42 protein-coding genes (1 of these 42 running past the window's edge) are annotated in these 48,808 nt (G+C 38.6%); 21 read left to right on the forward strand and 21 right to left on the reverse strand.

Annotated features, from left to right (window positions below):
• The 13 genes from H5157_RS15305 to H5157_RS15365 all read left to right on the forward strand — a co-directional run.
• Positions 1-681, forward strand: partial view of a TonB-dependent siderophore receptor gene (locus H5157_RS15305; protein WP_182725012.1) — the 3' portion only. Its footprint begins 1,401 nt before the window's first position; the window shows 681 of its 2,082 coding nt (coding positions 1,402-2,082); its start codon lies beyond the left edge, outside the window; it ends in the stop codon at positions 679-681.
• Positions 682-833: 152 nt separating this feature from the next.
• A complete protein-coding gene (locus H5157_RS15310) occupies positions 834-1,487 on the forward strand; it encodes a thermostable hemolysin (RefSeq protein WP_002959142.1) in 654 nt (217 codons plus the stop codon).
• Positions 1,484-2,953 carry an AMP-binding protein gene (locus tag H5157_RS15315; protein WP_182725013.1) on the forward strand — a complete coding sequence of 490 codons (1,470 nt, stop codon included), beginning with the start codon at positions 1,484-1,486 and terminating at the stop codon, positions 2,951-2,953. Before H5157_RS15310 ends, H5157_RS15315 begins: the two co-directional genes overlap by 4 nt.
• Positions 2,946-3,635, forward strand: a complete 690-nt coding sequence (locus H5157_RS15320; protein ID WP_182725014.1) for a TenA family transcriptional regulator — start codon at positions 2,946-2,948, stop codon at positions 3,633-3,635. Before H5157_RS15315 ends, H5157_RS15320 begins: the two co-directional genes overlap by 8 nt.
• Positions 3,632-4,402 carry an SDR family oxidoreductase gene (locus tag H5157_RS15325; protein WP_182725015.1) on the forward strand — a complete coding sequence of 257 codons (771 nt, stop codon included), beginning with the start codon at positions 3,632-3,634 and terminating at the stop codon, positions 4,400-4,402. The genes H5157_RS15320 and H5157_RS15325 overlap by 4 nt, the downstream gene beginning before the upstream one ends.
• Before the next feature lie 21 nt (positions 4,403-4,423).
• Positions 4,424-5,071: a hypothetical protein gene (locus H5157_RS15330; protein WP_182715928.1), complete on the forward strand. Its 648-nt coding sequence runs from the start codon at positions 4,424-4,426 to the stop codon at positions 5,069-5,071.
• Positions 5,072-5,078: 7 nt separating this feature from the next.
• A complete protein-coding gene (locus H5157_RS15335) occupies positions 5,079-5,738 on the forward strand; it encodes a response regulator transcription factor (RefSeq protein WP_182725016.1) in 660 nt (219 codons plus the stop codon).
• Positions 5,739-5,764: 26 nt separating this feature from the next.
• A complete protein-coding gene (locus H5157_RS15340) occupies positions 5,765-7,078 on the forward strand; it encodes an ATP-binding protein (protein WP_182725017.1) in 1,314 nt (437 codons plus the stop codon).
• Complete coding sequence (locus H5157_RS15345) at positions 7,071-7,424, forward strand: cupredoxin domain-containing protein (protein ID WP_024595839.1); 354 nt, start codon at positions 7,071-7,073, stop codon at positions 7,422-7,424. Before H5157_RS15340 ends, H5157_RS15345 begins: the two co-directional genes overlap by 8 nt.
• Positions 7,411-8,151 carry a hypothetical protein gene (locus tag H5157_RS15350; RefSeq protein WP_024595838.1) on the forward strand — a complete coding sequence of 247 codons (741 nt, stop codon included), beginning with the start codon at positions 7,411-7,413 and terminating at the stop codon, positions 8,149-8,151. The genes H5157_RS15345 and H5157_RS15350 overlap by 14 nt, the downstream gene beginning before the upstream one ends.
• Positions 8,148-8,864, forward strand: a complete 717-nt coding sequence (locus tag H5157_RS15355; RefSeq protein WP_182692991.1) for a hypothetical protein — start codon at positions 8,148-8,150, stop codon at positions 8,862-8,864. Before H5157_RS15350 ends, H5157_RS15355 begins: the two co-directional genes overlap by 4 nt.
• Positions 8,865-9,104: 240 nt before the next feature.
• Positions 9,105-9,314 (forward strand): cold-shock protein, encoded by a 210-nt coding sequence (locus tag H5157_RS15360; protein ID WP_002959120.1) that lies wholly within the window; start codon positions 9,105-9,107, stop codon positions 9,312-9,314.
• Between the two features lie 151 nt (positions 9,315-9,465).
• On the forward strand, positions 9,466-10,179 hold the full coding sequence (locus H5157_RS15365; RefSeq protein ID WP_310736855.1) for a transporter substrate-binding domain-containing protein: 714 nt from the start codon (positions 9,466-9,468) through the stop codon (positions 10,177-10,179).
• Between the two features lie 2 nt (positions 10,180-10,181).
• On the opposite strand, the gene H5157_RS15370 is transcribed toward H5157_RS15365, so the two are convergent.
• From H5157_RS15370 to udk, 3 genes are all read right to left on the reverse strand, one after another.
• Positions 10,182-10,892, reverse strand: coding sequence for an ABC transporter substrate-binding protein (locus H5157_RS15370; RefSeq protein WP_182725018.1), 711 nt, complete (start codon positions 10,890-10,892; stop codon positions 10,182-10,184).
• Positions 10,893-11,186: 294 nt separating this feature from the next.
• A complete protein-coding gene (locus tag H5157_RS15375) occupies positions 11,187-12,413 on the reverse strand; it encodes a NupC/NupG family nucleoside CNT transporter (protein WP_039488805.1) in 1,227 nt (408 codons plus the stop codon).
• A gap of 17 nt (positions 12,414-12,430) precedes the next feature.
• The gene (gene udk, locus H5157_RS15380; RefSeq protein WP_024596281.1) at positions 12,431-13,063 is read right to left on the reverse strand and encodes a uridine kinase; all 633 of its coding nucleotides are present in this window, start codon (positions 13,061-13,063) and stop codon (positions 12,431-12,433) included.
• 192 nt (positions 13,064-13,255) lie between these two features.
• Between udk and H5157_RS15385 the strand changes: the two genes are divergently transcribed.
• Positions 13,256-14,488, forward strand: a complete 1,233-nt coding sequence (locus H5157_RS15385; protein ID WP_182725019.1) for a phosphopentomutase — start codon at positions 13,256-13,258, stop codon at positions 14,486-14,488.
• Positions 14,488-15,192 (forward strand): purine-nucleoside phosphorylase, encoded by a 705-nt coding sequence (deoD, locus tag H5157_RS15390; protein ID WP_024596283.1) that lies wholly within the window; start codon positions 14,488-14,490, stop codon positions 15,190-15,192. The genes H5157_RS15385 and deoD overlap by 1 nt, the downstream gene beginning before the upstream one ends.
• Before the next feature lie 711 nt (positions 15,193-15,903).
• On the opposite strand, the gene H5157_RS15395 is transcribed toward deoD, so the two are convergent.
• A complete protein-coding gene (locus tag H5157_RS15395) occupies positions 15,904-16,794 on the reverse strand; it encodes a TPR end-of-group domain-containing protein (protein ID WP_024596284.1) in 891 nt (296 codons plus the stop codon).
• A gap of 903 nt (positions 16,795-17,697) precedes the next feature.
• Here H5157_RS15395 and katG point away from each other — a divergent pair.
• Positions 17,698-19,878 (forward strand): catalase/peroxidase HPI, encoded by a 2,181-nt coding sequence (gene katG, locus H5157_RS15400; RefSeq protein ID WP_182725020.1) that lies wholly within the window; start codon positions 17,698-17,700, stop codon positions 19,876-19,878.
• A 103-nt stretch (positions 19,879-19,981) separates the two neighbouring features.
• Here the strand turns inward: katG and H5157_RS15405 are convergent, their stop codons facing one another.
• A complete protein-coding gene (locus H5157_RS15405; protein WP_002959106.1) occupies positions 19,982-20,554 on the reverse strand; it encodes a hypothetical protein in 573 nt (190 codons plus the stop codon).
• Positions 20,555-20,745: 191 nt separating this feature from the next.
• On the opposite strand from H5157_RS15405, the gene arfB reads away from it, so the two are divergent.
• Positions 20,746-21,159 carry an alternative ribosome rescue aminoacyl-tRNA hydrolase ArfB gene (gene arfB / locus H5157_RS15410; RefSeq protein ID WP_002959105.1) on the forward strand — a complete coding sequence of 138 codons (414 nt, stop codon included), beginning with the start codon at positions 20,746-20,748 and terminating at the stop codon, positions 21,157-21,159.
• 125 nt (positions 21,160-21,284) lie between these two features.
• On the opposite strand, the gene eat is transcribed toward arfB, so the two are convergent.
• From eat to H5157_RS15425, 3 genes are read right to left on the reverse strand one after another with little or no spacing between them, the layout of a single operon-like run.
• Entirely contained in the window at positions 21,285-22,688 is a 1,404-nt protein-coding gene (gene eat / locus H5157_RS15415) for an ethanolamine permease (protein WP_182725021.1), read from the reverse strand.
• A gap of 59 nt (positions 22,689-22,747) precedes the next feature.
• Positions 22,748-23,635 (reverse strand): ethanolamine ammonia-lyase subunit EutC, encoded by an 888-nt coding sequence (gene eutC / locus H5157_RS15420; protein WP_024594887.1) that lies wholly within the window; start codon positions 23,633-23,635, stop codon positions 22,748-22,750.
• Positions 23,632-25,038, reverse strand: coding sequence for an ethanolamine ammonia-lyase subunit EutB (locus H5157_RS15425; RefSeq protein WP_182693225.1), 1,407 nt, complete (start codon positions 25,036-25,038; stop codon positions 23,632-23,634). Before H5157_RS15425 ends, eutC begins: the two co-directional genes overlap by 4 nt.
• A 220-nt stretch (positions 25,039-25,258) precedes the next feature.
• On the opposite strand from H5157_RS15425, the gene H5157_RS15430 reads away from it, so the two are divergent.
• Complete coding sequence (locus tag H5157_RS15430; protein ID WP_024594889.1) at positions 25,259-26,215, forward strand: helix-turn-helix domain-containing protein; 957 nt, start codon at positions 25,259-25,261, stop codon at positions 26,213-26,215.
• 453 nt (positions 26,216-26,668) lie between these two features.
• Here the strand turns inward: H5157_RS15430 and arfA are convergent, their stop codons facing one another.
• The 3 genes from arfA to H5157_RS15445 all read right to left on the reverse strand — a co-directional run bounded on the left by arfA (position 26,669) and on the right by H5157_RS15445 (position 30,833).
• Positions 26,669-26,869, reverse strand: a complete 201-nt coding sequence (gene arfA, locus H5157_RS15435) for a ribosome alternative rescue factor ArfA (RefSeq protein WP_182695274.1) — start codon at positions 26,867-26,869, stop codon at positions 26,669-26,671.
• Between the two features lie 215 nt (positions 26,870-27,084).
• Positions 27,085-29,625 (reverse strand): TonB-dependent siderophore receptor, encoded by a 2,541-nt coding sequence (locus tag H5157_RS15440; RefSeq protein ID WP_182725022.1) that lies wholly within the window; start codon positions 29,623-29,625, stop codon positions 27,085-27,087.
• A gap of 254 nt (positions 29,626-29,879) precedes the next feature.
• A complete protein-coding gene (locus H5157_RS15445; RefSeq protein WP_182693303.1) occupies positions 29,880-30,833 on the reverse strand; it encodes a sensor histidine kinase in 954 nt (317 codons plus the stop codon).
• 224 nt (positions 30,834-31,057) lie between these two features.
• Between H5157_RS15445 and H5157_RS15450 the strand changes: the two genes are divergently transcribed.
• Positions 31,058-32,386 carry an HD domain-containing phosphohydrolase gene (locus H5157_RS15450; RefSeq protein WP_182725023.1) on the forward strand — a complete coding sequence of 443 codons (1,329 nt, stop codon included), beginning with the start codon at positions 31,058-31,060 and terminating at the stop codon, positions 32,384-32,386.
• Positions 32,387-32,460: 74 nt separating this feature from the next.
• On the forward strand, positions 32,461-33,480 hold the full coding sequence (gene hemH, locus H5157_RS15455) for a ferrochelatase (protein ID WP_024597461.1): 1,020 nt from the start codon (positions 32,461-32,463) through the stop codon (positions 33,478-33,480).
• 419 nt (positions 33,481-33,899) lie between these two features.
• Here the strand turns inward: hemH and H5157_RS15460 are convergent, their stop codons facing one another.
• From H5157_RS15460 to dndB, 10 genes are all read right to left on the reverse strand, one after another.
• Entirely contained in the window at positions 33,900-34,220 is a 321-nt protein-coding gene (locus H5157_RS15460; protein ID WP_076924937.1) for a hypothetical protein, read from the reverse strand.
• Between the two features lie 9 nt (positions 34,221-34,229).
• Positions 34,230-34,973, reverse strand: a complete 744-nt coding sequence (locus H5157_RS15465) for a nuclear transport factor 2 family protein (RefSeq protein ID WP_182695270.1) — start codon at positions 34,971-34,973, stop codon at positions 34,230-34,232.
• 250 nt (positions 34,974-35,223) lie between these two features.
• The gene (locus H5157_RS15470; RefSeq protein ID WP_182725024.1) at positions 35,224-35,967 is read right to left on the reverse strand and encodes a ferredoxin--NADP reductase; all 744 of its coding nucleotides are present in this window, start codon (positions 35,965-35,967) and stop codon (positions 35,224-35,226) included.
• 514 nt (positions 35,968-36,481) lie between these two features.
• Complete coding sequence (locus H5157_RS15475) at positions 36,482-38,080, reverse strand: ABC-F family ATPase (RefSeq protein ID WP_076914907.1); 1,599 nt, start codon at positions 38,078-38,080, stop codon at positions 36,482-36,484.
• Positions 38,081-38,371: 291 nt separating this feature from the next.
• Positions 38,372-39,112 (reverse strand): ABC transporter substrate-binding protein, encoded by a 741-nt coding sequence (locus H5157_RS15480; protein ID WP_182725025.1) that lies wholly within the window; start codon positions 39,110-39,112, stop codon positions 38,372-38,374.
• Between the two features lie 13 nt (positions 39,113-39,125).
• Positions 39,126-39,866: an ABC transporter substrate-binding protein gene (locus H5157_RS15485; RefSeq protein WP_182720979.1), complete on the reverse strand. Its 741-nt coding sequence runs from the start codon at positions 39,864-39,866 to the stop codon at positions 39,126-39,128.
• A 505-nt stretch (positions 39,867-40,371) separates the two neighbouring features.
• Positions 40,372-40,719, reverse strand: coding sequence for a DNA sulfur modification protein DndE (dndE, locus tag H5157_RS15490; protein ID WP_138585514.1), 348 nt, complete (start codon positions 40,717-40,719; stop codon positions 40,372-40,374).
• Positions 40,716-42,671, reverse strand: a complete 1,956-nt coding sequence (gene dndD / locus H5157_RS15495) for a DNA sulfur modification protein DndD (RefSeq protein ID WP_182725026.1) — start codon at positions 42,669-42,671, stop codon at positions 40,716-40,718. The genes dndE and dndD overlap by 4 nt, the downstream gene beginning before the upstream one ends.
• Before the next feature lie 3 nt (positions 42,672-42,674).
• A complete protein-coding gene (gene dndC / locus H5157_RS15500) occupies positions 42,675-44,258 on the reverse strand; it encodes a DNA phosphorothioation system sulfurtransferase DndC (RefSeq protein WP_182725027.1) in 1,584 nt (527 codons plus the stop codon).
• Entirely contained in the window at positions 44,251-45,336 is a 1,086-nt protein-coding gene (gene dndB / locus H5157_RS15505; protein WP_182725028.1) for a DNA sulfur modification protein DndB, read from the reverse strand. The genes dndC and dndB overlap by 8 nt, the downstream gene beginning before the upstream one ends.
• 182 nt (positions 45,337-45,518) lie before the next feature.
• Between dndB and H5157_RS15510 the strand changes: the two genes are divergently transcribed.
• A partial coding sequence (locus H5157_RS15510; RefSeq protein WP_220496873.1) for a hypothetical protein occupies positions 45,519-48,808 on the forward strand: 3,290 nt, incomplete at its 3' end.

Below are 48,808 nucleotides of genomic sequence, written 5' to 3' on the forward strand. Positions count from 1 at the left end.
ACCTTTTACAGCAGTTACTCTGAAGGCTTTTTACCACTGAGCGGTACTGATGCAAACGCCGACCCGTTTGGCTTTGAGTACAGCGACTCGTTTGAAGTTGGTGCTAAGTTTGAATACCTAGGTGTAAACGGTACTGTGGCACTTTTTGATGCTTCTAAAAGTAATATGTTAGTGGCAGATCCAGTAAACGTTGGTTTTTCGGCTCCCATTGGTAAAGCTGATAGCAAAGGGTTTGAGCTTGATTTAAATACCTATATTACCGATGCAACAGCATTTAACTTATCGTACGCCTATATAGATGCCACCACAGCAAACGACATTATTAATGCCGATTGGGGCGTGCCAATAGAAAAAGGCAGCCCACTGGTAAATGTACCAAAAAACAATCTAAACCTTACACTTAGCCATCAAACAGCATTAATGGGTAAAGAGCTTGAATTTGGTGCAAGTTACCAATATACCAGCAGCCGCCTAGGTGATGTCGCAGATTTGAGCTTTAGACTACCAAGTTACCAATTGGTCGGCCTGTTTGGTCAATTAAATTTAACAGATAAAACAGAGCTAAATGTGAGCATTAATAACATTTTTAATGAAGACTACGCTCAAAGTAGTTACAACGCTTTGTGGGTTTATCCGGGGGCGCCTACGCAATTTAAAATGTCGATAGCTTATAATTTTTAATAGCTTAGCTTATTAAGCTTTTAAACGGTTTTCATCCTGAAGCGTCTTAATTTAATAATTAAGGCGCTTTTTTATTTAAATTAAGGTTTCTTAAGTTTTCTTTAAGTTTCGCTCGCTAAGTTACAAACATACACTTTATATGAGCGATGTTTATGCAATTAGCACACCTACCTTCATCACCCGTTTATATTCAAAATAACTCACGCTTTGTTAGTGCTCGCGTTAATGATGAGCATAGAAGTGCGTTAGAAAACACAGTTAAAGAAGGGTTTTTAGTCGCTTACAACGCCACGCTTACCTCTTTTATGCCATTACTTTGTCAATACACGACAAACGAAGGGCAATGCACATTGGGTTTAAGGCAAGCAACAGCTCCTCTATTTATAGAGCAATACTTAGCACAGCCCATTGAGCATTTTTTACCTGAGAACACACAGCGTAATAAAGTATTTGAGCTTGGCAATCTATGCTCTACACATCGCAAAGCAACGCTTGGGCATTTTATTGTTGTTAATGAAGCCCTGCAAAGTGTAGGAGCAAAACATTTAGTATTTTGCGCCACTAAAAAAGTACGTGCACTGCTGCGCTTATTAGGCGTTAACTGCACTGAAATTGCTGTGGCAAACAGTTTTGTTGTTGAGCATCCGCTAAGTTGGGGAAGTTACTACGCTAATCAGCCTACCGTATGCGTTGTGAGTTTAGAGCAAGCTCACCAACAAGTATTAAATACCCCAATGCTTTATAGTTTGATGCAGCAAAATCACTCAAATATCAATTCTTTGGTAAATGCGTTGGTGAATGTATGAATTACTATAATACCCATGCAATATCGCCATTAATTATTGCCCATAATAAAGAGCAAACACTTGAAATTAACGGTGATGAGTTTAACCAGCAAATACAAAAAGTAGTAAAAATACTATATAGCTTTAACGGCAAATGTGTTGCTTATAAGCTCGATAATACGCCAGCTTGGCTTGTTATTGATGCCGCTACTGCGGTTTCTAATAAAGTGGCTGTGCCAATTGCTCACTTTTTTAGTGAACAACAAACTCAATATGTACTAGCGCAATGCGGCGCTAATGTATTTATGAGCGACACGCTAAACCCTTTATTTGGGGAGCCGACCGCATCAATCAATTTATTTGAGTGTTACACATTATATATTTACGAAATCGTTGTAGCTAAACCCGTCAGCTATTTTCCAGAAACTCAAAAAGTAACGTTTACATCAGGGTCGACTGGACAACCAAAAGGCGTGTGTTTATCTGCAAATAGCCAAATGCAGGTAGCTCAATCTCTGTGCGATAAAATTAATATTAAAAAGCCTGTGCATTTATGTTTATTGCCGCTTGCTGTATTGCTTGAAAATATAGCCGGTGTTTATGCCCCTTTAAAAAGTGGCGGTACAGTGCATTTAATGCCGTTAAATGAATTAGGCTTTGTTGGTACTGCATTAAAACAGCCCGCACAGCTTATAGCTGCTATTGATAAAGTTAAGCCAAATACGCTTATTTTAGTGCCTGAACTATTAGCATGCTTAGTTACTTTTGCAGAAGATGGGTGGCAACCGCCTAGTTCGTTACAGTTTATTGCAGTAGGTGGTGCGCTTGTCAGCGAAATGCTATTAACCAAAGCGCGTAGCTTAAATTTACCGGTATACCAAGGCTATGGGCTGTCTGAGGCGGCATCTGTAGTTAGTTTAAATACACCCACAAACGATAACATCCACAGTGCCGGCTCTGTGTTACCTCATATTCAAACCAAAATTGAAAATGACCAGCTTTTTATAAAAGGCGATTTGTTTTTAGGTTACTTAAACCATCAACCTCACAATAAAAACCAGTGGTATGCAACCGGCGATCTAGTCGAGCAGCATCAAAATACTTTATTTATTAAAGGCCGATTAAAAAACCTAATTATTACCAGCATGGGTCGTAACATCAGTGCCGAGTGGCCTGAATCACTATTACTCAGTCAAAGCGGTATTTTACAAGCCGTTGTGTTTGGTGAGGGGCGACCTTTTCTCAGTGCCATTATTTACGCCGATACAAAGCTAAGTAACCCAGTGTTAGCGCAGTACATTAGCGAGATTAATAAACAACTACCCGACTATGCTCGAATTCAAAAGTGGCATCGTTTAGCTGCCCCATTAAGTGTGCAACAAGGATTATTAACAACAAATAATCGCCCAAAACGAGATGCCATAAGTAAGCAGTACCATGCTGTGTTTGAGCAATTTTACCGACTTGGAGAAGTAATTAATGAGTGATTTTTTTAACACCCTTAAAGAGCAAACTAAACAAGAGCAAAACTACCTGCTTGCAGCGCCGATTATCCAGCGTGTTTTTAAAGGCGAAGCATCACTTGAAGAATACGCCTCGTTTTTAGCACAAGCGTATCACCATGTTAAGCACACCGTGCCATTAATGATGTCGGTTGGTGCGCGATTAACCGACGATCAAGAATGGCTGCGCGAAGCCGTAGCAGAATATATTGAAGAAGAGATTGGTCATCAAGAGTGGGTACTTAATGACATTGCAGCCTGTGGTTTTAACAAAGAAACAGTACGGAGTAGTCAGCCGCAATTTGCTACCGAAATGATGGTGTCGTATGCGTACGACTCCATTGCACGTAAAAATCCGTTGAGCTTTTTTGGCATGGTGCATGTGCTTGAAGGCACTTCTATAGCGCTTGCTGATGGCGCGGCTTCAAACATTGCAAATGCTGTGGGCTTACCTAAAAAAGCATTTAGTTATTTAACCTCTCACGGCGCGCTTGATATAGAGCATGTAAAGTTTTTTGAAAACCTAATGAACCAAATAACAGACGAGGCGGATCAGCAAGCCATACTTCATGGTGCAAAGTGCTTTTATCGTTTATACGGCGATATATTTCGTGGACTCGATGACGAACCATTTTTTAAAGCACGTGCACAAGGCAAATTGGCATGAGTAGTTCTTTGTGTGTGCTCACTGGTGCAACAGGCGGAATAGGGCAAGCGATTGCTAAAGCCCTATATGCAAAAGGGTGGAAGTTACTGCTTGTAGGGCGAAATACCCAAGCCCTTGAAAAACTGAGCCGTGCATGCCCAGACAGTGAAATATTTACGGGCGATTTAACCGACGATACAGCACGTATTAACCTAGCAATAAAAGCCAAGCAACTCGGCGGCGTTAAATTACTTATTAATAACGCAGGTATAAATACGATGCAAAGCCTTGAGCACACAAGTAATGAGCAAATAGATAATATACTCGTTACTAATTTGTCGGTGCCTATTAAATTATGCCAGCTATTTTTAGGGCAGTTAGCGTATACCAAAGGCACCATTGTTAACGTGGGATCATCGTTTGGCAGTATTGGCTACCCGTTTCAAACGCTTTATTGCGCCAGTAAATTTGGTTTACGTGGCTTTACAGAAGCGCTCTCGCGTGAGTTGAATGGTTCAGGCGTTAAAGTGACCTATTTAGCACCAAGAGCAACAGATACATCTATTAATAGCAGTAAAGCGAGGGCAATGAATAAAGAGCTCGGTAATAAAATGGACTCGCCAGAATTAGTTGCTCAAGAGTTATTAGCACTTATAAGTTCAAACCAAACAAGGCGCTTTATTGGTTTTCCTGAAAAATTATTTGCACGCATAAATGGCGTATTCCCAAGCGTTGTTGATAACGCTATTGCAAAGCAACTTCCTAAAATTAAACGTTTTTTAAGTTAACAAACACACAAGGGCAAAATTATGTATAAATTTACACTCGCATTTTATTTAATACTAACCTCTGTATTTGCAACTGCAGTAAACGCAGATGAAGCGCAAGACTTAACCGATATTCAACAAAAGTGGGCAATTGCTAATTACGAACTTGAAGGCGATGCGCAAATAGACGCGTTTACGCAACTAAGTGAGCAAAGCGCATTATTTGTTAAAAACTATCCAAGCTCGGCGCAAACACATATTTGGAATGGCATTGTGTTAGCTAGTTTTGCTGGCGCAAAAGGGGGCTTGGGCGCACTTGGTTTAGCTAAAGAAGCAAAAGCGTCACTCGAAAATGCACTCTCGATTGATGGCACTGCACTCAATGGCTCAGCTTACGCAAGCCTTGCAACGCTTTATAGCAAAGTACCTGGCTGGCCAATTGGTTTTGGTGATGACGACAAAGCTGAAAAATTATTTAAACAAGCGCTCGCTTTTAATCTCGAAGGCATTGATACTAATTACTTATACGGTGAATACTTGTATGATGAAGGCGATTATAAACAAGCTAAAGCACGACTACTTGTAGCACAAGCTGCTGGGATTCGTGATACTCGGGCAAAAGCAGATAAATATCGTCAACAAGCAATAAGTCAGCTATTGGCAAAAGTAGATAAAAAATTAAAAAGATAAACAGATAATGCATTTATTACTCGTTGAGGACGATCATTTAGTGGCGCAAGGGCTTATTCGCTCTTTGCGCCAAGAGAGCTACAGCGTAGAGCACAGTGGCACAGTAAAGCACGCCTTAGAGTGCCTTTCTAGTGGTGAGATTGAGCTTGTTATTCTCGATTTAGGATTGCCTGATGGCGACGGCTCGCAAGTTTTAAAGCATATTAAAGCGCAAAAAAAAGTAATACCGGTGGTTATTTTAACTGCTCGCGGCAGTATTGACGACAAAGTCCAAGGGCTCGATATGGGAGCAGACGATTACCTTTCAAAGCCGTTTGACCCCGCTGAGCTATTTGCCCGTTTACGTGTAGCAAGCCGGCGCATTAACCAAACGCAATCAAGCTTATTGCGCTGTGGTGATGTAGTAATGGATACTTCTGCTCATACAGTTAAACTAAGTGGGCAGTCACTTACACTACCTCGAAAAGAATACATGCTTTTAAAAGCGCTAATGGAAAATCAGGGAAGGGTACAGTCAAAACAACAACTCGAAAACAAACTTTACCAATGGGGTGAAGAAGTCGGCTCTAATGCCATAGAGGTGCATATTCATCATCTTCGTAAAAAATTCCCTAGTGATTTTATTAAAACCTTACGTGGCATTGGCTACGTGGTTGGTAAGCGTTAGAGTGTATTTGTTTTTCGAGGTTGAAAATGTCTATTCGTAAACGTCTGACCTTAATTTTACTTTCAATGATGGTGCTAACTTGCTTTTTAGCATTAGTAAAAGGCTATCAAAAAAGTATGCACCACGGTGAAAGTTTGCTTGATGATGAACTTAAAATAGTGGCTGACGTTTTAATTGAGCAACCATTGGCACTAAGCACAGATGCAGTACAAGTAAGTAATAATAGCGCTCAGTTGTTGTATCAAATTTGGCAAAATAATAATTTACTTAGTGGCTCATCGAGTTTAACGAATAACCAAATTAGTTTTAGCGAGGGCTTTCAAACGGCCAATGTAGCAGGGCAGCGTATGCGGGTATTTGTGATGAGTAAAAACACCCGTAAAGTCATCGTTGCTGAACCTATGGCAAAGCGTTTTGAATTAGCTGAAACCGTTATTTTATCTGCAATGTTACCTATGCTTTGGGCAGTCCCTCTGCTTGCTATTTTTATTAGCTTTTTTGTTAAATACGCATTAGTCCCTCTTACCCGATTATCTAAGCAGTTGGCGTCTCGCCAAGCGAACGACTTTACGCCAATTAACTGGCAAGTAACCGACGAGGAAATTAAACCGGTTATTAATCGTTTAAACGACTTATTTAAACGCGTAGAAACTGCCTACTTACGGGAGCGCTTTTTTGCCTCAGATGCAGCTCACGAATTACGTACCCCGCTTAGTAGTTTAAAAATTAATGTACATAATTTGGCTAATAAACAAAGTAATCTGCAAGACCATCAAGAATTACAAGCTATGTCGCAAGGCATTAATCGCTTAAGTAATATTGTTGAGCAAATGCTAATTTTAGGACGCACTCAGCCTGAACAATGGCAGAGGCAATTTAGCGAACAATCATTGCTAACGATTACTCAGCAAGTCGTATCGGAGCAATACGACAAAATAGATGAAAAAAACCAAACCATTAGTCTTGAAGGCGATGATTTTGTAATTAATGGTGATGAGTTTACATTAACCACGCTTATCGCTAATTTACTTAGCAATGCCATAAAATACACACCCAATAATGGTCAAATTATAATTAAATTAGTATCAAGTAATAACGGCTTTAGTTGGCAAATTGATGATTCTGGTGCGGGTATGACTGATGAGCAAAAAGAGCGAATATTCAATCGTTTTTATCGCGTAGGTGGCGATCAGCATCCATCAGGCGAGCAAGGTGCTGGTTTAGGTATGGCGATTGTTCAACATATAATTGCTATTTATGGCGCAACTATTCATTTAGCGAATAGCCCTTTAGGTGGGCTAACCGTTAAGGTTACTTTTACAGGAGTAAAAAGTGACTAAACGTTTATTTAATCAGTGCCTTTGTTGTTTGCTATTTTTGTCGTTTAACGCGGCGAGTAAAGAGTACCTTATTGTTTTGAAAGATCACTTGTTCTATCCCTCACAAATTACCATTCCCGCGAATAAAAAAGTAAAGCTATTGATAGAAAACCAAGATAGCACACCAGAAGAGTTTGATAGCTTTGATCTAAACAGAGAAAAAGTACTCTACCCAAACCGTAAAAGCATTATTTATATAGGACCGCTTAGTAAAGGGTATTACGAATTTTTTGGTGAGTTTTCGCCCAATACAGCAAGGGGCGTTGTAATAGTTAGTGATGAGGAGGCGCAGCATGCTAATAACTAGTTTAGTCATGAGCCTTAATCAATTGCTACCTGTGGCTATTTTATTAGTGCTACTACAAGTGGTTAAAAAACAAAGCGCTTTAAAAATAGGATCTGCTTTATTAATTGGCGCGCTCATGTCGTTTTTGTACATGCAAAGTGCTTCGTGGGTGAGCCAGTGGTTTGAACACCAAGGGCTAGAGTACTCACAAATAGGGCTATGTATTACTATATTTATAGCCGTATTAGTATTTGCAATAAAACAAAAATCAGCGGCTTTTTATATTGCTGTTATAAGCACAATAACATTGTATTTAAGCCACTATATTATTTACCTCACCAGTTTTTGGCAAAGTAATGATGCAGGGCAAAGCTTATTTATTGGCACTTTATTAGGTGTTGGAATTTGTTTAAGTTTTAGCGTATTGCTGTACTTTTTAATGAATGCAATTAAGCACCGCTTTGGTATGTATCCGCTTTTTACTTTGCTTGCTTTTAACAGCGCGGCTAAGTTATTAGTTGCACTGGATTTGGCAAGCCAAATAGACTTAATTACCAACACCGCAACCGTGTGGGATTTACGCGATGTATTAAGCGAAAACTCTGAGCTCGGGCGCGTACTGCGTGCTCTTGTTGGTTACGAGGCTACCCCTGATCTAATGAGTGTACTTATATATAGTACTAGTAGCGTGATATTTTTATCACTTTGTTATGTTATTTCGGCTTCAATATCTAAGGAACGTGTATGAAAGCACTCAACCTATATTTAGCGCTTAGCTTTACCGTTTTTTGTTTGTTGGTACTTTCAATCCCAGCAAAGGCCGATGGAATTGTTGTTGATAAGGTATATCACCCCTATGTTTTACCTTTTGAGCGAGAGTTTGAATGGCGGTTAGTGTCGCACCAAACAGATAGTGGCAACATACTAGCGCAGCGTTTGGGTGGTGGCGGTGCTATTAACGATACAATGGCACTAGAAGGTTATTTAGTTGGTGAGCGAGATGACAACGGCGACTTTGGTTTAGAAGCTTATGAGCTTGAACTACGCTGGCAATTAATTGAGCAAGGTAAATTATGGGCTGATTGGGGGGCATTATTTGAGCTTGAAAAAAAACATAATGAAGATGTGTATGAAGCAACTTCGGGTTTTGTGATCGAAAAAGAGTTTGGCAAAACAAGCTTAACTATGAATGCCTTTTTAGTGTACGAGTGGGGGCAGGATATTCAAAATGAATGGGAAAGCGAGTTTAGAGCGCAATATCGCTATCGCTATCGTTCTGCTTTTCAGCCATCTATTGAGGTGTACGTAGGAGAAGACTTTGTTGGCATAGGGCCTGGGTTTATAGGTTTGCAGCGTTTTGATGGACAAAAGCAGTTAAAATGGGAAGCGGGTTTTATCACTGAGATAAGCCAATCAGAAAAAAATCATAGTTTTAGGCTCGCATTAGAATTTGAATTTTAATAACCAAGGAAAGCGGTTTTGGTTGTTTATCACTCTGATTATAGATAGGTACTTGACATATTTTAAAAAATCTATATAGTGGGCTGCAGCTAGAAAGAAAGCATGTAAGCTATAAATCTCCATTTCGATGTTGTATAAGTAATACTTGTAGTACCGTCCTGAAGTTTTTAAAGTACCATCTCATTTTTTGCTACACCCGCTCTTATGAGCATATTTTTTATTTTATATCAGGATATTACAATGTCTAACATCGTATCAGGTACAGTTAAGTGGTTCAACGAGTCTAAAGGTTTTGGTTTCATCGAGCAAGAAAATGGCCCAGACGTTTTCGCACATTTCTCAGCAATCAAAAGCGAAGGTTTCAAAACTTTAGCTGAAGGCCAACGTGTAGAGTTCACTCTTTCACAAGGTCAAAAAGGTCCACAAGCTGATAACATCACAGCTGTATAATTTTACTTTTTAAGTAAAATGAAAAAAAGCGCTTAAGGCGCTTTTTTTGTGTCTGAAATTTGACTCAACCTAAGCTGCACCTATTATTAATGTAAGTTCATCAGTAGGTATCGTTATCATTAAATCCTTCCTTATACTTGTTTTTATATTTATCAGTCATTACGCACAGGCTGAAGGTTTCAAGCTCACGGTCTACACTGAGCACTTTTCGCCATACAATTTTGAAAACAAAGCGGGTCAACTTGTTGGCATAAATCTCGATATTGTAAAAGATGTATGCATTGCGTCAGACATTACCTGTGAATTTAAAATACTTCCTTGGAAACGTGCTTACAGCCTAGCCCAAAAAGATAAGCATTCAGGTATTATCTCTATCGCTAAAACATCTCAAAGAACGCCTATTTTTAATTGGGTAGGGCCTTTGGCATCCAGTGAAACATTTTTTTATAAACTTAAAAAAAATACTCAGTTAAAAATGAATAGCTTAAATGAAGCAAAGCAGTTTTCACTTGCTATCGTAAGAGGGGATATTTACGAATCCATAATTAAAAAAGTAGGGTTTGAAGCAGGTAAAAACCTTTTGTCCATAGGTGATGAAAAGCAATATATGCACTTGTTTTTAAATAGTAAAATAGATTTGATTTTAGGCTCTGAATACACCATTGGTTATCAACTTTCGCCTTTTGGGTATAGTGAAGACGATGTCGTTAGGCTGCAGGAATTACCATTACCTGAGATAGCAGGTAACTACATCGCGTTTAATAAATCAGTACCCAATTACATTGTAGAGCGTTTTAATAGGGAGTTTGAAAAGCTTAAAAAGAAGGATAACTTTTCGGCTTATAAAAAACGTTATAAGCGCTAATGTTAGTACCAGTAAGGCAGCCCTTTCTTTTGCTTTATTTTTAAAAATGCAGCTTGCAGTGATTCTATTAAATGCATATCTGCTTTTTTATTCGCAGCTAAATAAGCATCAATTGTTAGCTCATCTATTTTATAAATAAACTTTAAGTGTGCTGGTTTGAGCTTTAGATAATCACTCATCTGCTGCATATATAAAGGATCGTCTACAATTAAATCTACTTTTTTAGCGAGTAGTAAAGAGTATGACTTTTGAATATCAGAGGTTAAAACAACTTCAAACCCCAGTTTTGCGAGGGTTTGTGTTGAAAAATCATTGCGCTGCATAGCAATTTTGTACACTTTGGCTTGTTCAGTAGTGTTTATAATAAGATCATCTCGCTCTGATAGGCCAATAAAGCCTAGTTCAAAACGTCCGACAGGTCCTATCCAATAAAATTTGTCTTCTCGCTCTACAGTGCGTGCAAGGCTGTATATAAAGGTATTTTTAAGCTCATCTGCAATTTTATAAGCACGTGCCCAAGGGTACATTTGAATGTTAGGTGTTAGATCAGCCTCAGCAAATATATCTCTAATAAATTGAGTACCTTCACCTGCTACCTCACCATCAATCAACACCTGGTTTGGCGGTGCTAACTCTGTAACAACAAGGATGGGTTCTTTTGCTTGAACATACACAGAGCAAATTAAAAAAAGAGAATAAAGAATATATTTCACAATAGCGGATCGTTAGTCGGTTAGCTTAAGTAATATAAGTGTGGCTGAAAATACGAAAAACACAAAAAATATTTATGTGACTTTGTTACTAAGATATTGGTTTATTTGAGTTATATATAACCATAAATAAGGTTAAATAGCTTAAAGGTGGGGGAGTGTATAAATGTGGAAGGCCTAAAACGATAAAAGGGCCTTGCGGCCCTTGGTGAAGTATCGTTCAAGTCAGATAGAGCTTTAACCCCTTAAAGCGCTATCCTCTTGTTTTGCAACACCGGTGTTCATCTCAATAAGTTTCTAAGCTAGCGAGAGGAAAAACCCAGCAATTGCTGCGCTCATAAGGTTAGCCATAGATCCTGCTAACACTGCTCTGAGCCCTAAGCGTGCGATATCCTTCCGCCGACTAGGCGCCATACCGCCTAACCCACCTAGTAAAATGGCTATCGATGATAAGTTAGCAAAGCCACATAGAGCAAAAGTAACAATTGCTTGTGTGTGCGCGCTTAACGTATCGCGATAATTTATAAAGTCTAAGTAAGCAACAAACTCGTTCACTACTATCTTTTGACCAATAAAGCTGCCGGCTATAATTGCTTCATCCCATGGCACACCTAGTAACCATGCAACAGGAGCAAATACATAACCTAATATTTCTTGAAGCGTTAATGTTGGGTAATCAAACCACCCACCAATACCACCTAATAAACCGTTTAGTAGTGCAATTAGCGCTACAAAAGCAAGTAACATTGCACCTACATTAAGTGCTAAATGCATACCGTTTGCTGCACCTGATGCAGCTGCATCAATTACATTTACAGGCTTATCTTCGTCATCTAAATCTAAATCAGCTAAGTTATCTTTAGGCGTTTCAGTTTCTGGCACAATCATCTTGGCCATTAAAAAACCACCTGGAGCAGCCATAAAGCTCGCTGCTATTAAATACTTAAGATCTACGCCAATAATAACGTAACCGGCCATTACAGAGCCTGCCACAGTGGCTAAGCCACCTACCATCACTGCAAACAATTCCGATTTAGTCATTGTTGCTATAAATGGCTTAACTATTAGCGGTGCTTCAGTTTGGCCAACAAAAATATTTGCTGTCGCTGAAAGCGATTCTGTGCGAGAGGTTTTCAATAATTTTTGTAAACCGCCGCCTAAAATCCTAATTATCCAATCCATAATGCCAAGGTGATACAACACAGCAACAAGTGCTGAGAAAAACACGATAACGGGCAAAACTTGAATCGCAAAAATAAAACCTAATGTGTCTTGTGAGGCAAGTGGGCCAAACAAAAACCCAATACCGTCGTTTGCATAACCAATAACCGACGATACGGCTGCTGACATGCTCGTTAACACATTTTTTCCTGCTTCAAAAAACAGGACAAAACCGCCAATAACAACTTGCATCGCAAATGCTATACCAACGGTTCTTAAATTAATTGCCTTGCGATTAGTTGATGCCGCAAAGGCAATGCTTAGTAGCACACACATGCCCACTAAGCTCATAAATGTTGTCATACAAATGTTTCCCGTTGTTATTCTTGTAGTAAATATTTTATCTTACTTTTTATTATATCAATCGCAACGCGGTTCATACCGCCTCGAGTCACAACTAAATCTGCGTTATGCTTAGAAGGCTCAATAAATTGATAAAACATCGGTCTAACAGTTGCTTGATACTGCTCAACAACAGATTGTAATGTTCTGCCTCGTTGCTCCATATCACGTTGCATACGACGCATTAAGCAAATATCTAAAGGCGTATCTATAAACACCTTAATATCAAATTCTTTATTAAGCGCTTTGTCACTCAATAATAAAATACCTTCAACAATGAGTATTTTAGCAGCAGGCACTCGGCGAGTTTTCTCGCTACGTGTATGCTGTGCATAATCATACGTTGGTACTTCAACTGAATTTCCACTACGAAGCTGTGTTAAATGCTCAAGCATTAACGCATGTTCAAATGCATCAGGATGGTCGTAATTCGTTTGCGTACGATGCGCCATCGGTAAATGCGACTGATCCTTGTAGTAAGCATCTTCTTCAATAATGGCGATAGCGCCTGGTTCAAGCTCATTAACCAATTCATTGTATATAGTTTGGCTAAAAAGAGATTTGCCCGACGCAGACGCGCCTGCAATAGCTATAATAGTAGTTCGTGTCACTAAAGTTCTCACCCACACAGAAGGATATATTGTTGGTAGATCACAATAGCAAAAAAGACACGATTAATCTCTTTTGCTTCGCTTAAGAATGCAAATTTATAATGTTTAGGTTTTATGAAACAGGACTTTTGTCCTGTACGGAAAAATCGATCAGCGGATAAAGTAACCACCTAGAATCAAAGTGAGGTCAAAATGGCAAGAGCAATTATCTTAATGGCAGATAGCCTAGGAATCGGTGCAGCACCAGATGCAGATAAATTCGGCGATCTTGGGGCTAATACATTCGCTCACTTACTAAAAGCATATTACGACGAAACAGGCGCTGCATTATCGCTTCCTAACCTATCAAAACTTGGGTTAGTGGATGCATGTGAAGCTGCCGGTGGAGAACCGTGTTTAATTTCAGACCGCCAAGCTTCTCAAGGGGCATGGGGTTACGCTAAAGAATTATCTAGCGGAAAAGACACGCCATCAGGTCATTGGGAAATGGCAGGAGTACCTGTGTTATTTGATTGGGGATATTTCCCAAAAACACAGCCAAGTTTCCCACAAGAATTTATAGACGAGTTTATAGCTCGTACTGGTATTCCTGGCATTTTAGGCAACTGCCATGCATCGGGAACAACCATTTTAGAACAGCTAGGTGAAGAGCACGTAAAAACAGGTAAACCAATCTGTTACACCTCAGCTGATAGCGTGTTTCAAATAGCCGCGCATGAAGAGTCATTCGGCCTAGAGAAGCTTTATCAAGTTTGCGAAATCGCACGGGCGCTACTTGATGAAATGAATATAGGACGAGTGATTGCGCGGCCATTTTTGGGTTCAAATAGCCAAGACTTTGCTCGAACGGGTAATCGTCGCGACTATTCAGTGCTTCCGCCAGCACCAACATTGCTAGATGTGTTAGCAAAAGACGGCGGCGAAGTAATTAGTATTGGTAAAATTTCAGATATTTACGCGCATCAGGGCATAACCCAAAAGCATAAAGCACCTGGGCTTATGAACTTGCTAGAAAAAACCAACGAAGTAATGAAAAGCGCACCAGATCATAGCTTAATCTTTACTAACCTAGTTGATTTTGATGAAAAATTTGGTCATCGCCGTAACCCAGTAGGTTATGCAAAAGCATTAAAAGAATTTGATGACTATTTACCAACTATACTAAAGCAGTTAAACGCAGATGATATATTAATGATCACTGCAGATCACGGTTGTGACCCAACCTTTCCAGGTTCTGAGCACACTCGCGAATACGTACCGGTTATTGCATATAAACCAGGTATGAGTAACACACCTCTAGGTGAACGCAACAGCTTTGCAGATATCGGTCAAACACTGGCACAGTGGTTTAACTTATCTGCGCTTGATTACGGCGACAGCTTTTTAAATGAGCTAACAACGCCAAATAAAAAGGAAAACAATTAATGAGTACTCCGCATATCAGTGCAAACGTTGGTGATTTCGCCGAAACAGTATTAATGCCAGGCGATCCGCTACGTGCGCAATATATTGCTGAAAACTTTTTAGATGATGCAGTACAAGTTACAGGTGTTCGTAACATGTACGGTTTCACTGGTACTTACAAAGGTAAGCCAGTAAGCATCATGGGTTCAGGCATGGGCATTCCATCAATGTCTATTTATGCACGTGAGCTAATTGTAAGCTTTGGCGTTAAAAATATTATACGTATTGGTACGTGTGGTGGTATTGGCACAGATATCAAAATCCGTGACGTAATTTTTGCACAAGGTGCAAGCACAGATTCAAACGTAAACCGAGCACGTGTTCGTGGCTACGATTTTGCTGCTATTGCTAACTTTGACCTACTTTTAAACGGTGTAAACGCCGCTAAAGAGCTAGGAATAGAGGCAAAAGTAGGTAACGTATTTACAACCGACACTTTCTACCAAGCAGACGACTCGTTCTATAAAGACTTAGACAAGTTAGGCATGCTAGCAGTAGATATGGAAACAGCCGGTTTATATGGCGTTGCAGCTGAATACGGCGCAAATGCAATGGCATTATTTACAGTAAGTGACCACGTAATCACCGGTGAAGCAACACCTGCTGATGAGCGTCAAAGCACGTTTAACGAAATGGTTAAAATTGCATTAGAGTCAATAGCTTAAATAATACATAACAGTTCCTTGGTAACGTATTCACTAAGTTTTGGAGACACGCCCAAAGTGAAGTGAGACTAACCTCCAAAGCCGCATTTTATGCGGCTTTTTTTATGCCTGAAGAAAATGGGTAGCATTTAATTCAACCATCCTAAAAACTACGTTTTTAAACGCCTGCAAGCAGCGCGTCTACAGGTAAATTAAACTGCTGAGTGTAAGTTTCTCAGGTAGGCACTAAGCTTGCTCGCGCGAGAAGTACTTAAGCTAACTACTCTAAAAGCGCAGCATCTCTAAACCTATTTGTGTATAACAGCCCTAAAAAACAATATGCACGCAGAGAAGAAAAGGAGGAGCAAATGAGAAGAGCAAAACCAATGCTGACTCGGCATTATAAAAGTACAAGCGTTGCTTTAAAAGCTTGTAACCTGCGCGAATAGCTGTGTTTATACCAAGTTTAGAGTATGACTTGTTGCTCATGTTAGAAGCACAGTTTCTGATTGTTTTTATTATTTTAACTTCTAAGCTCTTCTCTAAAAGCGCAGCGTCTCTAAACCTCTTTGTCAATTAATCACTTTTGATCTTAGCTCTACGCTAGAGCTGAGTTTGTAGAGCGCAGTTAAGCTTCTAATTACACAACAAACTTTACCTTTAAAAACAAAAAAGGGCCAAGGCCCTTTTTTATGGTGTTGCGCCTAATCATACAGGCCAAATTCTGAGTGCTTAAACAACTTCACCAGCCACTATCGTATTAAAGCTGTCGTTGTCATGCAGGCTTGCAAATGCGCTCTCATGTAATAATTCATTACGTAAGTTTGGAGAGTATTCAAGTGCCATTTTAATATCGGCTAAGGCATCAGCATGCTTATGTGTTAGTGCATAAGCACATGCTCGTTGCCAATAGGCATAACCATAGTCACTATCTATATCAATAGCTTGATTACACAGCTCAATGGCTTGTGCTGTTTCATTAATTTCTAGTAGTGCATCGGCTTTATAAGCAATGGCTTCAACATCTTCAGGTTTGCGATTGAGTATTTCATCAAAAATTTCAATTTTATTTGCAAAATCACTTTCTAGGTTTGCGCGCATCCACAACGAATGAACTTCGTTAGTCACCGATATGCGCTCTTGGTTGCTGAGTATTTCTTCTGAGCGAACGCGTAGTTTTTCTTCAAGAATTTTTAATCGGTCTTCATACTCGTCTGTAATTACACTCACACGCGTATTTACAATATCTTCTACTTTGTTTTTAACATCGCGCAACGAGTTCCAACCCACTAAAACTAAAATCGACGCCGTAGCGGTAATTATAAAAAACACATTATTAATGGTATCTGTAGTGTACGTTAATGCGCGATCGGCAGTATCAAGCTGCGCATGAGTAACCTGCTTAGTTACATCTTCACGAAGCTTTTGCTGATCTTGCCTAACTGCTTTTAGCTCATCTAATATGTAGCGCTCCATTAGCGGCTTATACATAGGCTCTTTGAGTTGTTGAAGAGCTTGTTGCTCTTGTTGTGCTGTAGGTGAAGCTGGTTGCTTTTCAGCAGAGTTCACTATGCCTGAAAACAAATTTAAACAAACAAAAAGTACAGATAGGTAATAACGCATTGGTACGCCTAATTAAATTAATTACTGTAATAACTTTAACATGCAGGGCTTAATGGCACTAGGGCGTGTTGTTCTTTGTGGATTAAAATTGACCTAATTTAGATAGGAGCAATAGTTGTAAAATTTTTTTAGCCTAGTGAGCTTAGAATAATAGGGTAAAGCGTGAGCATATTACCATGCCCAGGTAATTTGAGTAAAAATAGGCAAAAAAAAACCAGCTCAAGGTGAGCTGGCAAAAACTGCTTAAAACAACAATATGTCGTAGGGATTCACAGGAGAACAACTTCATACTAACTGAATCTTTATGAACAAATACTTAATTCAATTCAACTAGTTAAAAATATAAAAATACTCAAAGTATTCGGTTTATAAAGTAAAGGTGCATTGGGCTTAAGTAATGCACCTTTATCATTATAACTATCTAACTACAATTTCATGGTGAAGGGGGGTATTCCAATGTGCGCTTTAGTAAACTAAAGCCACTTTCAAACCCTTCACATACCATTACGCCGAAATTTTTCAATTCGATCACAGGTCTAGTAAAAAGATTAAGGTTAATTCACCGATTTTTAAATTTTTATTTTGCGTAATGCTTTATATGCGCACCATCTGACTTTTTTACTATTATTTTAAACGCCACTTTAAGCCTATTGTTAAATACATCATTAACGTAAGGGCAATCAAAAATATAAATTGGAGCAATCGTTTTAAATAGTATGTTGAGGCTGGCGTAGCATAATTTATACGCCTATATTAAGGATACGTAAGCACTTAGGTAGGCACGCTGAGTAAAAAGTAAGCCTATTAAATAAAAATAACCGTTACTTTTTAAAAAGTTATAAACACATAAGCAATAATACTGATTGTTTAAGTATTTTACTTTTCTATTTTAAGGATTTCACAATGAGCAAGCCAACAGCGGGTAAATGCCCTGTTATGCACGGTAGTAATTCAGTTGTTTCTAAAGTAAACACCGATTGGTGGCCAAACACACTCAACTTAGACATTCTTCATCAACACGATACTAAATCAAATCCATACGGTACTAATTTTAACTACGCAGAAGCATTTGAATCTCTAGATTTAGACGAAGTTAAAGCCGACTTAAAAACCTTTATGACCGACAGCCAAGATTGGTGGCCTGCCGATTGGGGCCATTACGGTGGTTTAATGATTCGTATGGCATGGCACTCAGCGGGTACGTACCGTTTATCTGATGGTCGTGGTGGCGCAAGTACCGGTAACCAACGTTTCTCGCCTTTAAATTCATGGCCAGATAACGCAAGCTTAGATAAAGCACGCAGACTTTTATGGCCACTTAAGAAAAAATACGGTAACAAACTTTCATGGGCCGATTTATTTATTCTTGCTGGTAATATGGCATACGAATCAATGGGTCTTAAAATTTATGGTTTTGCGGGCGGCCGTGAAGACATTTGGCATCCAGAAAAAGATATTTACTGGGGTGCAGAAAAAGAATGGTTAGCACCAAGTGATGAACGCTACGACAATGTAGAAAAACCAGACACCATGGAAAACCCATTAGCCGCAGTACAAATGGGCCTAATTTACGTTAACCCTGAAGGTGTTAATGGTATACCCGATCCACAAAAAACGGCAGATCACGTACGTGAAACATTTGCTCGCATGGCGATGGACGATGAAGAAACCGCAGCATTAACAGTGGGCGGCCATACAGTGGGTAAAACTCACGGTAATGGTAAAGCAGAGCACTTAGGTCCAGAGCCAGAAGCAGCAGACGTACACGAGCAAGGTTTAGGTTGGAACAGCACCAAAGAAGGCGGCTTTGGTCGTCATACTGTAACTTCAGGCCTTGAAGGCGCATGGACCACACACCCAACTACATGGGATAACGGATACTGCCACTTACTTTTAAATTACGAATGGGAACTCACTAAAAGCCCAGCTGGCGCTCATCAGTGGGAACCTGTAAATATTAAAGAAGAAGACAAACCAGTAGACGTAGAAGATCCATCAATTCGTTTAAACCCAATGATGACCGATGCCGATATGGCCATGAAAGTGGACCCTGCGTACCGTAAAATAATTGAGCGTTTTTATAACGACTTTGAATACTTCTCTGATGTATTTGCACGCGCATGGTTTAAGCTAACTCACCGCGATTTAGGTCCTAAAGCATGTTACTTAGGTAAAGATGTACCAAGCGAAGACCTAATTTGGCAAGATCCTATTCCAGCAGTTGATTACACATTATCAGACGATGAAATCACAAGCTTAAAAGCACAGCTACTTGATTGCGGTGTAAGTGCAAGTGATTTAATAAATACAGCGTGGGATAGTGCACGTACGTATCGTGGTTCTGATCGTCGCGGTGGCGTAAATGGCGCACGTATTCGTTTAGCACCACAAAAAGATTGGCAAGGTAATGAGCCAGAGCGCTTAGCAAGTGTGCTTAGTGCCCTTGAAAAAGTACAGGCGGGTTTATCTAAGCCAGTAAGCATGGCTGATTTAATCGTTTTAGGTGGTACAGCGGCTGTAGAGCAAGCTGCAAAACAAGCCGGTGTTAATGTAACAGTACCATTTGCACCAGGACGAGGGGACGCAACAGACGAAATGACTGATGCAGAATCGTTCGATCCGCTTGAGCCTGTTCATGATGGATTTAGAAACTACCTTAAAAATGACTTTAGCGTATCCTCAGAAGAGCTATTGTTAGAGCGCAGCCAATTAATGGGCTTAACAGCACCAGAAATGACTGCACTTATGGGCGGCATGCGTGTACTAGGCACAAACTACGCAGGCACTAAACATGGCGTATTTACCGATAATGTAGGCACGCTATCTACCGACTTTTTTGTAAACCTAACCGACATGGCTAACAACTGGAAGCCACTAGAGCCAGGTATATATAATATTGTTGAGCGCAAAACAGGCACTATTAAATGGACTGCCACACGCGTAGATTTAGTGTTTGGTTCAAACTCTATTTTACGTGCCCTAAGTGAGTTTTATGCACAAGACGATAATAAAGAACGTTTTGTACATGACTTTGTAAATGCATGGGTAAAAGTAATGAACGCAGACAGGTTCGATCTTAAATAATCTGTACGCTAAATAAAAACGGGGGAGTATTGAATACTCCCCCGTTTTTTATGCGTTTTAATTTCACGGCTAGATAAGCCCGCTTTTTTTAAAGCAATAAAACTTATAAAAGTGCAAAAAGCTTTTGTAGTTGTGGCATATATTCGCTCACAAGTTCAAGGTTGTTTTCGCTTACTAAAGATTCTGTAGACTCCTCAGCTGCGCTTGACGATTTACCAAACGAACCCATTAATGAGCTAGCGCCTTTATCTTTAGCACTTTTCATACTTTGAAAACCGCCCATTACTTTATTAGCAGTTTCTTGGTTATCAGCCGAAAGGCCCGACTTAAGATTTTCGATATAAGCCATTGATACTTCAGAACCTACAGTTACTAGCTGCTCTGGCGTAAAACCGTAACGGTTTGTAACACTCGCAAAGCTTTTGTATAGGTCTTGTTCTTTAATCATGCTTAATGCACTGTTAGCTAAAGAGCTTTGTTCGCCAACACTTTGATCTGCAGAACCACCTAGCATACTTGCTAAATCTAAGTCTTTTAACGACTCTTGGCTGCTTGCCCAGCTAGTCACAGCTGGCAGTGCTTTCATATAGCTTTGAAGTTGACCTTCGTTAATATCCTCTGCAAGGCTTGAGAAACTCATCGCTAATAAGCTAAGTGATACAAGTATTTTTTTCATTGAGCATTTCCTAGTATTAAAGTAGTGCCAATTAGAAGCTAATAAGCAACACTTGCCAACACAAAATAAAATATTGGCTGATTTATAGTACAATTTATGAGAATTTATTTAAGTTCTAAGAATTTAGTTGATTCACCACAAGCTAATGTACTGATGATATAATGTATTTTTGACAAATAGAGCTGAACACAATGTTAACAATTTCAAATACTGTCACTATCGATGAATGGGAACTAGAGCTCACAGCTATTCGTTCGCAAGGTGCCGGTGGTCAAAATGTTAATAAAGTAGCAAGTGCAATTCATTTACGTTTTGACATTAACCGCTCTAAATTACCTGACTTCTACAAAGAACGCTTACTTGCATTAAATGATACAAGAATTACCAAAGACGGCGTCTTAATCATTAAAGCGCAAAGCCACCGTACCCAAGAGCTAAACAGAGAAGATGCCCTTAAGCGTTTAAAGGATTTAATCCTTAGTGCTACGGTAGTTAATAAAGCGCGTCGAGCCACCAAGCCCAGCCGTAATTCACAGCGAAAGCGCATGGACAAAAAAACCAAGCATGGGCAAAACAAAGCGCTACGCGGCAGCATAAAGTTTTAGCTTTAAATGATATTAATAAAGTAGATAAGGGGCTTGATATTTACATGCATGCACTATTTTTACACCGTATTGCTTGTATAAAAATATAAGTGAGGGTTAGCCTCACTTATAATAACTATTAATATTTACTTAGCCATCTCTAAATCAGATTCTGCATCTGCCAACATTGCAAACTCTTCATCAGCGCTTTTAGCAACTAAGTGTTTTGAGCTGTAGCCAAAGTAATATACGGCGCCCACAATAAACAGCATTATAGTGTATAAAAATGCACGAGGGTCGAACGCATACACACCCGTTAATGCTATAAGCGAAAGCACTAAAGCGATACTTGAAGTTACTACGCCCCCTGGGGTTTTATACGGGCGAGGTAAATCAGGTTGTTTAACGCGTAGCAAAATATGGCTCAGCGCCATTAATGCATACGATACAGTTGCACCTACTACAGCCATTGCAAGTATTAAATCACCCTCGCCACTAAGTGATACTAAAAAACCAAATACGGCAGGTACAATCAACGCACGTGCTGGCACTTTGCGATTAGTCGTAATCGACAACGAACGCGATAAATATCCGGCTCTAGATAAAGCAAACACTAAGCGACTATAACCATAAATAATAGAGAAAAACGAAGCAACTAAACCCGCAAGCCCTAATATATTTACTACAGTTGCTAAGGCCTCACTACCCGATGCATTTAATGCATCAACCAAAGGTACAGCACTTGCGCCCATTGCAGCAGCACCGCCAGCGCCAGGCACTAAAACAACAACTAAAAAAGCAGTAAATAACAAAAAGATCATTGCACCAATAATGCCTTTTGGCACATCTTTAGCGGGATCTTTTGCCTCTTCTGCAGCAAGCGGTACACCTTCAACCGCTAAAAATAACCACATGGCAAACGGTAATGCAGCCCAAACCCCGTACCAACCTAAAGGTAAAAACTCACTGGCTCCCACTGCATCGGTTACGGGGACGTCAAATAAGCGTGATGCATCAAAATTTGTAATTAAAACAAAAGCCGTTGCAATAATAGCTAATACTGCTAAACCACTTATTACCATCATTACTTTAAGTGCTTCTCCTACGCCTGCTAAATGAATTCCCACAAATAGTAAGTAAAATAATGCATATACCCATGGTCCATTAAATCCGGTAAGGGCTTCAACTGCAGAGCCTATAAAAATAACAATAGCAGCGGGTGCTAAGGCGTATTCAATTAATACCGCAAGCCCGGTTAAATAGCCTCCCGCAGGCCCCATAGCTTGGCGCGCAAAACTATAACCACCGCCTGCTGCAGGTATTGCAGCTGACATTTCAGCAAGCGACAATACCAGCGCTAAATACATAACTGCCATTAACACTGCAGCAATGGCAAAGCCACCCCAACCCGCTTCGGCAATACCAAAGTTCCAACCTGCAAAGTCACCCGATATTACATACGACACACCCAAACCTGCGAGTAATAACCACCCCGCAGTACCTCGTTTTAACTGTCTTTTAGCAAGGTACTCTGTATTATTAGTAGACATAACCCTTCTCCGTTGATGTTTAGTTTTTATTGTTTTATTTCATGTGTTTTTAATTAAAATTACTCAGCAATTAAAAAGTTAGTGGTTGAAACCTGATGCTCAATTACATCGTCTTGTGTACGGTCTTTTAAATTAACCCCAGTTAGTTTTAGTTTTTTAGCTTCACGTAATAAGTACAGCGCACGCCTAGCCGCTTCTGTATAAGGTAGGCCTGCTGGGCGAATATTCGATATGCAATTACGACATGCATCGTTAAGTCCTGTTTTAGGCTCCCATGTTAAATACAAGCCAAGGCTATCTGGCGAACTAAGTCCTGGGCGCTCTCCTATTAACACCATAACCACCTGCGCATTTAGCAACTCACCTATATCGTCGCCAATTGCTACTCGACCTTGTTCAACCAAAGTAATGGGGGCAATTTTAAATTGCTTGTCTGTTGTAAGGTGCGCTAATAGCTCTGTTATAAATGGGCATGCATTTTTTTGTACCGCTAACGAGGAGAGTCCATCAACCACTACAATCGCTAAATCGTATTTAGCCTGTGTAGTGTGCTTTTGTTTATTCATATAGCTGAGAAGTATTTGCCTACCATTTTCATCAAGCTTGCGGCCTAAATCAGGTCGCTGAAGGTAAGTAACCCTGTCAACAGCTTGGCTGTGTAAATGCAGGGGAGGGGCAACATCTTTTAATACGCTAATACTGCCTAGTTGCTCAGTCATTTCGTTAATATCAAGCGGAAAACTCACTGCATCGCGCGCTTGTGCATGAGATAGCTGAAAAGCCAGCATTTCTGAGGTTGGCAAACTTATACCCGCACGCCCAAGCCCAATACGGGCGTCGGTAAAACGGCGTAAATCACTCCAAGGATTGTGCACTACATTACCGTTATTTTTATGCTTGTTTACTGAGTCATCTAAAGGAGTGCTCTGTTTTAAACGTGATTTCATGAGCCACCTCCAGTAATTGCACCCAGAGGTTTAGCAAAAGCGGGAGGCAAGGTATCTGAAAGTGTAATATCGGAAGTGCTTTGCATTATTTTCATTTTGCTTAGCCATGCTTCAAACTCGGGGGCAGGTCTAGAGCCAAGTACACGGCGAACATATAATGCATCATGAAACGACGTAGTTTGGTAATTAAGCATTATATCGTCAGAGCCAGGTATTCCCATTACAAACGAGCAACCAGCAACACCTAATAGCGTAAGCAAGTTATCCATATCGTTTTGATCAGCCTCTGCATGATTGGTGTAACACACATCGCATCCCATCGGTATGCCTAGTAACTTAGCGCAAAAGTGATCCTCAAGTCCTGCTCGGGTAATTTCTTTACCATCAAACAAATATTCAGGGCCAATAAACCCTACCACGGTATTTACCAGTAACGGGTTAAACTTACGAGCAACGGCATAAGCGCGAGCTTCACACGTTTGCTGATCAAGCTCATGATGCGCATTTGCTGAAAGCGAACTGCCTTGCCCAGTTTCAAAATACATTACATTATTGCCAACAGTGCCACGCTTTAAACTCAAAGCGGCATCTTGCGCTTCAGCTAAGGTATTTAAATTAAAACCAAAACTTGAATTAGTAGCCTCTGTGCCACCAATCGACTGAAATACTAAATCAACCGGTGCGCCAGCTTCTATACATTCAATGGTGTTAGTAACATGGGTGAGCACGCAGCTTTGGGTTGGTATGGCGTACTTTTGAATAACATCATCCATTAACGTCATTAATTTAATGGCTTGGGCAACGTTATCGGTTGCAGGGTTTATACCTATTACTGCATCGCCATTACCGTATAGCAAACCATCAAGCATGCATGCAGCAATACCATTAATATCGTCAGTTGGGTGATTTGGTTGTAAACGTGTAGATAAACGCCCGGGGAGGCCAATAGTATTTCTAAAAGCACTCGTAACATGGCACTTTTTAGCAATTAATATGAGATCTTGATTGCGCATTATTTTGCTAACAGCAGCAGCCATTTCCGGCGTAATACCTTGCCTTATACTTGCAAGTACAGCAGGTGTTGCAAAGTCACTTAAAAGCCAATTACGAAAATCGCCTACGGTTAAATGTGCAATAGCCATAAAGGCATTTGCATCGTGCTCGTCAATAATTAAGCGTGTAATTTCGTCATCTTCGTAGGGAATAAGTACCTCATTTAAAAATGTTTTAAGAGGTATATCCGCCAATGTCATTTGTGCCACAGCACGTTCTTGTGCTGATTGTGCAATTACGCCCGCTAAGCGATCACCCGAACGCTGCGGTGTAGCTTTAGCCATTAACTGGGCTAAGTTCTTGAATTTATAAGTATGTGTACCTAAAGTGTAACTGTACGCTTGCCCCATGATTTACTCCACATAACTAATATGATCAACCTTGGTATAGGTTTTGCTGCATCTTTAGCTATAAATCAATATTGAATAGTTACAAGACAGCTTATTTTGTACCAAGTAACTATCGAATTTCGGCAAAAGATTATTTATTAATCCAATTCAATTGGTTACACACGCAAAGCGGTGTTAACTTAAGCATAATGAAAGTGTAACGAAAAAGAGCATCCCCGATATGGCGCAGCAAAGTAGCTTCAGCGCACCACTAAAGAGCAAGGTGCAAACACACGATATAGACGAGCAAGCGCATAGCCTTACTCAATGGCAGCAAAAATACGATCAAATGAGCGACGGCAGCTTTTATGGTTGTATTGAAGAAACGGATTACGCCAATATTCATGTGTTTAAAGAATACACTGAGCGAGCGCTTCGTCAGCAATGTAACATAGCCCCTAATTCGGTTTGGCTCGGCATTCCTTGTCAGTCACAGCAAAGTAAAATTAATGGTTTAAGTGTGGCAAGTAATCAATTTATGTGCCGTACAAGTGATAACGACTTTGAGTTGATAACCCCTGAGCAATTTAATATTTATGGTTTGGTAATCGATTGGAACTCAATTGAATATATGGCGCAGCTCCAAGGCGTAACATTGAAAAACCTGGCATCTGCACAATCAGCTCGTTTATCGGTGAGCAACTCATCTTTGCAAACGGCAAGACAAATAATTAATAGCATGGTTGTAGGCAAGGGCTTTGGACTTAGAACCGAATCACAACAAGATATGCTAAACATGTTGGCACTACACTTATTACAAGCAGACAATACGCAGCAAAATATTGCGCCAAGTTATAAACACCGCAAAGCCGTAGTAGATAAAGTAAAAGATTACGTGGCCACAAATCCACAAAACCCAATAACCATAACCGAGCTGTGCGAGCTTTCCTTTGTAAGTAGGCGCACACTTCAGTATAGCTTTGAGAGTATTTTAGGAATTAACCCTTTGCGGTTTTTACGTTTAACACGCTTAAATAACGTAAGGCGAGAGCTAAAAAAACCAAACCAAGATAAGCCCATTTCAGTAATAGCAGCCAATTGGGGATTTTGGCACGCGGGACAATTTGCTAAAGATTACACGCAACTATTTGGTGAAAACCCATCACAAACAGTTAAAAATAATAGTTTTAAAGGTTAAAAACTACACTTCTAACGTGAGCACGTTTCTTCTACAGACCATACTTTAACTTGAGTTAAACACCTGTGGACGCGCAGCTTGCTGGCGTTTAAAAGCACCGCTTTTACATTTAGTCGGATGCATTAGTAAACAAGTAATTAAATCACCACCGAGAAGTGAAGGAGAAAACAAGGAGTAGTGACTAACCATTACTCGTGTTTTCTTTGTGTAGCGCACAGCGCCTCGGTGGTGAAATATCATCTAACTTAAAAAAATGGACTTTGTCTGCTCATTTACTCCTCTTTTTCTTCTCTTTATGCATTCATATTTTAAGGGCTGTTATTCACAAAGAGGTTTAGAGGCGCTGCGCTTTTAGAGGGTAGCTTGGAAGTTAAAATAATAAAGAACTAAAAGTAAAAGCGAGGTATAAAACCTCGCTTATTATATTCAAAAGCCCTATTTGATCGGTGCTAATTAAGCCGCGATTAAATAGGACTCTTGTCCTGAATGTTTGTTGCTACGTTTAAACGAGCCTTTGCCTTTTTTAGCTTTAACCACTTGTGGTTTAAATAATTTAGAGGTGACCATTGCCGCTAGTGCATTGTGGTTTATAACGCCTCGCCCTGTGTCTACCGCGCTGGTGTTTGCGGTTTTTGTTTTAGATTTTTTAGTCATATATTTCCTATCAACTAATGGTTATTTTAAGTTAAATAATAAAGAGGCTTTTATATTGGCCTATTTAAGAGATGGCGATTGTAGGCTTAATTTTCAACCGCGCAAGTATTTTTAACATCCATTTGGTAGTTTTTTAATAATAAAAAAGCATAAAAAAGCGCAGTTAATAACTGCGCTTAATATTACTTAGTTTGCTTTACTTTTTTGTAAGATAATTAAAAACTAAAGCTTACTTTTGCGTAGTACGTTCTGCCGTCAAAGCCGTATGGCAATGCGCGTACTGGGTATTTAAATGCGCCGTTGGTGATAAAATTAAGTACTTCGTCATCACCTAATTCATCTGGTGTTTCGTCAAATACGTTATCGGCACCTACCGAAAGCGCAAACATGTCATTAATTTGGTAACTAACATTTAAATCAACTAACACAGCAGACTCAACCGTACTTGTTGGTTTAAATGACCCCGTAGGCGAAAGCTCACCTGGTAATGAAATATGGTCGTTACCAAAGTATTTTACGTCTGTTTCACCAAAGTAGTTAAAGCGAATGGTTGATGTGTAGGCATCGCGTTCGTAGTCAAACGTAAGCGTTGCACGCTCACTTGGTTGTCCGTCGGTAAAAAAGCTGCGTTGTAAATCATCAAAAGCAACCGCTTCAGGAATACCGTCTTCTGCATTTACGCTGTCAATTTTAGTATCGTTTAGGTTACCTGCAAAGGTTACTCCTAAATTACCGCCTTCAACTTCAGTGCGGTACGATGCAATAATATCAACACCTTGCGTAGTAGAATCAACCGAGTTTGAGAAGTAGTTAGCTTGCACTGCACCAGTTGCTTGTAGCGCTGCAACCGCTTCAGAGCTAAACGATACATCGTCAGCCGAAAGTAAGCTGCCAAGTGTAATACGGTCTTCAATTTCTACGCGGTAAAAATCAACCGTTAACGAAAGCTCGCTTGTTACATCGTAAACAAAACCAGCACTGTAGTTTGTTGATGTTTCAAGCTCTAGGCTATCTACGCCTAACGCACTTGGGAAGGCTGTACCGGTGTTTGCCGTGAACGACTGCGTTAATGTACCGTCTGAGCCTAAGTTAGTTGTAAAGGCTGTATAACCACTTTGTTGAAGTGATGGCGCTCTAAAACCAGTAGACAGTGCACCACGTACTGCAAAGTCATCTGAAAATTCATAACGTGTTGCTAATTTACCAATTAAATCATCCCCAGCATCTGAGAAATCTTCATAGCGTAGCGCACCACTTACGTTCCATGCGTCGGTGATCATAGTTTCTACGTCTACATAAACTGCGTAGCTGTTACGGTCGCTATCGTTAGCCGCTTCAGGGCGAAGGCCGTTATAAGCTTGAAAACCACACTGTGCAAATTGATCCGGATCGTTTACTGATGGGTACGAAGTATCCATATTTGCTAACCCACACGCGTATGATGCTTCATCGCCAGGCACTATTTCGTAGTTTTCTTTACGGTATTCGGCGCCTACTGTTACATATAAAGGCTCACTACGGCCAATATCTACAATACCGTTTACATCAAGGTTAACCGTTGTTTGATCGAATCTAAAACCACCTGAGTAACCGCCAGTAGGGCCTGAGTTTGCTGCAATGTCGGCATCGCTTGCATCTGGGTTATTAAATAAATACTCAGCCGCGTAAGAAGCATTTAATGTATTGCGTGATGTAAAATCGTATTGGTTTTCACCATAAACAGCCGATACATCGTAAGTCCAGTCTGTGTTTATATCGCCTTTAAACCCAAGTGCTACTGAAATATCTTGTGCTTCGTTATATATGCGCGGTAAAAAACCATCGCTGTATACTTGTGTTACGTTTTTAGAGGCTTCGTTAAAGTTACGGTAAAAACCATTACCCAGCGCCGTGCGCTCAGAGTAGCCACCAAACGAGTAAAGCTCGCCGTCGCCCATTGGTAATGCCATGTTGTAAAATAACGACGTAAATTCACTTTCTGAGTTACCTTGGCCCCAGCGTACATCTTCACTTAGCGTACCTGGTTCAACATTAAGCGAACCCCCCGTATCGCGCTCTGCACGGTTAGTGCCGTCGGCATCACGGTACTCAAGCGATAGGTTAATAAAGCCGCCTTCGTTACCTAATTCAAAACCACGGTTTAAACCTGCTGAAATAGTGTCGCCGTCACCTTCACTTGTGCCGCCGTATTGTACAAAACCCGTTGTAATACCGGTTGAGTTATTAAGAGATAAGTTAATAACACCTGCAATAGCATCAGAGCCATACTGCGCTGCAGCGCCGTCGCGTAATACTTCAACGCCTTTAAGTGCTGTTAGCGGAATGGCATTCATATCAGTACCCGCAGCGCCTGCGCCTACTGTACCGTTAAGGCCAAAAATTGATTGGTTATGACGACGTTTACCATTTACTAATACAAGGGTTTGATCTGGTTGTAAGCCACGAAGTGTTGCGGGTCTAAATAAATCTGAACCGTCTGATACTTGTGTACGCGAAAAGTTAAATGAAGGCGCTGTCGCTTGAAGGCTTTGGCCTAATTCGGTAAAACCACCTTTAGTTAAATCATCCGCGTCAATTAAATCAATAGGAGAAGAAGACTCTGTAGAGGTACGGTTAGATACACGCGATCCTAATACAGATATTTGCTCTATGTTTTTAGCAGCTTGCACTGGTGCTTCTTCAGCGTTAACAATGCTTGGTGCGCTAAACGCTAAAGCAACGGCTACAGCAAGTGTGTTTAAACGGTATGTTGACATAGTGACGACCCTGTTTTTTGTATTCTTAATAATATGTGTGTGGTTATGATGCTCACAACCTGTTGCAAACATCCTAGCAACATATGCAAACAAAAAGAAATGAAAAAAACTAAATATTTGGTCTAAGTATGCAAATAAACTTCAAGATAAGAAAAAACCACATCAAATCGGTTAAAATACGTGCTAAGAAGGGATTAAACATCAAAAAACAGAATGTTTAACACTTTATTTACAATGTGGTTTTGTTCGTTATTTTACACTTTTAAAGGTAATAGGCAGCGAATGGTCGTACCTGTGCCTAATGTACTGTTAACTTCTACTTTTCCACCGTGATCGCTAACCATAGCGTATACAAGTGTCATACCCATACCGGTGCCTTTTCCGACTTCTTTTGTTGTGTAAAAAGGGTCAAACATATGTGCTATTGTGTCTTCATTCATGCCACAACCGTTATCTTTTATTTCAATACAAATATTTGTGTGTAGTTCAAAAATATTGACTTCAATAATGCAGCCTTTTTCTAAATCTAACTCGCAAGCTTGCCAAGCATTCATTAAAAGATTTACAAAAATCTGATTAATTGACGATAAATTGCACCAAATGAGTGGTAGGGGTTCAAACCGCGTTTTTATTTCGCATAATTTAAGTTTGCTACTCAATAACCTTAAAGCATTATTAGCACCCGTTGTTACATCGGCTAATTGTTTATCTTGAGAAGAGGTGGGGTGGGCAAAGTTTAATAAGTCATGCACTATTTGTTTTATACGTTTAAGTCCTTCAACGCTGTCGTTAATTTGCCCCTGCAAATTGTTATAAATCCACGCGTACGGATACTGTAAATTGAGTATGTCGATTTCGTGTTTAAAACGGCTCTCTTTAATTTCGTTATTTAAATATTGTTCGTTAAGTTTCAGCAGCGCTACCAGTAAAGGGCTTGCGTTTTGTAGGCTCTCTACGTTACTCATTGCATAGGCAAGCGGGGTATTTATTTCGTGGGCAACGCCTGCACTAAGTGTACCTAAAGTCGCCATTTTTTCGGTTTGCACAAACAGCATTTGTTGGTGTTCTAAGTCGGCTACTTTTTTTTGTAGTTCATTATTTATGGCAACTAAAACGCTACTTTTATCTTTGAGTAATTGCTCTGCAGCTAAGCGCAGCTTTTGTTCGTTTAAAAAAGCACGTTCAAAATTACCATCTGATCCATCCATTCCCTTCATCCATATAGATAACTTTATACTTAACGTTTAGTCGTCTGTATGCAAATTTGCAACTTTAGTGCAGCCAAGGCCTAATATTATGCATAAGTAATTATCTACTTATTGCTAATAACTCCATTATGTAAATACCACTTAATATAAAAGGTAGGCACAAACACACCATAGAGTATTTTTTTAAGCTATTATTTAACCAGAAGTAATTTAAAGGCGACTCAATGACTCAAGTAACACCAAGCACACCAATAAATCAGGTTGATGTACTTTGCATTGATGATGATGAAATAGTACTACGCACGTTAACAAGACTACTTGAAGTAAATGGCCTGTCGGTTATTGTTTGCGATAACCCGCAAAGTGCACTAACGCTTTTTAAAAATCATGAGTTTGGTTTAATTATTAGCGATATGCGTATGCCGGTAATGAACGGTGCCGAGTTTTTAGAAAAAGCGCGTGCGCTGGCACCCGACACCCAACGCATTTTATTAACCGGCTACGCCGACATACAAACCACCTTAGCGGCTGTTAACCAAGGCCAAATAAATGGTTATATTCAAAAGCCTTGGCAAAACGATTTATTACTTCGTAGCATTAGAGATAGCCTAGAAAAATTTGCACTAAAAAAACAAAATCAAAAATTAGAGGCACAAGTTAAAGCGCAAAACCAAGAGTTGCTAGAGCTTAATAACTCGCTTGAACAACGAGTAGAAAAACGCACCTTACAAATCAAACAGGTTTTAAAAAAGCTTGAAGACGCCAACGAGCGCGAAAAACAAGAGCATAAATCGACCGTAGAGCTGCTATATAATTTTGTTAACGCAAACCCTTACCTAGATGGTAACAAAGCACAAAATATTGCTAATACCTGTACACAAATAGCACTTTATTTAAACTTGTCGCAAAAAAGCATTGATCTTGCCCCTATGGCTGGTTACTTGGCGCAAATAGGCTTGCTTGCTATGGATCCTGATCTTTATAAAAAACCAGTTAACCGCTTAAACGAGCAACAACGCAAAACCTTTTATACTCATCCAAGTACTGCACAATTAATGTTAATGCCAGCAATACATTTACATGACTTGTCGGATGCTATTTATTATCAGTTTGAGCGCTTTAACGGAAACGGAATGCCCAAAGGCCTTGCCGGAAACGACATACCAATAGGCGCTATGGTGCTAGGTTTAGCGCGCGACTATTGGGACGCGTTTGAGCAGAGCAATGCAAGTGATGAAAAGCAGCGCCACGATGACGCACTCGAAAGTGTAAAACTTTATAGTGGATCGTTTTACCATCCTAAAATTGTACGTGCACTTGAAGCAAGCCATGCAAAACTACATGAACAAAAAAGTTCAGCAGGATCAGTGCTAATTTGTAACGCCCATGAACTCAAAGAGCAAATGGTACTGGGCCATGCTCTACACAGCCATACGGGCATAATGTTGCTGCCTAAGGGTCATGTATTTGGCAGTAAATCGATAGAAAAACTCCAACAGCTAGAATCGAAAAAACCAACTCCGTTCAGAATAATGGTGAAAACTGCTAAATGATTGATCTAAACCGCAGTTTTTTTCGTTACAATGTGTATAAAATAGATTATTGAATTTGCTTGAAGGAGCACTCTGTGTCGCGATTTTCTGCGGTTACTGACAACCCCCATGATGGGCGTTTTAACCAAAAAACGGGAATACTGCTAACTAACCTAGGCAGCCCTGATGCACCAACAGCGGCTGCGCTTCGTACATATTTACGCGAATTTTTATCAGATCCACGCATTGTAGAAATACCACGCTTGGTATGGATGATAATTTTACATGGCATTATTTTGCGTGTGCGCCCTAAGCGTTCGGCTAAATTATACGAGAGTATATGGACCGAAAACGGCTCACCACTTACCCACATTACTCGCCAGCAAAGTGTAAAGTTAAATACTTTATTAAAAGAGCAAGGTTATACCAATACTGAAGTAGTAATGGCAATGCGTTATGGCAACCCTTCAATAGAGGCAGGCCTTGAAGAGCTTCGTGATAAAGGCTTAACGCGTATAATTATTTTACCAATGTACCCGCAATATTCTAGCCCAACTACGGGTTCTACGTTTGATGCTGTATCGAGCGTACTGCGTAAATGGCGCTGGGTGCCAGAGCTTCATTTTATAAATGGCTATCATAAAAACACCCGTTACATTGAGTCGCTTGCTAATAGTATTAGTGAGGATTTAGAAGCGAATGGTATGCCACAAAAAATTGTTTTTTCGTATCACGGTATGCCTAAATTGTTTTTAGATCGCGGCGATCCGTACCATTGCCTATGTTTACAAACCACGCGTTTAGTTGTCGAAAAACTAGGCCTTGATAAAGACAAAGTAATTAGTACTTTTCAAAGTCGATTTGGTAAAGCAGAGTGGTTAAAGCCTTATACCGACGCAACTCTTGCAGCCTTACCTGATGAAGGTATTACCGATGTAGCTATTATAAGTCCTGCTTTTAGCGCCGACTGCCTAGAAACACTTGAAGAGCTAGAAGGTGAAAACCGTGAAATATTCGAAAACGCAGGCGGCGAAAAATACCGTTACATAGCGGCACTAAACGACAGAGACGACCATATAGAAGCTGTGTTTGATGTTATAAAACCTATGTTGTAACCAAAGCTTACTAAAGCTAAATATATTACGCATTAAGCGGTGTTAAAATTAACACCGCTTTTTTGTTTTTAATGCTTTTAAAATATTTAGTTAATTAATTCACAAAGAGGTTAAGAGGCGCTGCGCTTTTAGAGTGAGTGATAAAACATAACAATACTGTTTTTGTTTCGGGGTTTTTGGCTTCCCCTTTTACTTCTCATTGTGCAAATAAAAGCTTTTAAAGAGCTAATTATTCACAAAGAGGTTAAGAGGCGCTGCGCTTTTAGAGTAGTGATACATATTGGCTGATCTGGTTTTTCTCAGTTATTACTGATTACCTTATCTTTGTGAAAGAAATTACTTATATTTTTAATAATAATTAAAATAAATAAAAATGTACGTTTGAGGGGAGGCAATACCTAAGCTACAGCAATTAAACACTATCGCTTAAAGTATAAATCAATCGCTTTTGTGAGGAGCTCGTCGAGTTGTTCTTCAAATTCTTCAATATTAATATCAAAGTGCTTTAAGTAAGCCCGAGCCTGAGCAAGTGATAAATTACGGCTGTTAACGCTGTATTGTCGCTCGTCTATGGTTTTATCGTAACGTGGTAAAAATACAAATTGGCCATAAAAGGGGGATTTAATATGCTTGTTTGCAAAACGACAAAAATCTTCAACATGCTCAGCACCCTTAGGTCCAAGGCAACCTGGCTCAATGCGATACATTAAGCGAATTTTTTTGTCGTCATTTATTTGCATTTAAAGCCTTTATCTAAAAAACAGTACGCGTACTATTTTCCCATCTTTAATTTGGTAGCTCGAAATAAGTTCTGAGCGTTTATCAACTACGTTTTCGTCAGTTGAACAAGTTTCTGAAAGTTCGTGATCAATCACTATATCACCGTGCACTATGCGCTTAATTGGTGATGAGTGAATACACTTTAACTTTTTAAACATTAGCCCATAACGTTCTATTAGTTTTTCTTTACCTTTAAATAATAGCTCATTAGGGAAAATATAAAACTCAACATCTTCGGCATATACACGAAGAAACTCTTCAATGTTACGTGCGTTATATGCTTTAACTAGCTGCTCTACCACAGCAAGTGATTCGCGCGATTGTTTAGCTTTAGTTTGCTGCTTAACTGTAAGTGCTTCTTTTGCTTGCGTTACTGCTTTTTCAGCTTCGGCTACAGCCACTGCTTTTTCTATTTTATTTTTAGGCTTTTCAGCAGGTTTAATTTGCTCGTTACCTAATACTTTTGAATCGTCTGGTTTAGTCGCATCAATTGTTGGCTTTTTAAGCTCTGGCGCTTTGTATTCAAGCGTATTTACTTTGTCGTCAGTGTTGGTTTGAGTTACTGATTGCTCATTTTCAACTTTTGGCTTTTCAACGCTTGTTTGAGCTTCAACTTGCGGCTCTTTTTGCTCAGACTCGCTTTGCTCTGCGGCATAAGTAATTAGCGCAACGGTAGTGACTAATGAGGCTAAAATAATAGATAACGGTTTCATAACTTTCCTAAAATGAACACTAAATACGTGTAATACCAATTACATTAAATAGGCGATCTATTATAGCGTTAAAAAATAGCGCAATAACAACGCGAAAATTGTGACATATAGATGTTCTATATGAATAACTTTTAACGCAGTTAGTGAGTTATTTAATGCGATAGAATGATCATATTTTTGATAAAATTAGTATAAGGGTGCAACATAGCAAATTTTAACGTTATCGGGTAGTTAATACCACCACTGAAGCCTACCAGTACTGCTCTACCGTAATATTGCCGGGGTTTTTACGGCGGTTACGCGTAAAGTTTTTATCGAGAAGTAGCGCGGTTGTGTCTTTTACCATTTGTGGATTTCCGCAAATCATAAATTGTGCATTACTGGGCTTTGGGTTTAACTTTACATGTTCAAACAAGCGGTTGCTCTCAATTGCGTTAGTAATTCGCCCACTTAAGCCTTGTAATGGCTCCTCTCTACTTACAACCGGAATATAGTTAAGTTGTGCTGGGTACACTCTTGATAGCTCGTTAATAAGTGCCTGATAGCTTAAGTCGTTATTAAAACGTACGCCATGCACTAAATTTATATTTTTGTATTTTTTCCATACATCGGGCTGTTGTAATATCGATAAAAAAGGCCCTATGGCAGTGCCAGTCCCTAACATCCAAAGCTGATCACTTTGTGGTATTTCATCAAGGGTAAAAAAGCCGGTTGCGTGTTGTTCTATTAATACTGTGTCGCCAGGTTGTAAGGTAGCTAAACGAGGAGAGAGCAAACCGTCAATTACGTTAATAAGATAAAATTCGAGATCGGGGTTTTCAGGGGCATTCACATATGAATAAGCCCGAGCAATACGTTTGTCGCCATCCATTATTGAAAGCTTTGTAAATTGGCCAGCTTTAAACGGCTCTACGTTTGCATTAACGGTTAAGCTAAAGAGTGTTTCGCTCCACCACGTGACATTTTTTACTGTTGCTTCAACCCAATTAGACATAGTTACCTCTTGGTTTAGCTATTAAAGTTTTAAATAATTCACTCCATCAACATTAGCATTAAGTGACAAAGACTTACAGGAGAATATGACTAGATTTAAAGCAGTGATGTGTGCAGTAATTACCAATATAATAATGTGAATAATTAGCTCTGCGATAAGAGTCATTAATTGCATAAGAGAAAGCGATGCTGCAGTAACTAAGAAAAATAAAGTCAAAAAAACAGTGTTTTTTATTTTATCACTTACTTTAAAAGCGCTGCGTCTTATATCACCATTAGTGAACTATTTACTTGAAAAACTATTGCACTAGGAGAAGCCAAAGAGGAGTAAATGAGAAGAGCCAAGCAAGAAAACGAGTATTTTATCACTGACTCTAAAAGCGTAGCGTCTCTTAACCTCTTAGTGAATTATTTATTTAAGCCTTTATTAATTAATTTTATAGTTAAACTCAAATTCCACACATAAAAAAACGGCGCTAAATTTAGCACCGTTTTTATAAGCAATCAGAAAGAGTTTACGCTTTTTTCTCTTCACAACTTGCTAGGTATTCGTCAAACGTACCTTGGAAGTCGATTACTTTTTTATCTTTAATATCAATGATACGTGTAGCTAATGACGAAACAAACTCACGGTCATGGCTTACAAAAATAAGCGTACCTTGGAAATCTTTTAACGCGTTATTAAGCGCTTCAATGGCTTCCATATCCATGTGGTTAGTTGGTTCGTCCATAACAAGCACGTTAACGTCTTGCATCATTAACTTACCAAATAACAGGCGGTTTTTTTCACCACCAGAACAGTTACGCGCTTTTTTGTTTGAATCGTCTGCTGTAAACAACAAACGGCCTAACATGCCACGAACCATTAAATCGTTGTGCTTAGCTGTACGCCATTGCGACATCCAATCAAACAACGTTAAATCGTTATCAAAATCTTTAGTGCTGTCTTGCGGGCAATAACCAAAGCTCGCATTTTCAGACCATTTAATTTCGCCTTCATTACTTTTAAGCTCGTCTACTAAACAGCGTAAAAATGTAGTTTTACCCACACCATTTTCGCCAATTACAGCAAGCTTAGCGCCAGCTTCAAGTAAAAAGTCGCCGCCGCTAAATAACGTTTCGCCATCAAAACCATGGCCAAGCTTATTAACTTCAAGCGCCTGACGATACATTTTTTTACCTTCGTCAAACGAAAGCGATGGGCTCATACGGCTTGAAGATTTAACTTCATCAAGCTTAATTTTATCCATTTTTTTAGCGCGCGAACTTGCTTGCTTAGCTTTTGAAGCGTTAGCACCAAAACGGTTAACAAAGTCTTGTAGCTCGTCAATTTCAGCGCTCTTTTTAGCATTTTCAGCTAAAAGTTGCTCGCGTTGTAAGCCCGCAGCTTCTAAAAATTTCTCATAGTTACCAGGGTAAATACGCAGCTCACCGTAATCAATATCGGCCATGTGCGTACATACCGAGTTTAAAAAGTGACGGTCATGCGAAATAATAATCATCGTACATTTACGTTTGTTAAGCTCGTTAGCAAGCCACGTAATTGTATGAATATCCAAGTTATTGGTAGGCTCATCAAGTAGCAAAATGTCAGGGTTTGCAAATAACGCCTGTGCTAAAAGCACACGTAGTTTCCAACCTGGGGCAACGTTTGCCATTAAACCGTAATGAAATTCTTTATCGATACCCGCTTCAAGCAAAATTTCTTCAGCGCGGCTTTCTGCTGTGTAACCGTCCATTTCAGCAAATACACTTTCAAGATCGGCAACTTTCATACCGTCTTCTTCGCTCATTTCTGGTAACGAGTAAATACGTTCGCGTTCTTGCTTTACTTTCCAAAGCTCCACGTCGCCCATAATTACCGCGTCTACAACGCTGTATTGCTCAAAAGCAAACTGGTCTTGGCTTAGGTTACCTACTTTTAACCCTGGAGTAATAGATACATTACCCGCACTTGGAACAAGCGCACCGCTTAAAATTTTCATGAAAGTCGACTTGCCGCAGCCGTTAGCGCCAATTAAACCGTAACGGTTACCGTTACCAAATTTAGCTGAAATGTTTTCAAACAACGGCTCTGCGCCAAACTGCATCGTAATATTTGCGGTGGAGATCAAAAAAGGTAATCCTAGATTAGTACTGACAGGAGTACGCTGCAGCAAAACGCCACAAACAAGAACCAGACAATAGGGTAAATTAGCTGGCGAATTATACAGATCAGCCACAACGAATGAAAGATAAAAGGCAGCTAATTTATAACCAAGTAAAAATAACGGCAATTCTCGGTTTTAGGTCACTATTTTTAACGTATGTAGTGTTGAATGTACTTACAGCCACAATGTAAATAATTACTAATGCCAAGCAATATTAAAGAGGGGGCGCCAAATAGCTAAGTTATTAGCTATGTTTTAATGCATAGGTTGGTAAATTGACTTTATCGCCGCCTCGTTTTTGGTAATTAACTGATTAACAGTCGTCACGTCATCAAGTGTTAGCGACTCCTTGCTTAGCATAAAATGCACATTGTTAACGTTAATCGGTGTAATAGTTTTTACCTGCGAAATTGAGGAGTGTTTTTTTACAAAGTACTGCGCAACCACGGAGTCTTCAATAACATAGTCGATTCGTTTTTTATCTAACATGCTAAATCGATTATTTGCTTGAGCAGTAAGCACGACCTGTTTTGAATATTTGGTTTTGAGTTGTTCAAGCTCATCACCAAAAAAGCTTCCTCGGTTAATACCTGCTGTAAAATCTTGACTAAAAAGATCAGCTAAGCTGGTTACATCAGGCGAGTCTTTATGTTTATAAAGATGCATAACTTCTTCGCGGTAGGGCAAACTAAAGTGCGCATATTGTGCGCGTTTTTTTGTGTAACTTGCCGCGTAGGTCATATCTACTCGGCCATTTTTAAGCTCAGCTTGAACACGCGAAAAACTCGGAAAATAAGTCCATGTAATACAAAATTTTGAATCTTTAAAAATAGCGTTTACAGCATCCACTTCTGCGCCTAAAAATGTATCACCTTGCTTAACAAGGTAAGGCGGCCAATTAGTTTCGTTAGTGCCCATTACCAATGTTTTTGAACACGCAAGGGCGTTAAACTGAGTAAATAGCAGTGTTGTAAATGTTAAAAATAAAGTTTTCATTACACTCCTTAAATTAGTGTTCAAACAACGCTTTAAGTGCTGTTTTATTTTTGTTTATATATTCATTAATTACTGCAAGCTCAGTAACCGACACCGTTTGTTTGCTAAACATTAAATAAATATCGTCTTTATTTACATGCTCAATATTGGTTACTAATTTGATATTTGAGCCTTTTTTGGCAAAATAAGCCCCCACTAACTCGTCTTCAATAGCAAAATCAATACGTTGTTTATTAAGCATTTCAAAGCGTTTACTGGTTGCACTGGTGTATTCAATCTGCTTTTTATATTTAGTTTTATATTGCTCAAACTCCTCACCGTAATAGCTTCCAAAGTTAGCGCCAACAATAAAGCCTTGTTTAAAAATGTCTTCGAGGTTTTTAACACTATGCTGATTATTTTTGTTTTCGTATAAGCGCATAACCTCAGTTCGGTAGTTATCACTAAAGTGCACATATTTAGCGCGTTCATCTGTATAACTTGCAGCCCACTCCAAATCAATACGGCCGTATTTAAGCTCAATAAAAGCCCGCTTAGAATTTGGCAGTAACTTAACTTCAAAACAAAAAGGGGAGTCAGCAAATATAATGTTAAGCGCATCAACCTCCAAGCCTTGCAGCTTACCGTTAATGCCCATTACATAAGGCGGCCAAAAAGCATCGTGCGATGCTACGCTAAAGGTTCTTTCACAAGCAAATACATTAAATGGAGCCGTAAACAGCAAACATAAAAATACAGTAATTAATTTATTCATTGCGCCTCATAGTTATTATTTTTGCTTATTATTACAACAGTATAAACCAGCTTTTGTATTTTAGCGGCGCGGGATTGTTTAAAGATGTAAATAGCTCGTAAAAAATGTGCTTGAGGATAAAGTAATCGAGCTATAGTTGCTGATCACTTAATTTAAAAAATTGCATTTTCTCTGTGAATTTAACAGTAATATTATTGGTATGTTGATATTTTAGAGCTAAAGCTTTTAGTTAAAGGTGAGCTTATGTCTCGTTGGGGAGAGTCAAAGAATAGCGAGTGTAGAATAGTTGCCTTTTTGATTTTAAGTTCATAGCTAGCCTGAGAGGGCGCCGTTTCATTAAGTTTAAAATTGCTACAAATGCAAGCTCCCCATATTCGCCATCCTTGGCGTAGTTAAAGCTTAACTTACATCTCTGTATGTAATTACTCATTAATTTTTTGGATATGATTACGGGGAGATAGAGGGCTTTAACTTTGTTATATAAAACTAAGTGTTTTTTAGGAAATTAAAAAACTAAATCTCCAATACTCTTTGCGTTCCTGAAGCTTTTAGAGCCTTGCATTACGTGGTAAGCCCACGCCTTTGTATTTTCTTGAGTATTTTGTTCTGGATATAACATTTGCAAAGTCATTTCTGTTGCCAATGTAGTATCCCCAAGCCAAGTTACTTTATCTAAAGAGAGGGTTCCATCTAATTCAATTGGCTCATTGTTATAGCGATTGCCGCTTTCAACAGATATAAAAAAAGCCATTCTAGCTAAAATATTAGGTGTTACCTTTGTTCGCCCCTTTAAACGCCTTAAAAACTCATCAGTTTCTTTAGTTAATTTCATTCCTCTATTAGGCAAAATCATACAGCACCTACCTTGTCTTCATCCCAAAAATAACCAGTAGTTACAGAAGATGTTTTTGTAATTTGATCAAAACTAATATCATATTTACGAGAAATAGAATCTTTCATTTGCTTTATATATTGCTCATTTATTTCAGTGTCGGTAGAAAGAATAATTACCTGCTCAGAAGCTTTAGGAAAATAGTGCTGAACAAGTTTATCTCGATGGTTTGAATCCAACCTACCCAAAGGAGTATCGATTACTACAGGAAGTTTTTTACCTGAAATTGCAGCTAATGCATCAAGCATTGCAATAGCGAAAATTTGTTTCTCACCTGCAGAAAGACCATTTTTATCAATGTTATTACCAAAGTTATCTAACAAAATCACATTATAACTTTGAGGGTCAATACTAATACTAATCTTAAGATCTTCTTTTCTATTGAGTTCTTTATAAGATTTTATAAACTTGGTTTCAATTTCTATAAGTTTTAATTTAGCCAGTTCAGTCGCAAACTCATCTAATAATGTAATAGTTCGACTAGCTCTAATAGCCGAGTCTTCCTCGCCAAATGCCGTTTTCATTTCTTTTTGAAGTTTAACTAATTTACTTGTTAAATCCTGCGCACTTTTAAAGAGTGTTTTAGCTTCAAGTAGTATATTTTTATAATCTTTAACAAAGGTGTTTTTTTCTTTTTCTAAAAGTCTTAATTTATCAAAAGATTGTTGTAGCTGCTCTTGCTCTGGGGCTCTAGCTATATTAATTGAGGCGTTTTCAATTATATTTTGTAGTCCCACTAACTCGAGTTTTAAAGCATTGGCATTTTTTAAAGAACTAAGTGCACGTTGAGTAACTTGTGCATGAAGCAATGCACTTTGTTGCTCACTTAAATCAAACGTTATTAAATCATCTTCCGGTTTACTGTATTCACTAGCAGCGCTTAAAAGCTGATCTTTGTAATCAAAAAATTGTTTTGAGTTATGCTGTTCTAAAAATGAATTAAGCTGGTTTTTAAAAGCAACTTTCTTAGCCGCATCGTGAGTTTTAGCTATTTCATTAAGGAGGGTCATCAGTGTTTTTTGAGCCAAACTAAGAGCATAATCGCCTTCTAATTCTTGTTGTAACCGGCTTTCAAGTACAGCCTTGTTCTGAATGTTTATATCTATAGATTTTATTGTAGCTTCACGACTCGATGCCCAAGCTCCACCACCAGATAGCAGATCTTGTTCTGCAGACGTTATTTTACGGTTCAGTTCAGTAATACTATTGAATACTAAATCAGCTTGACTTCGTTTTAGCAAAGCCTGCGCAAGTAACTCATCTTTTTCAGATTCTAATGCATGGTACTGTTCTTTAAGTTTTTCTTCACTTGCCGCTATACCTGTTTTTCGCAGATAGATTCTTAAGTCTTCTTTTAAACGAGTTACTATATCTAACCCAAGTAAGCGTTTTACTGCATGTTGTAAAATTGCTCCGGAATTATCTTCGGCAAGTTCGGCTATTTTTTCACCATCAAAAAAAACGAGGTCGGCAATGCCTGCTGGTATTAATTCAAGTAAAAAAGCCTGAGCCTGTTCGTAATTAAGCTCAAATTTTTCAATATCATTTTCAACAATAACGAGTTCGTCAATGGAACCGTATTGCCAATGTCTTTTCACGCAATAGTTGTAGCAAATACCTTGTCTTACATAATTAAATTCAAGCTCTAAAGATGCTCGCTTATTATCAGTTTTACCATCGCTATTATTAATAAGTTTTTGTAATTCATTTATAAAAGCAGGATTTGAAAGTGAGTCAGAAAAGGCTTGCCTACCTAATAAAACAAATCGTATTGCAGTTAAAATGCTTGTTTTACCTGCCCCATTTAAACCACCAAAAAGTATGATCGGTTTATTTTTTTCAGGTCTTAAATTAATTTCATGCTTACCTGCAAACACTCTAAAATTATTTAAACTTAGCTTCGTAATAATCATTGTTTATAAATCACTGTTTATTAGTGAGTCAATTCCGTCTAACTCAGCTTGAATTTCATTTATATCTTGCAATAGTGAGTACTGTAGAGTTTTTTCTGATTCACGTTTTTGTTTTGCAGCATCTACATTCCCCCAATCTTGACGCAGTATTTTATCTAAACGATTAAATATACCTTGGCGCTTGCCTAGTCCCGACAAACTAAGCTCTAAATCAATTAACTTTTTAACTAATTCGGCATCAATTTGATGAACTTTCGCCATATGGTTAATCATTTCAGATTCAACATTAGTAAATGTATTACCGTCATCCTCTAAAAACTCAACGGGTCCGTTAGGATATACACGCTTATAAATTTTAGGTAAGTCATCAGCCCAGTCAGGAGTTAAAGGATCATTTCGCCATTGAGTGCGTATTTCATGAAGCTCATCTTCCGTAATTAACGAAACATCTCTGCCTTGCTCATTAATTTCCTTCTCCATCGTTAATAGATGCTCTAACCACTCTTTTCTGAGGTGTAGAAAGTAAGGCCCGTGAATAAACTCAATATCTTTTTCTTCTTGCATACCGTGCTTTACACTTACTTTACCGTCGCGTCTGCGGTTTTGACGATACAACCCTTTTACACTGGGTTCAGTAGTAGAATGCAAAAAATTTCTAAAAGAAGCTAAAGGTTGCAACCAAGTTTCACCATTTGCGATAAGCCCATCAATTGCTTTATCTTTAGTAACTACAGTGCAGCTCCAACAGCCAAAGCGAGATTTGCCGCAACCTGGGGACGAGGCCGTTTCCACCAAAGGACATTCACCACTGGTCGAATTTGTACTGTCGTAAAGCTCTACTAAAGCAATATTAGATGTACCCCAAGGCGTTTCCCAAGGACCTAGTTCTGCATATTGTCCTGGAGCAATTTGTTGCCCGAGTAAATGCCAAACTTCCTGAACTTGCCAATCTTTTATTGGCGCATACCTACGGTAATGCGGGTCAGTTTCATCAAAGTACTCTTTACCAGAATGATATTTTTCTAATATATCTTCGCGGTTTTTACTTTCTTGAGAGCGAGAACCAATAACTACAATAGGAGCTTGGTCTGCACTAAATTCAGTTTTAGCAAAATCTTTAAATGGATTTAGCTTTATTTTTTCAGTACACCAGCGATTTAGCTTTAAATTAGGCGCAGGATATCCACGCCCAAGTAAGCGAGACCAAAAAGTATCGCTGGCTTTAGGGGTAATAACGCGAGTTTCTATTGGTAAATCTGTAATACTCGCTGCGCGTTGTAGTGTGTTTATAGCATTTAGCGCTTTTTGCAGATAAATAGGTACTTCTGCCAAAGTGTCGCAAAACACAACGTAAACTTTATTAGTTCGTTGCTCAGGGCGCAAACCAAGTAGAGCTAAATATACAAGCGTTAATATAGCTGTAGAATCTTTACCACCACTAAAAGCAACAACCCAAGGCTGGTTTTCACGCATATATAAATATTGGATCTCTGCAAGTTGCTCCTTTAAAGGACGGTCAGCAAAGATTTGGTCGTTAATAAAGTCCATGTAGTCATGGATATCGTCGTAATTTTGAAATTCAAACATGTTTTTTAGCAAATTCTTCTTCTAGTTTTTTATCATCACCTTCGAGTTGTAAATCAAGAGCCTGCCTTAAAATATTCGCAGTGAGTTTGATATTACTAGAAGCCTTAGATAGTTTACCGTGGTGCAATGCTCTATTGTCCCATATCGGGTTGCTCTTTCGCCAATCTATTTTGTTTAACTTTTGCAGAACATGTTGCCAATCTCTAGGGTGCTGTGCGATTAATGATTTACCCATCCGGCCTAACGCATGCAAACCAATGCCATGAGCATGAATATACTCTTGCCTAAAATTAGCAGGCGAAAGCTCTTTATTATGCACTTGTTGCCATTCTGCTATAACGCCAAAACAAGCTTGCCAAAAGCTAACAGCTACTTGTAAATCGCCATCTTCAAAATGTGACTTTGCCGTTTTGCTGAGTAGGATTTGGCTTGCTTGTTTAATACTACTTAATGTGAATAACTTGGCACTTTTAGGAGAAACAGTCGATTGCTCCATCTCAGTAAAGCCCACAAAAGGTTTTATTTCTGTTGCTAGGTAACGTGCTACTCCCGCAGACGAATCCCTAAAATCATACAAAGCACTAATAGAAGGGCTCGGCTTCACTGCATATTTATTTAAGTCAGCAAACATTTGTTGGCTGCGCTTTAAGCCCTCATCAACAAAAAAAAGTACTGATATATTATCTTGCCCCAACTCCGGCATTTCTTTTAATGCCTCTTCAATGGCTGCGCGGCGATGTTGCCCATCATTAATCAATATTTCAGCATCCATAGGTACTTGTAATACACCTAAATCATGAGCCCCATCATGAGGAATAAACCGTACTTCCGTACCAACTGATGCGGTAAGTGACGAAAATACATACTCCTTAGGGTTATCAACTAAATAACGTACCATTTCAGGGAGGCGTGTCCGATTTAAAGTACGTTGTGCCCGTAGTTCTGCAGGCACTTCCTCTTCATCAAATAAAAATATTTTAGGAATAATTCTAAGTGGGCAAGTAGCAATGTAAAAAGGGCGACCTGCTTGTTGCCCTCTTACTGCTGGAAATGAATAGCAATATTTGTTTTCAAACATAATTAATTCTAGTTTGTTATTTTTAGCAAAGTGTAACATTTTAAATGATAACTTATAATCATTTGTTTGTTAAAAATAACAAAGCTTTTTCTTGTTCAGTTTGCATTAACTTTTTATTTTGATGTTTGTTCCTTTTTCGACTTTGAATTATTTATAGTTATGATTTAATGAAAAAAAATTAAATGGATTTGAAAATAATGGTCAAAAACAATAGTATTTTATTAGATTTAGAAATGACGACTGATGTTATCAACTTAAATTACAACCAAGTATTCCAAACTGAGGCTAGAGAGGCGATTTTTAAAAAAATTGCAGATCAGCTCAAACAACAAAATGCTACTAATCAGCACAATTATACTGATAATAATTATAACGACTTGTTCTATGATCGCCATCATAATGCAATTACTATTAGTGGCCCTAGAGGCAGTGGCAAGTCGACTTTCCTCAGGCATATTCTTACATGTCTATATAACTATAAAATAGTAAATGCAACCGAAGAACAAAAAAATGAAATACCTCAAGGGTTAGAGGTTCTAAAAATTATTGACCCCACACTTATTTCATCTAAAGAGCATGTGTTAATTATTTTAATATCACAGATTAGAGATGCAGTATCTAAATATTCTAAAAGTTGCTCTGATAATGATTATCAAACTTATGAACAAACACTTAAAGAATTAGCTGGGGGTTTATGTCAGATTGACGGAATTGGTTCTTCTGCATACGGTGACGAATGGGAAGATAAGACATACATCTTAGAGAAAGGCTTAGAAAAAGCTTCCGAGGGAAGAAACTTAGAGAGAAATCTAAATAAATTTGTAAATGCTGCGTTAGCAGCTATTGATAAAAAAGCTTTTGTTATTACATTTGACGATATCGATACTAAATTTGAGAAAGGTTGGCCAGTCTTAGAAACAATTCGTAAATATTTAACGAGTTCAAAGTTTATTATCTTAATATCAGGCGATATTGAGCTTTATTCAACTTTAGTCCGCGGTGCGCAATTTAAGTCTCTAGGTGAGCACGTTACAAACTTTGATAGGCCCTCTCGAAACTTCCATAGTGATGACTCCTTGGGCTCTTATGGAGATGATCAAGTAATCCGTAAAGCTAGTGAGCTTGAAGAGCAATACATGATGAAGGTATTAAAGCCTGAAAATAGAGTTAACATGCTAACATTGCATCAGAAAGCTTCAAGAGTTGACAACTATTCTACCAATATACTTTTAATCCCATCATTTAAAAATAAAGAAAGTAGTATTTTATTGGATGAATTTCTGAATGAATATATTTTTCAATGCTACGGAATAAGTCATAAAAAAGAGCAAGAGAAATTTAGAAAAGGAATCTTAAGCTTACCTATCAGGACACTTCTACAATTTTTGAAGGCTATTAGTGATCATTTTGAGGTTAAAAAATGCCTGAATTCTGATAATAAGAGCAGCATGAATGTTACCTCTACAGCTCTAGATAGCTTTACATCGGCAATAATAAATATTTTTGGTTTATCATTTAGCAGGTCTAGTTTGAAGTTATCTGACTTAACTACTTCCGAGTTTTCACTTGTTAAAATGGCAGAAACCTTTTGGAAATGGGCTATAGAAGAGAATGTTTGGAAAGAGTTCGATCGCATGAACCTTGTGCAGGATAACGATATCCTCAATTCAAGAATGATCGTTTTCTTTACTCTTATAGCTAAACATATCAAGTTTAACCCCAGTAGTGGACTTTCGTTAATGATCTACACTGCGATGCCAAAACATATCGCTTTGTTTAGACAGCCTTCTGATACTAAAACTCTTAGAAAAATAGATATTCTAGACTATGTGGGTATTTCCGAAAAAAATACGAATATATTTGAGAGTACTAAAAAAGGACTGTTAGCTCAGTTAGTTAGTGGTGGGAACCTTAGAGACATGGGGTTGTATTTAGTTCCTAGGTATAAAAAAATTGGTTTAGTTTTTGAATTTAACCTAGCACGTTTTTATAACTTTGAAAAAATTGATTTAGCCATGATTGCTATTGATAAAGCAAAAGATTCCAAACAGAAAAAAGAAATTAGAGAGACTTTAAAAGTTGATTATCATCGAGCTATTAATGAGTTTGATGATTTTGATAATGCAGGGGTAATGAAAGGCTGGTTAAGAGAAATAAAAAAAGTTTATGATGAAAATACAGACTTAAGTAATGAAGTTATTGGGATTATTTATAATACTATCGAGTCTGTAGAGGAAACATACGATCTCGGCTATTTAATTAACTTAGCTTGCATAAGCACTAAAGGTTATAGAGTTGGTCACGAAACTAATTTTGTATCATCAATTAGTTATCTGTCAGCAATTTTTGATTTATTAAATAAAGATTTTGAGGACTCTGATAAATTAGAGAATTCAATTAAAACTCTATGCGCACAGGAAAAATATTTACTTCCTACATGGTTCAAGGAAGGGGAACGCTCACGAGGTGATGAAGATGAAACAGACACAGAAAAAGTTTCAGTAACTCAGAAAATTCCAGATTATGAAGGTAAATTCTTCTCTCGCTTAAATGTGTGGTTAAAGGTCGTAAAGAAAAACTGGCACAAACTAAATATATCAGGATCTCAGCTGGTGAATGTATTCGAGCAGCTAATGGATAATTTGGAAGATGTTAACAAAGCTGAGCCGGCATTAGGTCAATTATTGCATATGCAGGTTGTTTCATTTCTACAACATGCCTTAGTAAGTGATGCACTTAAAGCTGGTAATTTTAAACTAACCTCAAGGGCTATAAGCTCATCTGAAATCGAATTTCATAAAAATTATTTGAAATTTATTTCACCCGAATTTTCAAACTATGAACCTAACGAAAAAGAAGCGAATAAAACCAAAGCTAAATACGACAGGATGATCGACTTCCATCGTTCTATGGTTGTTAATGATAGCCCGACATTATTTAGTATCATTCTGTCTTGTCCGTTAATTGGATTACTTTTAAAAACCAGTTCATCAAGTAGTGACCCAAAGTATTGGGATTGGTTAAGAGCACATAGTAGTTATTATTTAACTATTTGTGAGGATGAAAAACTCGAATTTTTTTACGATGATGATAACAACACTTTTGATAAAGATTTAATTGAGTTAAATAAAATTAAGAGTGTTTCAGATAATCTTGATGAATATGAGGCCCTTCTTAAAAAGTATTACCCAGATTATATTAGTAGGATTAATGATTATCTAGCTGATTTAAATGTATCTGGATTTATTAAAGATACAAAACTTGATTTTAGTAATCTTTACGATCTATTTAATTCAATACCGATAACGGATAACGACAAACATAAATACAAAAATAAAAGCGTTGGTGTAGAGCTGAATTTAAAATCAGAAAATGATTCAAAAGCAGTTGCTCCCCTTAAAACAGATGATATCTCTGAGCCAGACAATATTCCTAAAACAGACGATACCCTTGAAACAGATGATACTTCTGA

This window comes from Pseudoalteromonas sp. SG43-3, assembly GCF_014164385.1.
In the GTDB taxonomy this organism is placed as follows: domain Bacteria; phylum Pseudomonadota; class Gammaproteobacteria; order Enterobacterales; family Alteromonadaceae; genus Pseudoalteromonas; species Pseudoalteromonas distincta.

What these genes read in the sequence shown, in the direction of transcription:
- H5157_RS15350 (WP_024595838.1), top strand. Translation starts at nt 7,411, where the DNA reads ATGCTAATAACTAGTTTAGTCATGAGCCTTAATCAATTGCTACCTGTG.
- H5157_RS15445 (WP_182693303.1), bottom strand. Translation starts at nt 30,833, where the DNA reads ATGGATGGATCAGATGGTAATTTTGAACGTGCTTTTTTAAACGAACAA.
- arfB (WP_002959105.1), top strand. Translation starts at nt 20,746, where the DNA reads ATGTTAACAATTTCAAATACTGTCACTATCGATGAATGGGAACTAGAG.
- H5157_RS15320 (WP_182725014.1), top strand. Translation starts at nt 2,946, where the DNA reads ATGAGTGATTTTTTTAACACCCTTAAAGAGCAAACTAAACAAGAGCAA.
- dndB (WP_182725028.1), bottom strand. Translation starts at nt 45,336, where the DNA reads ATGTTTGAAAACAAATATTGCTATTCATTTCCAGCAGTAAGAGGGCAA.
- H5157_RS15450 (WP_182725023.1), top strand. Translation starts at nt 31,058, where the DNA reads ATGACTCAAGTAACACCAAGCACACCAATAAATCAGGTTGATGTACTT.
- H5157_RS15485 (WP_182720979.1), bottom strand. Translation starts at nt 39,866, where the DNA reads ATGAATAAATTAATTACTGTATTTTTATGTTTGCTGTTTACGGCTCCA.
- H5157_RS15470 (WP_182725024.1), bottom strand. Translation starts at nt 35,967, where the DNA reads ATGTCTAATTGGGTTGAAGCAACAGTAAAAAATGTCACGTGGTGGAGC.
- H5157_RS15440 (WP_182725022.1), bottom strand. Translation starts at nt 29,625, where the DNA reads ATGTCAACATACCGTTTAAACACACTTGCTGTAGCCGTTGCTTTAGCG.
- H5157_RS15330 (WP_182715928.1), top strand. Translation starts at nt 4,424, where the DNA reads ATGTATAAATTTACACTCGCATTTTATTTAATACTAACCTCTGTATTT.
- H5157_RS15465 (WP_182695270.1), bottom strand. Translation starts at nt 34,973, where the DNA reads ATGAAACCGTTATCTATTATTTTAGCCTCATTAGTCACTACCGTTGCG.
- H5157_RS15335 (WP_182725016.1), top strand. Translation starts at nt 5,079, where the DNA reads ATGCATTTATTACTCGTTGAGGACGATCATTTAGTGGCGCAAGGGCTT.
- dndC (WP_182725027.1), bottom strand. Translation starts at nt 44,258, where the DNA reads ATGTTTGAATTTCAAAATTACGACGATATCCATGACTACATGGACTTT.
- H5157_RS15395 (WP_024596284.1), bottom strand. Translation starts at nt 16,794, where the DNA reads ATGCGTTATTACCTATCTGTACTTTTTGTTTGTTTAAATTTGTTTTCA.
- H5157_RS15340 (WP_182725017.1), top strand. Translation starts at nt 5,765, where the DNA reads ATGTCTATTCGTAAACGTCTGACCTTAATTTTACTTTCAATGATGGTG.
- H5157_RS15325 (WP_182725015.1), top strand. Translation starts at nt 3,632, where the DNA reads ATGAGTAGTTCTTTGTGTGTGCTCACTGGTGCAACAGGCGGAATAGGG.
- H5157_RS15310 (WP_002959142.1), top strand. Translation starts at nt 834, where the DNA reads ATGCAATTAGCACACCTACCTTCATCACCCGTTTATATTCAAAATAAC.
- H5157_RS15460 (WP_076924937.1), bottom strand. Translation starts at nt 34,220, where the DNA reads ATGCAAATAAATGACGACAAAAAAATTCGCTTAATGTATCGCATTGAG.
- H5157_RS15375 (WP_039488805.1), bottom strand. Translation starts at nt 12,413, where the DNA reads ATGACAACATTTATGAGCTTAGTGGGCATGTGTGTGCTACTAAGCATT.
- H5157_RS15430 (WP_024594889.1), top strand. Translation starts at nt 25,259, where the DNA reads ATGGCGCAGCAAAGTAGCTTCAGCGCACCACTAAAGAGCAAGGTGCAA.
- arfA (WP_182695274.1), bottom strand. Translation starts at nt 26,869, where the DNA reads ATGACTAAAAAATCTAAAACAAAAACCGCAAACACCAGCGCGGTAGAC.
- H5157_RS15405 (WP_002959106.1), bottom strand. Translation starts at nt 20,554, where the DNA reads ATGAAAAAAATACTTGTATCACTTAGCTTATTAGCGATGAGTTTCTCA.
- dndE (WP_138585514.1), bottom strand. Translation starts at nt 40,719, where the DNA reads ATGATTTTGCCTAATAGAGGAATGAAATTAACTAAAGAAACTGATGAG.
- H5157_RS15360 (WP_002959120.1), top strand. Translation starts at nt 9,105, where the DNA reads ATGTCTAACATCGTATCAGGTACAGTTAAGTGGTTCAACGAGTCTAAA.
- H5157_RS15425 (WP_182693225.1), bottom strand. Translation starts at nt 25,038, where the DNA reads ATGGGGCAAGCGTACAGTTACACTTTAGGTACACATACTTATAAATTC.
- eat (WP_182725021.1), bottom strand. Translation starts at nt 22,688, where the DNA reads ATGTCTACTAATAATACAGAGTACCTTGCTAAAAGACAGTTAAAACGA.
- H5157_RS15355 (WP_182692991.1), top strand. Translation starts at nt 8,148, where the DNA reads ATGAAAGCACTCAACCTATATTTAGCGCTTAGCTTTACCGTTTTTTGT.
- katG (WP_182725020.1), top strand. Translation starts at nt 17,698, where the DNA reads ATGAGCAAGCCAACAGCGGGTAAATGCCCTGTTATGCACGGTAGTAAT.
- dndD (WP_182725026.1), bottom strand. Translation starts at nt 42,671, where the DNA reads ATGATTATTACGAAGCTAAGTTTAAATAATTTTAGAGTGTTTGCAGGT.
- H5157_RS15315 (WP_182725013.1), top strand. Translation starts at nt 1,484, where the DNA reads ATGAATTACTATAATACCCATGCAATATCGCCATTAATTATTGCCCAT.
- H5157_RS15385 (WP_182725019.1), top strand. Translation starts at nt 13,256, where the DNA reads ATGGCAAGAGCAATTATCTTAATGGCAGATAGCCTAGGAATCGGTGCA.
- deoD (WP_024596283.1), top strand. Translation starts at nt 14,488, where the DNA reads ATGAGTACTCCGCATATCAGTGCAAACGTTGGTGATTTCGCCGAAACA.
- H5157_RS15480 (WP_182725025.1), bottom strand. Translation starts at nt 39,112, where the DNA reads ATGAAAACTTTATTTTTAACATTTACAACACTGCTATTTACTCAGTTT.
- eutC (WP_024594887.1), bottom strand. Translation starts at nt 23,635, where the DNA reads ATGAAATCACGTTTAAAACAGAGCACTCCTTTAGATGACTCAGTAAAC.